The sequence below is a fragment of the Treponema lecithinolyticum ATCC 700332 genome (genome assembly GCA_000468055.1).
GTDB lineage: Bacteria > Spirochaetota > Spirochaetia > Treponematales > Treponemataceae > Treponema_C > Treponema_C lecithinolyticum.
On sequence record KI260569.1, the window covers coordinates 339,689 to 397,359 of the forward strand.

Below are 57,671 nucleotides of genomic sequence, written 5' to 3' on the forward strand. Positions count from 1 at the left end.
TACTGCATTACTGATAACATCAAAAGCATTGCTAAATTGCGCAACAACGGCATCTTGGTGAAAAGTTTTATTTGCACTAAGATCTTTAAAAGCCGGCAGCATACCGACTGGAACCGATAGTAAAAAATCAATATAACGATCTGTGTCATACAAAAAAACAATAAAAGCTTCACAAATTTCAGGATGTTTGGATTTTTTCCAAATAACTACAGGTATGTTTGATGTTTCATATCCGCGTTTTATATCATCTTTTTTTAACGACGGCATAGGCGCACAATCAATAAAATTAAGTAAGTCGGGAGTATTTGTTTTAACACCGCCTATATGAAAGCCGCTGTTAAAATCAAAAGCATTTTTCCCCTGATAATAAAGAGTTGCCTGATCCAGTACATTAAAATTTAATGAATCTTTGGGGGAACAAGCTTTCCACATTTTTACCCAATAATTGATTCCGTCTATAGCAGCCTTACTGGTAAGGTTTGCCTTTTTATCGGCAGTTAATAATGTTTCTCCGCAGCTTCTAACATAAAAATTTAAATATCTGGTTGCCATCATATCGTTCATTCCAAGCGGTACGGAACAGCCGTATACAGCTCCCTTCTCTCCTTCGGTAATCTTCAGTGCAGCATCATAAACTTCATCCCATGTTTGCGGAACAGTCAGATTATATTTTTTTAATAAATCTTTTCTGTACCACATAACCTGTGCGTGCGAATACAAGGGAATCGCCCAAATTCGATCATCAAGTGTCATTTCCGTAAGCGGAGCCGGATAAAATCTATCTTTTCCGATACGTTGTATCAGAGCATCCATCGGAATAAGCGCACCCGCATCAATCATTTCGGGAACATGATTTGGAAGCGCTGTACTCATGTCGGGAACATTACCTGAAGCAAGGCCTGTTGTCCATTTAGTATAAAAATCCGGCCAAGAGAATGTTTGAATAGTGATTTTAACCCCCGGATTTTCAGCCATAAAAAGTTCGGCAGCTTTTTGAATTTTTTCCATTCTCGGTCCTTGAGAAAAAGAATGCCAAAAAGTAATTTCTCCTTTTAATTCTTTTGTTAAAGCGGAACTTCTTTGTTTTGAACAGGCCGCAAACAGCAAAGCGCCGATAAAAACGGCTATCACAGTCGGCAATACAATTCGTTTTTTCATTACAATCTCCTTTCCGTATGATTCTTCAAATCGACAATAAAATAATGGTAAACCCATTCTTTTAAGACAGACAAGATAAAAAAAAATTAAAAATAGCACAAAACGCTTAAAAAATGGTTATTTATCATTCTTTTGCGATAAATTGATACAGGGAATACGAGCTGTCAAGCGATATTTTTGAGGCGATAGGCCAAAGCAGCTACGAAAAAGTCGAGAAAAATAATTAGGATCTTCATAGCCTAATTCATACGATATAAGAGAAATAGGTTCATCCGAAATAAGGATTTTTCGTGCAGCAGCAAGCATCTTTAGCTCTTTTGTAAATTTACTTGGAGATTTTCCGGTAAAATCTTTAAATAAGCGTCTCAAGGAAGAAGAACTAAGACCTGATAAGCCGCATAATTTTTTCGTGTCAAATGACTCGCATGGATGAGCTATTAAATAATTCAGTACAATCTGTATTCTTGGATCGTGTTTTATTTTTTGGAGACGCTCTTTTGATTGCATTTCTCGATGATAGATAGTTTCAATAGACATTGCGATATTTTCATTTTCCGCTTTTGATAAATCAACCTCTTGCATATCGCCGTTATGGGTTAGTGCTACAAGATCGGCAATAATAAGTTCAAGATAGCCCCTTATACGAAACATTTTATCAGGATTATGAGAATAAGCCGTTTTATAAACAATTGTAAAATAGTTTTCCAATTCACCGGAATTTGTATCGGTAACAAGCGGTACGGCAAAGAATTCCTGAAGAAAATCATTTCCTCTAAGTTGTAATGTGCTGACAAAGCGTATGCTGATAAAACTGAATTCTTCTGCCTTTGAATAACATTTAAGCATGCTGCCTTCAGGAATATACACTACTTGGCATTTATGTATATTATACGAAGTACCGTTGATTTCAAAAACTGCATTGCCCTTTATAATATAGCGGAGCATGCAATAAGGAGTTACGGATTCAGGAAACACCCACCCGCTTTTAAATTCATACTTGTCAACATATAAAAAGATAAAGCGTAAAGAAGAATACAAGGCACTTGGAATATGCATACTTATTCTGCCTGCCACAAAAATAAAAATGGTTCAATTCACTGCAAAGCGGCAACTTCGAAATGAATCTCCATGACATCGCTTAATATCGTATGTGTTGTTTTTTTCTGCAAAACATACTCACTATGCATTGCGTTGTTTAAAGTAAATCCGTCTGTTATAATATTAATTGTTACGCATTTATGCAACCGTGCGTAAGAGTCTCCCAGTTTAAAATCTGCCGCTCTTCCTAGGCTTTCTGCACTGTCTAAACCGCAAAGTTTTTTAGCGGATCTTCAATTCGCGGGAAAGGTTTTGTTCGTCTGTCCACTCGCTTCGAGCACGGAACACTTCAGTTCCGTCGGAGCGCACAATCGAATGCATACACACATTGTCTTCGGTTTGCGCACAGCGGCATATTAAGTTTTCCCCGTAGCGCGCAGAAGCTACAAAATTCGTATCGAGTGTTTTAAGCAGTTTTCCGCGGCAAAAATCCGCGCTCATAAACGACAGTATCCAGCGTATATAATTCAAATTGTTTACATGCGAATTCAAATCGATGTCTAAAAGCGAGGGGGCAAACTCCGACTGCGTATCCCAGCTGTCGTTTAAAGCCACTTTTATCGTTGAGCCGCATGAGCTGTCTTCGCTAAAGCCGAGCGTACCCATTATGCTATCGTCCGGCGGAACCAAGCGGCCGGTTTCGGTATTTAAAACAAGCCAGCACGAATTGGCGCTCATGCAAATGCCGTCTTTTGAATTCAAAATATCGTGCAGCGACTTTTCATCCTTGTGCCTGTTTTGTCCGTTTTGCCCATCCGTGTTGTGCGGTTCGAACGAGTTTTTACTTGCCTGTTCTGCCATAGCCGCTTCTATGGAAGCTTTTTTTCCACCGCAAGCATACCGGTATTGAAACTCGCGGAAGCACTGCAAACCTTTGGGTTTATGAGCCCATGTTTGTACAATCAATTCATCCAGCCACAAGGGGTACTCATATATTTCAAAGTGCTGACGGCTGATAATCCAAGTTAAATTCTTTTGCTGTAAATGCGGAATCGAAAGCCCTGCAGAACTGTAATGCAGCGCGGCAAGATCTTGCGCTAAAGTTACAAAACTCATGGGTGTGCAGCGGCACTTGCCGTCGACACTGCTGGACGCTACCGCATAAGGAATAGTATACTTATTACCGATAATCATACCGACGTTATAGCAAGTTTCGGAGGTTTTTTCAATGTGCAAAACAAAGCTTTACGGTTTAACGTTTTTTGTATTGTTTTTTGCGACGGTAAGTGCCGCTGCGGAAAATTTTATGTTTAAATACGAAACCGGAAACACATACCGCATATTATCCACCGTAGACGAACAAGTGTTTATAAACGGTGTAAAATCCTTTAATTCCGTTATCGTCAACCGCATATCAGTAATCGAAAAAAAAGCATACCCGGACGGTTCTGCCGACATTGAAGCAACTTTTATGACCAGCGAAAATTCAGCACCGGAAGGACAAAGTCCGCGTTATATGTGGGGCGAAGAATACTTTAGCGCGTTTAACCGCAACAAACTGGGCGTGTACACAATAGGAGAAGACGCCTTTATGCCGGTAGTACGCAATGTACCTGTTTTTACCGGAAAAGACGTACAAGTCGGAGAAACGTGGACAGCTGCAGGTGAAGAAGCCCATGATTTGCGCGTAAATTTCAGTTTGCAAAAACCTTTTAAAGTACCTTTTTCCGCCACGTATAAATATGAAGGCAAAGAAGAAACAGAGGGAAAAACTTTTCATATTATTTCGGTAAAATATACGCTCTTTTACGAGATTCCTGCAGGATATGCTAAAAAAACAAACGACCGCCCCGTGCCTGTTTCTTTTATGGGTTATTCGGAACAAAAACTGTATTGGGACAACGAACGCGGCTTTTTAGACCACTATAGCGAACATTTTCGTATTGTCATGGAAACCGACACGGGCAATAAATTGGAGTTTAAAGGTACGGCACAAGCTCAAGTAAACGATTTAAAACCCTTATCGCAAACGGGAACGCTTGAGCGCATAAAGCAGCAAATAAAAGAATTGGGTATAGAAAATGCGGATGCAGGTATTGCTGAAAAAGGCATTACAATCAGTTTGGAAAATATTCAATTTGAAGCCGAGTCCGCAGTTCTTAAAGCCGAAGAACTTGCCAAACTGCGAAAAATAGGCGAAATTTTAAAGGATTTTCCGCAAAACGATTTGCTTATAAGCGGACATACTGCCCTCGCCGGTACTGCAAAGGGGCGGCAAAAGCTGTCCGAACGCAGGGCAAGCGCCGTAGCCGACTATCTTGCGGAATTGGGCGTTAAACGCCACGAACAGCTTTTTACCAAAGGCTTCGGAGCCGAAAAACCGATTGCGCCGAACACAACCGAAAAAGGAAAATCACGCAACCGCCGCGTAGAAATTACGATTTTGGAAAAATAAAGGCGCTTCAAACACAAATACTTTATTTAGAGTCCGATGTTTCCGACAGTCCCTCACGTATATCTATTCTTTGCATATTTTTATTGTATTCAATAACAAAAAAGATCGGTATTTTATCTTTATCGGCAGGGTTTGCAGGATTCGCAGACCATTCGGGCGGAACGTCAGCAGCATTGCGCTTTAACGCAAAATATTTTTTTGACATATCAAAGCTGCCGTCATTTTTTTTCGTATAATACTTTTGCTCATTGTTCAAGTGAAAATCGTATGGGCTGTCATACAAAGATAAAAAACTGGGCACAGAATCGGTTTGCTTCGGAAGCTCTATATCGCCGCCAGTGGAACCGGGGATATAAACATTTTGCGTATTTTGAAGTTTATACGTCAGCTTTACGTCTGCAACAAGATGATTGTACACTGCAATTTTTATTTTTTCGCTGTCTTTTAATTCACGGATTGTCCAGTAAGGATTATCGCCGAGCTCATTTGCTTTATCGATTTTCAAATCGTATGCACTATCGAGATTTGTTATGCACAAAGGCACATCTTTTAGCGTAAGCGTTTTACCGGCTTCCAGCGTGCCGTTAAAATGCACGTCGCTGTTGTAGCGTGATTTTATGACAACGCCGTTTATGGGAACGGTAAGGCTGTTTGTAACGGTCAGCGTTCTTTTTTCATGCGGATTTTTATACCCGAGTTCACCGCACGCTACTGTCAACAATGCGCAAAGTCCTGCAAACATAAAAACGCCGCTTACCATCGTCTTTAAAACCGTTTTTTTCACACTTAACTCCTGCGCTATGAGTATAAACTGCCGCTTTGTTTGCGTCAACACGCACTCTGCCTATTCAAAATATTTTTCGCCGTTGCCGTATGCGGCTACCACAAAGTCGATGTCTTTATCGCCGCGCCCGGATAAATTAACCAAAATCGAACGGTGCGGGTTCGCTTTTGCATACTTAAACGCATAAGATACGGCGTGTGCACTTTCCAAAGCGGGAATAATTCCTTCGCAGCGCGAAAGTTTATAAAATGCTTCCAAGCATTCTTCATCCGTTGCAACCGTATATTCAACGCGTTTAGTATCTTTAAGCATACAATGTTCCGGACCGCTTCCTGGATAATCCAACCCCGAAGCGATTGAATACACGGGAGCAGGATTTCCGTTTTCGTCCTGCAAAAGGTAAGTACGGAATCCATGCAAAACGCCTTCTTTGCCGTAGGAAAGGCTTGCCGCATGGTCGCCGAGTTTTAGCGAACGCCCGCCGGGTTCCACACCGATAAGACGCACCCCTTCATCTTGAATAAAACCGCTGAAAATACCGATGGCATTGGAACCGCCGCCGACGCACGCTGTTACCGCATCCGGCAATTCTCCGGTCATTTCTAAAAACTGCTCGCGCGCTTCAATGCCGATAACGTGCTGAAAGTCGCGCACCATCATGGGAAACGGGTGCGGTCCCAATACGGAACCTATACAATACAAAGAATTAACCGGATCTTTAAGGTATGCTTCAAAAGCTGAATCCACCGCTTCTTTAAGCGTTTTAAGCCCTTTGCCGACCGGTACAACGTGTGCTCCCAGTACATTCATACGCACCACATTGGGGTGTTCTTTAGCTATATCGACTTCGCCCATATGGATTTCGCATTCAAGACCGAAATAAGCGGCTGCAGTTGCAAGCGCTACCCCGTGCTGCCCCGCACCCGTTTCCGCAATCAGCTTTTTTTTACCCATGTATTTTGCTAAAAGCGCTTCGCCCATGCAATGATTTAATTTATGAGCACCGGTATGATTTAAATCTTCTCGTTTAAGATAGATGCGCCCTCCGTACATTTCCGACAAACGTTTACAAAAATACACCGGTGTCGGGCGGCCTTGAAAATGCTTGCGTATGGAACGCAGCTCGCTTATAAACTCGTGGCTTTTGCTTATGGAATAGTACGCATCCGTAATATTGTCCATTTCCCTTTGCAGTTCGGGACTGACAAACGATCCGCCGTAGCCGGCAAAAAAACCTTTTTCATCGGGGAATTGCTTTAAATATTCCATAACGCTTACCTCTTAGAAGCAAGTATAACGGAAAAATATGTTACTGTCAATAGAAACAATCTAACTCGAAAACCCATGTCATGCAGCTTTAGTCTCAAAGCACAAACCTACACTACGTGGAGCACTTCTCTGGGTTTACTGCCGTTTGCAGGACCGACTATTCCGCGCGCTTCCATGTCTTCCACTAAGCGGGCTGCGCGGTTATAGCCGATTTTTAAGCGGCGCTGAATATACGAAGCCGAAGCTTTTCCTGCTTGCATAACGATTTCGAGTGCTTTTTCGTACAAAGGGTCTTCACCGTCGCCGAACACGCCCGGATCAAAATTTTCTTCTTCATCGTCGACAAAAATTTCATCGTCTATATAGTCCGGCTCGCCGTATTGTTTAACGTAATCCACTACGTTTTCAACTTCGGTATCCGACACAAAGGTCCCCTGTATGCGGATGGGGAAAGGGTCGACTGCGCTTGCGTATAGCATATCGCCTTTGCCTAACAATTTTTCCGCACCGACTTGGTCTATAATAATACGGCTGTCCATTTTTGACGCAACCATAAAAGCTATACGGGTGGGAATATTTGCTTTAATTAAACCGGTAATAACGTCGATTGACGGGCGCTGAGTTGCCAACACCAAATGAATACCGACGGCGCGGCTCATCGCGGCAAGGCGGGCTACGGTTGATTCAAGTTCTTTTCCGGTCGTAGCCATTAAATCCGCAAATTCGTCTACAATGAGTACGATGTACGGCAGTTTTTCAGCAGCGATTTTGCGTTCTACAATACGTTTGTTGTAACTGGCTATATCGCGCACTCCCATACCGTCGAGCAAAGCATAGCGGCGTTCCATTTCGCACAAACAGTACTGCAGCGCTTGAAAAGCTTTTTTTGGTTCGGTAATAACCGGCGTAAGCAAATGGGGAATATCGTTGTACAGTTTTAATTCTACAATTTTAGGATCGATTAAAATCATGCGTACATCTTGAGGGGGTCTTTTGTATAAAATAGACAAAATAAGACTGTTTACGCATACGGATTTTCCCGAACCGGTGGAGCCTGCAATCAAAAGGTGCGGCGTTTTGGACAAATCCAGTACTTGGGCATCTCCTGCAATGTCTTTTCCCAAAACAACGGGGATTGCCATTTTTTTAAAAGCGGGAATATCGGTGTCTATCAATTCTTTAAAACTGACGATTGCACGCTCTCTGTTCGGAACTTCTATACCGACTGCATGTTTTCCGGGTATGGGCGCTACAATACGCACACTGGATGCGGCAAGGCGCAGCGCAATGTTGTCGCCTAAAGCAACTATCTTGCTTAACTTTACGCCGGGCGCAGGTAGAATTTCAAACATAGTAACCACAGGACCTTTGCGTATGCCGGTAACTTCGGCTTCTATTCTGAATTCGTTCAGCGTTTCTTTAAGCGCTTGTGCCGAACGTTTTGTTTCTTCGTCGATTACCCAATATTCGCCGTCCGGGTAGGTAGTCAGCAAACCCTCGGCAGGTACATTATAGGGTTTGTTTTTTTGACGTTTGGGCACTGCGGGAATAAGAGGAGAACTGGTACCGTACCGTTCGGCAGCGTTTTCGTTTTCATTTTCTACGTCGTGCTCGTCATTACTTTCGCTTTCATCGATGTCATCTTCGTCGCTTTCATCGGCGGCGGAAAAAGCATCTATTTCGTCTATTTCGTCGGTTTCGCCGTTATCAATCCCGGATGCACCGTGTCCGGAAAATAATCCGCCGGCTTGATTATATGTGCTGCCGGATGGATTTTCTTCTTCAACAACTTCAAAATCAAAGGGATTGCCTAAAAAGGCGGCTTCGCGCTCGTCGTCGATTATGGCATTGTTTTTGCCGCCGAACTTGTCATCAGGCAAACCGTCTTCGTCTATCGGCGCTTCATCGGTGTCGTCAAACGGCATATCTTCGGCAATTGTTTTATCCTGAGGCAAATAATCGGTAAAACCTTTTTTTACGGCAAAAAACTTTTTATGAGCTTTTGCTGCAGTTTCAACAATATGTTCAATGCGCTCGGCAATTAAACCGATGACGACATATTCAATAAGGCATAAAAGTAAACTGAGCAAAATAAAAGTTACAGTACGGATAAGGCTTACGGTAAAAGATGTGCCTATAAATATTTTTTTTGCAAAAAACTCGATTGCGGCAACCGTTAAAAAAGGGATAACCGAACAAACCAAATACACACCCTTTTTTTTAGACCATTGCGCGGAAAACAGCACAACGCCCGCACCGAATAAATACAAAGGGATGAGTAAAGAAGAAAATCCATACACGGAAAAAAGCATACGACCGAATACGTATACATAAGAGCGACTTCCCTGAACCTGCACAGCGGAACCGAAATCCAAAAACTGCAGCATAAGAGATACGATACATACCGCAGAAGCGGCAAACAGTATAATTCCTAAGGCTATAATACCTCTTTGTGAATGCTTCATCGACAACTCCATGTATCTATACATATCGGAAAAAAACGAACTGAAGCTTAGCGAATCTATCGTATATAATGTTCAAGACTGACACGGTCTATTAAAGCGGGAATAACGCCTATTCTTGTAGTAGAAAATCCTGCAGCATATACGGCACAGCGCAGGGCGTCTTTTAAGTCTTTGCCTTCGGACAAAAAAACCGCTAAGGCTGCAATAAAAGCGTCCGCAGCTCCGGTTGTGTCCACCGGTTCAAAAGGTGCTGCCGGTATATGCATGCTGCAATCGCGCGAACATACATAGCAGCCTTCACTTCCGAGCGTAACGATAACTGTTTTTACACCTTTTTGCAAAAACAACGCCGCTTTATCTTCTATTGTATTGCCCGTAGGACATAATTGACATATTTCTTTGCGATTGGGAATAAAATAATCAAGAGCACATAAAAGATTTTCGTCTAGTTTTTCTATAGCCGAAGGTTTTAACATTATTTTAATGTTATTTTTTTGTGCAAGCGCAATCGTTTTTTTTACGGCACTCATGGGAATTTCAGTTTGCAAAAGACAAAATGAAGCATCTTCAAAAAGCCGTTCGGCTTTATCAATCGTAGCGGCGCAAACGGAAGCATTGGCTCCGGCGTACAACACAATGCCGCTTTCTCCATCTTTTTGAATGTGAATATAGGCTTTACCGGTAGGTAAAAGCGTATCGACGTACACGGCAGAGGTATCCACGTGATTTTCATTTAAAACATTCAATATAATGTCGGCATCGTGATCCCGTCCGACTGCACCGATTACGGAAACTTTTGCTCCGAGTTTTGCCGCACCGACCGATTGGTTTATACCTTTGCCGCCGGGCATCATCGAAACATTGTCTGCGCTGATACTTTTGCCGGTTTGCGGATAGTTTTTTACATGTAACAGCACGTCCATATTGATACTTCCGGCAACAATAATACGTTTTTTTTGCAGCGGAAAGGGAACGTCTATACTTGCAGCACCGGTACAGGCAAAGCATTCGCTATACAGGCGGCTATCCGTTTTCTTTTTTTCGGTTTTACCGATTATATGTGCGCAGACAAATTCGCCGAAAGAAAACAAGGACAAGGGAATTGCCGATACGTTCGGAAATTGTTTTATGTTATCTTTATCGTCAATACAGATAAGAGAAAGATCGTGCGGTATACGCAATTTGTGCAACGATGCATATTCATACACCTGTAGCGCTTTATTCCAACTGCAGCAAATGATTGCCGTGCATTTATGCACCGACAAAGCTTCCGGTAAAGTACTGCAATCTTCGTATAAAAGCTGATGATCAAATAAACACGAGTCTATACCGTGGCGAATATTTTGTTCCGGCACTGTAAGTTGATCGTGCATATAAAATATCTTTGTGTGCCGCGCTTTAATCAGCGTTTGCGCTGCCGTATAGCCTGCTTTGCGGTAATCGTAACATATACCGTGTTTTATATTTTCAGCGTTTAAAAGCGAAAAAGGAATACCGCTTTGATTTAACAAAAAAAACGCGTTTTCAGAATTTCCAGATTTTTGGGAAGCTGTTACCGAAGTACTTGATGCACCACCGCTTGTGCCGTCGGTATCAAACGGTTCCCACAAAACGGCATCCGGGCGGCTTTTACACAAAGCTGCAATATGTTTGATTTCGCTTTTCTCATCATCCGAAAAACACAATTGCACTTGGTACCCTTGTTTTTCGGCTTCGCATAAAAAACCGTTTTGAAACGAAGGATTTTTTTTCATACCGGACAGCACAAGGGCAAGCAAAAATTTTTTTGTACGTGTACTATTTTTTATAAAATCGTAAGGCGCATAACGGTATTCTTTAACGATTTTAAGTACACGCTCGCGTGTTTCCGATTTAATAGCGCTGTCTTTACCGTTAATTATTTTTGAAACCGTTGAAATTGAAACACCCGCACGCTCTGCGATATCGTTAATTGTCAAACGGGACCTCTGAGGCCGTAGGGATTGAAGTTTGAGCTCCTTTTCGCGTAACAACGATTGTAGCAACTTCGTTTGCATAGCGTACGGCTTGCAGCAAAGAGGAACCCTGCGCAAGACGAAGCGCCACTGCTGCAGTAAAAGAATCGCCTGCAGCAGTGGTATCGACTACGTTCACCGGACGCACGGGAAGCGTGTGTTTCCCTTCCGTTTCGGAATTGACAAAAGCGCCGCCTTTACCGAGTGTAACGATTACGTTTTTTACCCCTTTGGCACGCAGTTTATCCGAAGCGTATTCGTAATCGTTTTTACAGACGGCGGCATCTTCACCTAAAAGCTGAAAAACTTCCGTTTCGTTCGGTTTTATAATATCGGTGTAACCGTACAGTTCTTCCGGAAACTGCTGCGGTACCGGCGCCGGATCCAAAACAACGGTTTTCCCCAATTCTTTTGCACGGCGCGCAGCGCACACAACGGTTTGCAAGGGGATTTCCAATTGGCACAGTAAAATATCGCAATCGCGTATAAGAAAGTCATTGTCCGCAATATCGGCTTGCGACAAGGTTTTATTAGCCCCCGGAATAACGACGATGTTATTATCGCCTAAAGCATTAACGCTTATCCAAGCCAAACCGGTACTGTGTGCGCTGCGCGTCAGCAAATGCGACGTATCAACACCGGCAGACTGTAAACTTTTTTTTTCGATTTCGGCATAGCGGTCATCTCCGACGGCGCCGAACATCACCACATCGGCTCCCAAACGACCGGCAGCATAAGCTTGATTTGCCCCCTTGCCGCCGGGCACTAGTTCCATTTTTTCCGCTAAAATCGTTTCGCCGACGGCAGGTATATGATGGACATTAACCACCATATCCACATTTAAACTGCCGATTACCAATATTTTTTTCATAAGTTTTTCTATTATCTTTCTCCTAAAAATAAAATCATCGACAATACAAACATAACTGCGGTGCCGGCAACCATGGGAACGGACGTACGCTTTACGATTTCAAACGGCGTCTTTTTTACACTTCCGGCAACAATAACAACTACAGCCGAAACGGGAGAAACGGCACGCAGCAAATTACCTCCCAAACCGAGCGGAATGGTAAGAGCAAGCACATTAATACCGGCAGCTGCGGCAAGCGGAACCATAAGCGGTATCATTGCATAAAACAAAGCCGTACCGCTTCCGCTTAATAAAACGATGAGCGCGGTTAAAAAAAGCAATACAAGCGGTAAAATGAAGCCGGTACTGCCCGTCATTCCGGTCATAACACTTTGTAAATGTTCCATTATGCCGATCGATTTAAGCCCGATAACAAAAACACCGGCTGCAACAAGCAAAGCTACAACCGAAATAACATTGCCCATTCCTTTGAAAAAACTTTCGGTTCCTTCCAATGTTTTTTTAACGCTTTTATTTCTTATTATTTCGCATATAATTGCAATAATAAACGAACAAAGAGCTGCAACTTCCACGCTGAGTTTTATTTTAACTGAAAAACATACATCAAGCACGAATATGGCGATCAAAAAAACAATAGGTAAAAGCGGTAATAAACCGTAGACAGCTGTAAACAGCGCACTTCGTTTTACTTCGGTATTTTCTTTTTGAGCGACCAAGGTGTTATCCGTAGCGCTGTCTGTCGATTTTTTATCCATAATTTTTTGCCAAAAAAAATGAACAACAGCCATTACCAACAGCGTCGGTACCGACACCAATGCATGATATTTAAAAACATAATCGCTCACGGTTAAACCCGCAAATTCCGCCGTATTGGCAAGTTCGGCAGCAACGGCAACATTATCGCCGCCCAATGGTGTAGGCATAACCGTTGCCGTAGTGGCGATAACGGCAGCAGCGGTTAAAACACTCATGCCTGATTCCAATAAAACGGGCAACAAAGTTGCAAGTAAAATAATAGCCAAATTCGATGCACTGGGAATAACCAAAGACAAAAAGTTGCCGATTAAAAATACCAACGGAACCAAAACATACACCGATTTAACGTTTTTTACCGATTTAAGTAAAACAGATACGGTTACTTTATTCGCCTCTATATGCGACATATAAGCCGAATATCCGCCCAAAATAAGAATGATAAATCCCGCCGATGAAAGTGTTTGTTTAAACTGTTCCATAATAACTTTCAGCGGATCTAAAAAAACAATTCCCGTACCGGAAAAATTCTTAAAAGATAAAGGCTTGCCCATCAACAAAGCCGCATACATCAATACCAATCCCAACAAAAAAAGGGACATTTTGATATCCATTTTTTTTATGAGTAAATACACAAGTACGGCAAATGCAATTACCGCCAAAGCATACATCAAAAACACATCCATAATCTTACCTCTCCACTCCTTATATACATTTTGCTAAAGATTCTATAAACCATGTACGAAAAGCAACAGGATCTATTTCCGTACAAACAGTTGCATTTGCCGTTTGCTTTAAATAGCCTTTTAAATCTACAACGGAACATCCGCTTGTCAATTTCCCCGAAAGTTCTATATCAACAAAAACATCGGCGGTTTTAAATATTTCAGGCTTTAAAAGATAGGCAACAGCACAAGCATCGTACATACGCAATCCGGTAGCAAAGGTACCGCTTCTATATTTTTTAAACAGCGCGTGCACCATTTGTCCCGTTTTACCCATCGTAAGCAATTTTGCCGTATCTTCGGGCAAAATAGCGGACTGCCAGCCGACGTCCAAACCTGCCATAACAAGGGGAACTCCGGCATCAAATACCATTTTTGCCGCATGGGGATCGGTTGCAAAATTAAATTCAGCCATAACGCCTTTATTACCGCGCGTAAGAGACCCGCCCATCAATACAATGCGCGAAATATGCGTTTTAACTTCAGGATATAAAGCAAACAATAAAGCAACGTTCGTTAAAGGACCTATGGCAACAAGTGTTATTGTTTTTTCCGCCATAATGACTTCCCGCATTTTGTTTACCGCATGTTCTTTAACCAATAACGACATATCGGGTTCCGGAAAATCAAAGCCGTCCATACCGCTTTGCCCGTGTATACCGGCAGCGTCGACGAATTTTTGAATAAACGGTTTTTCCGCTCCTTTTGCCACTGGTACTTTTTTACCCCAAAACGTCAATAACCTTAAAGCATTTGCGGTAACTTTTTCCAAAGAAACGTTTCCGGCTACCGTCGTAATAAGTTTGACATCAACGGTTTCGTTAAATAAAGCGATTGCCAATGCAACGGCATCGTCTATTCCCGGATCGGTATCGATAATAATTTTTTCTTTTGCCATTCTATCCCCTTTTATCGCTGTATATATTGGACCATTCCGCTGCCGAAATCTTTGTTCGGTCGAACAATAAAACCGTATTTTTCGTAAAAAGCTTCTCTATCGGGTGTAGACATTAAACCGACATACGCACCTTGTGCACAAACCGATTTTATATAGTTCATAACATCATTCATAATCAAATCGCCTATTCCTTGCCCCTGATGAGCAGGATCTACAACTACATCTTTTATAAAAAAAGCAATTTTCGTATCACCTACAACCCGTGCCATACCGACTGCTTTTTTGTTTTCTTTTGCAACAACAGAATAATGCGTATTTTTTAAGGCTTGCGCCACATCTTCAGCTTGATAATAAACAAAACCTACTTTTTTGCGTAAAGATATAAAAATCGGCACCGTTAATCCGTTTTTTTCCAAAAATACCATAGTAAAGTTTAAAATCCCCCGTCTTGTTTACGAAAACGTTTTCGGAAAACACTTTCATAAACTTCGATAACAGAATACACCTTAAAATCCTATTTGTCAAATTTTTTAGTTTTTTTGTGTTTTACGTTCCTCGCTCATCAAAGCATATTTTTGCTCTGTAACTATTTACTTTAGGTTTTATTTTTTATATTATATACTATATAACATCACACGGAGGGATACTTTATGAGTATCGTGCAGGTTAAAAATTTGCGAAAAACCTATCCGCTCGGCAAAGTAACGGTCGAAGCGGTTAAAGGCATAAATTTTTCAATTGAACGAGGCGAATTCGTTTCCATTTCCGGACCGTCCGGTTCGGGTAAATCGACCACTTTAAATATGATAGGCCTTATTGACACGCCCACATCAGGCGAGCTTTTTATAAACGGCGAAAGCATTTACGGACAAAAGGATTTTTTTTCTTTGGCAAAAAACGCCGATAAAAAAGTTAAAATTCCGCGCAAACTGGATAAAAAAATGACCATGCTGCGCCACGAATATTTAGGATTTATTTTTCAATCGTTTAATCTTATTCCGGTATTAAACGTGTACGAAAACATAGAATTTCCGCTTTTATTCGGCAAAGCAAAAGAAACAAAAGAACAACGCAAAGAATGGATAAACTATTTAATCGAAAAAGTAGGGCTTCGCGAATGGACAAACCACAAATCAAATGAACTTTCAGGCGGTCAGCGCCAGAGGGTTGCCATTGCCCGCGCTTTGGTAACCAAACCGGCAATCGTTCTTGCAGACGAACCGACTGCAAACCTTGACTCCAAAACAGGAGATCAAATTTTGGAATTGATGAAAGAAGTAAACCGCGATCTTAAAACCACTTTTATTTTTTCTACCCACGATGCAAAAATCGTTAACTTAACCGATCACCGTATTAAAATTTTAGACGGCAGCGTTATAGAAGACATAAAAAATACATCCCGCTAAAGTATTCATTAAGGACACTACCATGATATTAAAAATGGCAATGAAACATCTTTTGGCAAACAAAGCCAAAACGATTATCATTATATCGCTGATCGGCATCGGCAGTTTTTTAGTTGTTGCCGGTTTAGGCGTTTTAAACTATGCTACACAGCAAACAAAAAACGTTTGCATAAATGATTTTTCAGGCGATGTGTTGATTACGGGCAAACCGGAAGATAAAAGCATACGGGTTACGCTCTTGGGTGCGGGTAAAACGGTTAACACGGGAGATCTCCCTGAAATGCCCTATGTTCCGCAATTCGAAAAAATAATACAAAAGGTACAAGAGCTGCCGCAAACGGCAGCCTTTACGCAAAGCGTAACTGCAGGATACGGTTTATTAAAACCGATAGACCTGCCCGATTCGTGGAAGGCAAAACCTGAAAACTCTTCCTTCAACGACGTTCCCTATTCTTCGATACTGGGTATACAGCCGTCTTCGTACAAAAAGATGTTCGATACCATACACGTACACGACGGAATTTTCCCCGATTCAGATGACGAAGAGTTTTTTCTTTTGGATGACGATACCAAAAGACGCTACGAAAAATACTATGAGCGCGAAATACACGTAGGAGATGAAATTATTGTAGCCGGTTTATACGGCAGAAAAATGCGCTTAAAAAAACTGAAAGTCTCCGGTTTTTTTACTTTCGCCCATCCGGATACTGCCATTCAAGGGATTTTGTACAGCGATGTAAACAGTGCCCGCATTATCGGCGGGGTAACGATGGGAGCGCAAACGGTTGCAGAAATTCCAAAATCGATCGATTTAAGCCTTTCGGACAAATCAGAAGATGAACTTTTTTCCGACGACAGTTTGAGTGTAATAGAAGAAATTGCTTCAACACCCGTCTCTCATACCGACATACACAACTTGTTGGGCAGTACCGAACTGCGTGACCGGCTCAACATGGCGGATACAAAAGCATGGCACCATATAGCGATAAAACTGCACGACAGCGCGCAAACGGCTCAAGTAATAAAAACCTTAAATTCGTGGTTTGAAAAAGAAAACATAAACGCTCAAGCGCTCCCTTGGGACGAAGCGATGGCGTCTTTTGCACTGCTTATAAAAATAACGCGTACGTTAATGATAAGCGTATTGGTTGTGCTGTCGGTAGTGGTTTTAATCGTCATTATGAATACGCTCGTTGTTTCCGTTATGGAACGCACGGCGGAAATCGGCACTATGCGGGCACTGGGTGCAAACCGCACTTTTGTAAAAAAAGTGTTTTATGCCGAATCTTTTTTGCTCTCGTGTACCGGAGCTTGTATAGGGATTGCACTTGCTTTACTTGCTGCATTTATATTCAATTCGCTCGGAATTCGTTTTAAAGGCGAAGTGCTTGCCGCTATGTTCGGCGGTTACAATGTAAAATCCATACCTTCGCTTAAAGCGGTTTTCGGTACACTGTGTGCGATGCTTGCTTCCGGGGTCGCAGCAAACTGGTATCCCATTAAGATTGCGCTTAAGATCAGCCCCTTACAGGCAATCAACAGTTAAAAGGCAAAGGCAGGTTGTATAATGAATATATTAAAAATCGCGTTTAGGAATTTAAATAGACAAAAACGGCGCAGTGTATTGTTGGTTATTGCCATCGTATTTGCTTTTTTTATCGTAACCTTTATAGACGGCATGTCGGCAGGCGCTATGAAAAGCATGGAATACCAGCTTGCCAAAGTTATCGGCGGTCACGTATACATACTCGGAGCCGAAAAACCGCAAGACAGAGACGAAGACGATTCGGCAAATATGCTTTTGCGTCCCGAGTCCATCGCTTTGGCTCAAAAAACCGTTAAAGAAGCCGGCATAGAAGTGCTGTATACGACAGCACGTACTACAATAGAAGGAAGTTTTATCTTTGAAGGCAAAACGCTACAAAGCCGCGTGTCCGGCTGCAAATTCGATGAAGAAAAAGAATTGCACGACAGTATTGCCTTTAAAGAAGGAAGCTGGGAAGGTATGAAAAAAGAAAACGCTTTGCTTATTCCCGAAAAAACGGCAAAAGCACTCGACCTTAAACTACACGACATCGTTATATTCGACGGAAAAACGCTGCAAGGGCAGCTTACGGCGGCAGAGTTTCAGGTTGAAGGTATTTCGGTAGATAGAGGGGCGTTCGACCAGCAAAACCTATACTCGAATTTCGACTTTGTAAACAAAATAGGCTTGGCTCCCGAAGGCAGCATTAACGCTTACGGGCTGTTTTTAAAAGACGGTTCAAAGCAAGAAGAAGCGGCAACGCTTTTGGAACAAACGCTCAAACAATATGCACCGGTTACCGACCGCACTCTTGCGGTACAAAACAACCCGACTTCTCCTTCGCAAGACATAATCGCCCAGCTTGAACGGGGTAAATGGGAAGGAACCCGCTACGCAGTTCTTTCATTTTACGATTTCGCCCCGCAAATGGTAACGATGGTGCGTACGGTAAAACTTATCAGTTTAGCGCTGCTTTTGGTATTGCTGTTAATTACCATGATAGGAATTTCAAACACGTTCCGCATGATTGTACACGAACGCAAAGGCGAAATCGGTACAATGCGCTCCTGCGGAGTAAAAAGATCGGGTATCCGGATGCTGTTTTTAGGCGAAGCCGGATTGTTATCCGTTATAGGAAGCATTGCCGGTTTGTTTTTTGCCGTTATTGTAATGCAGATTATCGCTTTTATTCCGGTATCAACCGAATCGGCTTTTAATCTTTTTACCACCAACGGTCATTTTTTGTGGATACTGTCGCCGCTGAACACAGCCGTAAAATTCTTGCTTACGGCGATATTGGCGGTATTGGCAGCAGTGCAGCCGGCTGCGAGCGCTGCAAATATGATACCGGCAGAAGCACTACGCACAACTAAATAGTGATAGGAGAACGGGTGAAGCGCGCAGCACAAACGGTGCCGCTTGCCTCACCGACGAGTTTGCTTTGCAAACTCGCAGAATACATGTGCGCTCAACGCGCACAACTAAAAAGTTTTATCGGAAGTTGATACTTCCTCAAAAACTTTTTATAGGAGACATTATGTTACAGAGCTTTAAGGCGCGAAGCGCCGCATTTTTTTTACTTTGTCTTTGTGCCGTTTCTTTTTTACCGGCACAAACGCCCGATACGGAGCAAATGTATTCAATCTTGGACAAATTTTTCGATTCGGTAAATTCAAAAAAAGATCTTACTTGTACCCTGTCTTTGATTACGGAAAAGCCGAATGAGCCGAAAGCGGCATATCAGTTTAAGCTGTTCCGGCGGGACAAAAAAGATCAAACTTGCTTGGTACAGCTTGCTCCCGAAGCCGAAAAGGGCACCGGATATTTACAGGAAAACGATAACTTATGGACATACGATCCGAGCTCGCATCAATTTACCCATTCGTCGTTAAAACGCAATTTGGGAAACAGCAATGCAAAAATTTCGGACGTAAATACAAAATCTGAGTTCAGACAATCGTACGAAATTATTTCCATTGAAGAAGCTTCTCTCGGCAAATTCGACGTATACGCGGTAACCGCAAAAACGCTGAAAGCAGATGCAGCTTATGCACAGGAAAAGTTTTTTATCAGAAAAGACATAAACTTAATTTTAAAAATCGAAAGTTACGGCTCAAGCGGAAGGCACATGCGCACAACACTATTTGCCAAATACACCAAAATCGACGACCGCAATTTGCCGGTACATCAAATTCACATCAATGAATTAAACAAGGGAGAAAAAACAACGCAAATATTTTCCGACTTTGATACAAGCGATGTTCCCGATGTCGTATTTACCAAAGCATATTTGGAGAAGATAAACTGATATGAAAAAACATATTGTACTTTTTACCTTGTTCTCTCTCGCCGTCTGCATTTTTGCCCAACAAACAACACAACAAACCGCACCGGAAACGGCAAACGGCGATTTGGAAAGCGAATTGTTCGGCGACGATTCGGATATTTTTTTAACGCAAGAACAAACCAAAAGCGAAAACATAAACAACAGTCTCAAATTGAAAGTCGATGAAGAATCGGCAGTAGCTTCTTTGGAAAACAAAACGCTGCGTATCGGCGGCTCAATCGCTTCGGAGCTTGTTTTAAAATCGATATGGAACGCCCCGTACGAAAAAAAAGACGACGGCAAAGAGTACTTTTTAACTCCGGACGCTTCGCTTAAACCCGTTTTGGATGCAAGTTTGTTTTTCGATGCACGCCCGTTCGATAATTTAAAACTGTACGGTAAAGTCAATTTCGGTTTTCCGTTTGAAAAACAGCTTTCCGGAACGGCAGTGGTTCCGCCACGGCTTGTGCCGTCTTTACCAAACGGCGCGGAACTTCCGCTGCAAGTAAACGGGTCTCCCAACTTTAAACTGTGGGAACTGTACACCGATTTTTCCGCACACGATATAGCTTTTTTCCGTTTCGGCAAACACACGGTTAAATGGGGCGCAGGCTATTTTTACAGTCCTGCAGATGTTATAAACATTAACCGCATAGACCCGCAAAAACCGACTGCCGAACGCGAAGGTCCGGTTTCGCTTAGGGCGCATTTTATTATTCCCAAAACCCAATACAATTTGTGGTTTTACCTTTTACCGGATACCAAAGATTTTAAACCGGAAAACACTGCAGCCGCACTTAAAGCGGAAGCCGTGTTCGGCAAATGGGAAGCCGGCTTGGGCACGTGGTATCAAAAGGAAAAAGCGCCGCGTCTTATTGCCACCTTATCGGGAAGCATTATCGGAAAAATCGGTGTTTTTGCAGAAGGCGTTTTTGCATGGGGAAGCGATTACACATACTACCGCAATGCAAATGCGCAAGACAGTTATACGCAAAAAAACCGCGCTTTTTTTCAAACCACGGCAGGCTGTTCGTATACAAACAGCGAAACGCACACATCGGTTGCCGCCCAATATTTTTATAACGGCTTCGGTTATGAGGATATATACAGCGCCCACACTATTACGGAACAAGCCATAGCAAACCGAATTGCAACGACGAAAGGAATGCCTATAAACCGCGACGTTCAAGATGCTGCCGGTAACATTGCACAAATGGGATATCCGGGACAGCACTACATAGCGCTAAACTTGAGCCAAAACAAAGTCGGAACGGAAAAATTTACGGCAAACCTTTTTCAGCAATTTGCAATAACTGAGCGCACAGGCCTTACCGCACTGAGCATAAATTGGAAAATATATAAATTTGCCTCCGTAAGCACCGGACCGAGCTTTACCTACCCCATCAGCTCCGACTCGCTTACCAAAGGAGCTATAGATTATTCGCTTTCTTTTAAACTGGGCGGCGGCAAGTTTTAATTTGTATGTTCGGTCAAGTTCGTCAAACGGCTTTTTTCCGTATTTTCTTTTCAGTTATCATTTTACTGATTACGGTAATAAGCTGTTTGACGTTCGGTTTTACCGCGGTTTTTGAAACCATACTCGAAGATTTTTTAGTAAAAACATATATTTCCAATTTGCACATCATAAAAGAAAATTATACGCGGCTGCAGTACACCTTTATTCCGGCAGCATTTAACGTATACGAAAACGAAGCGGTACAAGACTATTTATTTGCACGCAGGGGCGATCAAGAAGCAGCTTTGTATGCGCTCAAATTTATGGACAAAGCGGTTATTTTAAATCCGTACATTCATTCGTTTTATGCATATAATGCAGCATACGGCTATCTGTCCACCTTTGCAGGTTACGAGGGGGCAATTTGCACAAGCGATCCGCAGTTAAACGATTTTTTACTCAAAAAAGAAGTTCAGCCGGGGCAAATATATTTACGTACACTCAATAACGGCGGAAAACCAACCACCTTTTATACCCTTTTTTTGGGACGAAAAAATCCGGACACCGGCATACATTATGCTTTTATGGTAAATATTTGCGAATCTTGCATACGCGAAGAACTGAGTGCCGCATCAAAAATAGACTATGCGGATTTATGTATTATAAATGCGGAAAACGTTATCGTATCCGACAAGCTACCCCATAAAATAGGTTTAAATGCCGGTGAAGATCCTATGCTAAACGCCGTTATGCAGCAAACGGAAACAACGGGCGCCGTTACCGTTTCAGCTTCAAACGGTGAAAAATATTTTGCCGCTTGGGTCGATCAAAACGAAATAGGCTGGCGTTTTTTATATCTTATTCCACAACGCGTTATATTTAAAATTATTAACGGTGTACGTACCAAAGGCTTATTAATAGCTTTAGCCATATTAATCGGCGCATTATGTTTAGCGCTCATCGTCAGCATGCACATTGAAAAAAAAGTTACTGCAGAAAAAAAATTATTTGACTATTGTTTCGGCTGCGCCGAATACCCGTTTACCTCTTTTTTTAAAAATGAAGATATACATTTAGCAGTATGCCGTTTTGACCCGCAGGAAAAAGAAAAAGAATTTTTACAAAAAGCCGTTTTATGTATAAAACAAAATCAAAAATCATCGACTTTTTTTATCCAATTTGACGGCAACAAATGGATAGTTCTTGTGCAAGAAAATATCGGCTTTTTTAAAACAAAATTGTTCGATATACAGCATAAACTGCAAAGCGAATGCCGCGGTACGTTTACCGCCGTCTTTTTTGAAGCAAAAATACCCTTTAGCGATGTTCCTTCTCAAAGCGCAATTTTAATTTCAAAACTGCAAACTTTATATATGAAAACCGCAGGAACAATTGAAGCCGTAGATACACCCTTACCGGTACTCTTGCAAGAAAAAAAACAAAGCATTCGCGATGAATTCGATTTTTCAAATCTTGAAAGAGCGCTGCGCGAAAAAAAATCCGACGCTATGCAGTGTGAAATACAAAAACTTTCCGCTTTTTTAACACAAACAAATAATTTTCTTGTGTTCCGCACGTGTGTAATACAAATTGTGCTTATTGCAGCAAAAATATGGGATGAAACGCTCGATATACTGCTGCCGCAGGGTATAAACACTTGGAGAAATGAAGTTTTTGCCGTCGAACAGATTACCGGTTTAATTACAAAGCTGGAACAGTTAAGTCTTTGCATAACCCGAAGCCTTGAATTGGAACAAAACAGTCATAAAACAAAAATCGTACGACATATTAAAAATTATATTTTTGACAATATCCGCAACAAAAACCTTAACACAGCCCTTATTGCGGACTCTTTAGGATTTTCTTTAAATTACATACGGGAAATATTTAAAACGGTGGAAAAGCGTTCTATAAACGAATACATAGGCTTATACCGCATTGAGCTTGCAAAACAACTGCTCATCGAAACCGAAAAAAATATTTACCGTATTTGTGACGAAGTCGGTTTTTCCAATTACTCATACTTTTGTACTTATTTTAAGAAAATGGAATGTATCAGCCCGACGGATTTTCGTTTAAATATGCATATTTTAAAATAATCGGTGTTTTTCAAAATTGCTTTTTTACCAGTCCCGTGCTTAAATAAACTTACACAACCTAACAGGAGGACTGTATGAGTAAAAATCTAAAAACATATTTTATATGTATGTTTGCCGCGTGTGCCGTTTTAACATTTGCAAACGGTAAAGGAGAAAACGTTGCCGGCGACGGACCGGTGAAAATCAAATACTACACGTGGACCGATGCGGTACACAAACCTTTAGTTGACGCTTTTAACGCTTCGCAAAATGAAATTTTCGTTGAAGCCGAATATGTACCGAGTGCCGACTACGAAGTAAAAATAATGACGCTGCTTTCGGGCAAAGCGGAAATAGACGCCTATATGCAAAAACGCCAAGCCGATATGTTTCCCCATTGGGCAAACGGTTTTATAGAACCGCTCGACGCTTACTTTAAAAAAACGGGATTGTCAAAAGAAGCAGTCGAAACCTATCCGCAAGCGGTAACAGTAGACGGTAAAATAATTGCAGTTCCGTGGCGCGGTACGTCTGCTTTTACTTATTACAATAAAAAGGTTTTTGAAAGAGCTGGAGTTCCCACCCCCGATACCTACGTAAAAGAGGGAACATGGATGTGGGAAAAGTTTGCCGAAGTTTCCGAAAAACTGGCAAAATCGGGGGCAATAGGCTCCAGTATTTATTTTTGGGCTTCTTGCATATTTTACCGCAGCGCACAATACGAACAAGATATTATTACCCGTGACGGAAAAATTCAATTGGATAATTCCGTTTTGGATTATTTGAAAATGCGCAAAGATTTGGAAGCAAAAAAAGCGATGTGGCCGCTTATCGATATGAAAGTAACCAAAACGCATTATTCAAAGCAATTTTACGACGGCAATTTAGGCATGCTGTTAATCGGCGAATGGTTCCCCGGTCAAATGATTACCGGAAAAAACGATAAACTGCTTAAAAATTTTAATTGGGAAGATTACGGTATAACCCGCCTTCCCTGCAATGTAAGCACTTACCACACGTGGGGTATACCGACCTTTAACCATGTGGTTTCGTATTCAAAGAAAAAAGAAGCTGCCTTTAGATTTATTCAATGGATGAGCGGTCCTGAAGCAAGAAAAGTAGCGGCTTCTTACGGAGTTTTACCGGCTGTTGTTGATGACAATGTAAAATCGATTCTTGCAAAAAACATACCTGATGCTCAATCGCTGAAATACTTTTTAGAACCGCGCATTATATATCCTTCCAATTTCAGTAAATACGGAAGCCGCGCCGAAATGTTGCTTGACTCCATTCAAGAAGAATATCTTTTGGGAAAAATACCCGATAGCGAACTGAACGCAAAAATCAAAAAGGGTTTGGAAGAAATCATTAAAACAACGGACTAACAAAGGTAAAATCCGGCAGCGCAAATAATTAAAATACTTCCGGTGCTGCCGGATTGCCGCGAACAGTTTAAAAATTGCCAAAAGGATATAAAAGCATGAAGCATACACACATACAAAAAATAAAACTGATTGCACCGTTTTTACTTCCCGGCTTTATCGCTTTTTGTATCTTTACGGTCATTCCCATTGTATTGGCAATAGGTTTAGCGTTTACCAATTATTCGGGCGGTATTGCATGGAAGTTTGTCGGATTGCGTAATTTTATTACTGCTTTTAAAAGCGAAGCTTTTTTTAAAGGGCTTGCTGTTACGGCACGGTATATGATATACACCGTCGTTTTTCAAATTATTATAGGGCTTGGCTGCGCTCTTATGCTATACCGCCCGTTTAGAGGGTTTACCGTTTTTCGAAGCATATTGTATATTCCGAATATTTTGTCTTCCGTTGCCGTAGGTTTGGCGTTTATGCTTATCTTTGAACCGACAAGCGGTATTGCCAATTCACTGCTTGTGTCCGTCGGAATGATGCCGTCAAAGTTTCTTGCGGGTGAGTCAACGGCTTTACCGGTTATTATCGGCGTAACCGTATGGCAAAATTTCGGCTGGTATATGATATTGTTTATCGGCGGCTTGCAAGGGATAAACCCTTTTTTGTATGAAGCCGCACGTATAGACGGCGCCGGTTCGATCAAACAATTTTTTTCAATAACGCTGCCCGGTTTATCTCCGGTTTTGTTTTATGCCGTCACAATTGCGGTTATACGCGGCTTTCAAGTATTCGACTACATTTTTATTATGACCGGCGGACAATTCGGCGGCGGACCTGCAGGTTCAACATCGGTGTTGGCTTTTGACATCTACAAAAACGCATTTGTAAACTACCGCTTCGGCTATGCGTCTGCAGAAGCGGTAATTTTGATGATTATAATCGTTGCAATCACAGTCATTCAACAGCACGGTCAAAAAAAGTGGGTATCTTATGATATCATATAAAATTTCAAAACGTATATACGCCGTAGCAATATATTGTTTTTTACTTGTAGGGGTTTTTATGGTTTTAGCCCCCTTGGCGGTTGTTGTTTCTTCATCTTTAAAAAACGAAAGCGAAATTTTCGATTTTCCGTTCAAATTGTTTCCGGCAAACCCCATCTTAAACAATTTTTTACAACTGCGTTCATCTTTTCCTTTATACATATGGAATTCAATAAAACTGACAAGCATTATCGTTGTGCTCCAACTTATTACCGCTTCGACGGGAGCTTATGCATTTACCAAGCTTAAATGGAAAGGGCGGGACTTTGTTTTTATGACGTATTTGCTTTCGATGATGATTCCCTCGCAAGCTATAGTCATTCCTCAATTTTTAACGATACGCATATTTAATTTGTACGACACCCACCTTTCGCTGATATTGCTAAGTGCATTTACCGCGCTCGGTACTTTTTTAATGCGTCAGTTTTTTTTAACAATTCCCGATACGTACATCGAAGCTGCCCGAATAGACGGGGCAAAAGAAGCTCATATATTTTTTAAGGTAATGCTGCCTATGTCAAAGCCGGTTTTGGCGACGCAAACGATATTTTCATTTAGATTTTTTTGGAATGATTTTTTTACTCCGCTTATTTACATAACGTCCCCGAAACTAAAAACCTTACCCTTAGGTATGACCGACTTTGTGCGTGAACAATATGTGTACTGGGGACCGCAAATGGCAGCAGCATTTATTTCAATTATTCCCGTTTTAATTATTTTTTTGATGGGGCAAAAATATTTTATTCAGGGAATCACTTCTTCAGGATTAAAGGGATAAAGAAGTTTTACCGCACTCATCAACATTTTAGACGACAGCAGCGATATGCATTACAGTAAAAGTATGCTATGGTATATGCAAAACTATGGCAACAAAATATTCTAAACATTTTTTAATGACGGCGGACGAAGTAAAAAACTATTGCGTAAAAAAAATCCGCTACTTTAAAAATTCCGCTAACCTCAACTGTACGGAAATAGGCGACGGCAATATCAATTATGTTTTTAGAGTTGTCGACACAAAAACGGGGCGCTCTCTTGTTGTAAAACAAGCGGACAAACTTTTGCGCGCTTCCGGAAGACCTTTGAATACCCTGCGCAGCAAAATAGAAGCGGCAGCATTAGCCGCACAGGGAAAACTTGCACCGGGTATGGTTCCCGCAGTGTATTGTTACGACGAAACGATGTGTGCACTCAGCATGGAAGACATTTGTACGTATGAAAACCTGCGTACTTTTATGCTTGCAGGAAAAACGAGCGATCACTTTGCCGACAGCATTTCTTCTTTTTTAGCCGAGACGCTGCTTGCAACAACCGATTTAGTTTTAGATCGCGCACAAAAAAAGGAACGGGTAAAAACCTTTACCAATATAGAATTGTGCGATATCAGCGAAGATTTGGTATTTACCGAACCGTACTATAACTACAAAAAAAGAAATATTATTACAAAAGGCAACGAACAATTCGTAGAAAAACATTTGTACTGCAACGAAGCTTTAAAAGCGCAAGTCGGTATATTGCGTAATTCGTTTATGAACAATGCGCAAGCGTTAATTCACGGCGATTTGCATTCCGGTTCGATTTTTATTAACGAAACCGGAATTAAAGTAATAGATCCCGAATTTGCTTTTTACGGTCCCATGGGTTACGATGTCGGAAACGTTATCGGAAACCTAGTGTTTGCTTTGGCACATAAATTTTTTACCCGGCCGTACCATACCGAATTCATTGCATGGGCTGAAAAAGCAATCGAAAAAACGGGAGATTTAACCGCGTCAAAGCTATCGCAAAAATACGACGAACTTGTACAGTTTCCGCTGTACAACACGGAATTTAAAAAATACTACCTTGCAAACATACAAGCTGATACGTTCGGCTTTGCGGGAACGGAAATTATCCGGCGCACGGTAGGAGACACAAAGGTCGCCGAAATCAATTCGGTAACGGATAAAACGATGCGGCTTCACATGGAACGTGCACTGATTGCAACCGGAGAAAAATTGATTATGGAGCGCACGCGTATCCGTTCTGCCCGTCAAATCGTCGAGTTTTTTAACAGCAGTTTAAAAAATTGCAGAGCCGAATTGATACCGACAAAAACAAAAAGGACGTAAAAGAAAATGAGCGCATACACACCTACTCAAAGATACGATACGGATTTGGCTTTTTTGCTGCGCTACGAAAATATCGCGTGGTATGAAAACGGCGTAATGCGGATCTTGGACCGCAGGGTATACCCGATAAAAACCGAATTCGTAACCTGCACCGATTACCGCGAAACGGTACAAGCCATTAAAGATATGGTAACGCAAAGCGAAGGTCCTTACCTTGCTGCGGCAATGGGTATGGCTTTGGCATGCTTTCAAGCGCTGCAAAAAAAAAGCAGCGATATTATACCCTATATGGAAAAAGCGGCATACGAACTGTCGCATGCGCGCCCTACGACAGTTGAACAAATGAAAACAATCGTAAGCGGCTCTTTGCAAACAATAAAACAAAACATACAAAGCGGCGTTCTATCGCGCAATGTAATAGAAGCGGCTTTTGAATATGCATTCAACTACGTAAACAATAATTATAAAAAATACACGCTCATCGGCGAGCATACTGCCGCTTTGATTGCCCCAAACAGCACGGTAATGACCCAATGTTTCGGCGGTACGATTGTCGGCACTATGTTGCGTTCATGCAAACAAAGCGGTAAAAATATTAGCATTATTTGCGCGGAAACGCGGCCGTATTTTCAAGGCTCCCGTTTAACGGCAAGTGTTGCTTGCGACATGGGCTTTCCCGTTACGGTAATTTCTGACAATATGTGCGCATTCACTATGAAAACCAAAAAAGTCGACATGTTTACTTCGGCTTCCGATGTAATCACTCTTGACGGTCATATTATAAACAAAGTCGGCACGTTCCAAATGGCTTTAGCCGCGCACTACTATAAAATCCCCTATTACGTTACCGGAACTCCCGATTGCGCACACCCGGACACATCGCGCATAAAAATAGAAGAGCGCGACGGAGAAGCAGTATTAAAAGCGCTGGACACAAAGGTGACCATGGACGGCGTTGCAGGCTATTACCCCGCATTCGACATTACCCCGCCGGAATTGTGCACCGGCATTGTTACGGATTTGGGCGTGTATGCTCCCCGCGCATTACAAGATTATCTAAAAGCGGCTCACCAAATCGTATAAACGGTAGCCGCCGCTTAAATTGTACACGGTAAAACCGTGCTGTACCAATATGCGCGACGCGATATAGCCGCGAAGCCCTATTTGGCACATAAGGTATACGGGCTTTGTTTTATCCAATTCGCCGAGGCGCTTTCTTATATCATCGAGCGGAAAATTGAGCCACCCTTCAACATGAGAGCGTTCGTATTCTGCAGGAGAGCGCACATCAAGCAGGGTAAGCGTATCGTCTGCAATAAGCGCTTTTACATCGTGCCAGTGAAAAATATTCATTCTGCCCGACCGTATGTTTTCGATAACAAAGCCGGCTATGTTAACCGGATCTTTTGCGGAATTGTACGGCGGTGCATAGCTTAATTCCAGCTGTGCCAAATCGGCAGCTTTCATCCGCGCACGGATTGCCGTAGCAAACACATCGAGCCGTTTGTCAACGCCTTCGCGTCCGACTATTTGGGCGCCTAAAATGCTGCCGGTTTGAGGATCATACAGGGTTTTAATTGACATGCTCTGCGCACCCGGATAATAGCTTGCATGGTTTGAAGAATAAGTAAATGATTTTTCGTATGCAATACCTAAGCGTTTTGCCGTTTTTTCGTTTATGCCGGTTGCACCGACGGTTAAATCGAAGGCTTTTATAATAGAAGACCCTTGCGTTCCGCAATACGATGAAGGCACGCCGCATATAACATCGGCAACGATACGGGCTTGTTTGTTTGCAGGACCTGCAAGAGGCACATAGCCGTCTTGCTCACTTACAAAATCTTTTATTTGTACGGCGTCTCCAAGCGCATAAATCGAAGGGTCGGAAGTACGCATGTGTTCATCCACAACGATAGCGCCTTTCGGACTTAGTTTTAAACCGGCTGCATGCGCAAGAGCGCTTTCCGGGTTCACGCCGATAGCTAAAATCATCATATCGGCTTTTACGTTGCCGCTTGTAAGCTGTATATCCAAAGCGCTTCCCGTATCCGAAACGGAAGAAAGCGCGCTGTTTAATTGTAAACGCACGCCTTTTTCCTGCAGATGAGCGTGCACTTCGCAAGCGATATCGTAGTCGACCGGGGCGATAACTTGATCCGCCATTTCGATAAGGGTTACCTCAACTCCGGCTCGTTTTAAATTTTCAGCCATTTCTATTCCGATAAAACCGCCGCCGACTATTGCCGCACTGCGCGCGTGTTTTTTTTCGATAAATTCTTTTATAGCAAAGGTATCGGGAATGCTGCGCAGGGTAAACACGCGCTCCGACTGTATACCTTCAATAGGCGGGCGCACAGGTTCGGCACCGGGAGAAAGCACAAGGCTGTCGTAGCTTTCTTCGTATACGCGATTGTTTTGCGTGTCGTGCACGCTTACCGTTTTTGTATCCGGATGTATAGCGGTTACGTTCGAATGTATACGCACATCCACGTTAAAGCGCGCGGTAAAACTTTGCACCGTTTGCACTGTCAGTGCGTTTTTATCCGTAATTTCGCCGCCGATATAATAAGGTAAAGCGCAGTTTGCAAAGGAAATATAGCTGCCGCGCTCAAACAGTATAATACGCGCGTTTTCATCCAAGCGGCGCAAACGCGCTGCAGTTCCCGCACCCCCTGCAACTCCGCCGACAATCAGTATTTTTTTTCCTGTAGTCATAAAAGCATCCTCCGTCATACACTCCGTAATCAGCTCGTTTGTAATGCTAACACAAAATATTCAAAAAGATAAGTAACCTAGTTACAAACAATTTGCATTTTTTTTACTCATCGCGTATAATGGAACATCACATTTTACAGAAGGTAAGGATATGGTTATTTTAACGCTCAATTGCGGCAGTTCGTCCGCAAAATATCAAGTATACGATTGGGATGCCAAAGACGTATTAGCGTCCGGCGTTGTGGAACGGGTAACGCAAAGCGGCTCGGGCATTACACACAATGCAAAAGGCAAAGACGAATACGTAAAATTACAGGATTGTCCCACGCACAAAGAAGCCGTTAAATTGATTATCGATACCATAACGGATAAAAACGTCGGCGTTATTTCCGACATGAGCGTGATAAAAGCGGTCGGTCACCGTATGCTGCATGGCGGAGAAAAATTTACCAAATCGGTAATCGTTACACCGGAAGTGTTGGACACGTTCCGATCGGTGCAGGATTTAGGTCCCTTGCATAACCCCGCAAATATTATGGGTATTGAAGCTGCACAAAAGGTACTGCCCGATGTTCCGCACTGCGCTGTTATCGATACAGCGTGGCACCAAACCATGCCGCCGTCTTCTTTTATGTATGCCATCCCCTACGAATGGTACGAAAAATATGATGCGCGTCGCTACGGTTTTCACGGAACGTCATTTTTGTACACGGCAAAACGCGCGAGTGTGCTTTTGGGTAAAAAACCGGAAGACACCAATGTTATCATTGCACACATTGGAAACGGCGCTTCCATGTGTGCGGTAAAAAACGGCAAATGCTTTGACACATCCATGGGTATAACGCCGCTTGAAGGTTTGGTTATGGGAACGCGCTGCGGCGATATGGATTGCGCCCTGCCCTTGTATATTATGCGCAAAACCGGCATGAGCGCAGCCGAAATGGATACCGCTTTAAACAAAAAAAGCGGACTGTTGGGCATTACCGGAAAATACGTTGACCGCAGAGACGTTACCAAGGCTATGCGTGAAGGCGACAAACGTTCAGCCCTCGCGCTGGACATGGAATGCTACCGCTTAAAAAAATATTTCGGTGCATACACGGCGGCAATAGGTCCGATAGACGCAATTGTATTTACCGCAGGGGTCGGCGAATTTGCTCCTCATATCAGAGCGCGCGCGGTTGAGGGTCTTGAATTCTTAGGCATAAAGATGGACGCTTCAAAAAACGAATTGGCGTGCACGCGCAACACCGAAAGCATTATCAGCTGTGACGATTCGCCGGTTAAAATATTCGTTATTCCGACCGATGAAGAATTGGTTATGACCGAAGATGCATACGCACTGATGAAAGGTACGTACGACGTTCACACAAACTTTACGTATACGTTCCAAAACAAAGACTATGTAAACAAAGCGCGCGAAGAAGGCTTAAAAAAAGATTTGGAAAAAAAGCCGGAGCTTAAGCGTATTATCGCACTGCCGCGCTGACGTTTTACCGGCACAGGCACACAAAGCTTGCCGCGTTAAAACAGCATAGCTTTTTGTACCGAAACGGCTTCTTTTTCGCCGCACAAAAGCCGTATAAGCTCAAAGCCTAAAGCCGAAGCGCCGGCAGGACCGCATGCGGTTAAAAGATTTCCGTCTAAAACCGCACGTTCTGCCCGGTATGCTTCGGGCTTTGCATGGGGCGCATAGGGCAAAAGTTTTTCCATCCCCGGATAACAAGTAAAACTTTTGCCGTCGAGCAATCCCAGCGGCGCCAAAACAAGTGCCGGTGCGGCGCAAATTGCGGCAATAATTTTGCCGTTTGTGTTCATCTGTTCCAAAACAAAGCGCACTTGTTCGCTTTTTGCCAAATTCGTACTGCCGCCCATTCCTCCGGGACAAAACACCGCATCGTTTAAAGTTCCGTTTTTTATTTCATCGCATATTTGAAACACATCGGTATCAGCGGCAACCGCAATCGAATGAGCGCCGTTTACCATTTGCGCTCCCTTTTGTACTGCAGCCAAACGCACGCCGATATTTGCACGGCGGAGCATATCCACGGGCAAAACAGCTTCCGTTTCTTCAAATCCTTCGGCAAGTAACACAATACAGTTTTTCATTTTTTTCTCCTGCACTGACAAATGTATACCCATTTTCAGGTTTTGCCGCACAATCGTACACTTCTTTCCCCAGTTTATACGGTAAACATAAGTGCAATGAGCACTGGAAAAGTCAATAAAAGTGCAGCCCCCAAACACAGTACAAAAGCTGTTCCTAAAAAGGCAAAAACCTTGGTCTTTGAATTACTTGTTTCCATAGTAATCCCCTTAAAAATATTTTTTTATTTAGGGAAGGGAAGACACTTTTACGACTAAAAGTTTCTTCCCTTCCCTAAAACCTAACCCATCTTCCAAATAACGCTTAAGGGCTCTGCCCTTAAGAATCCCGCTAAAAAGCATACATCCGTGTATGCTTTTTAGTTACGCATTTTTACCTTGCGACAAAAATGACACAGGACGTACCCTTTTGCGGGCATCCTACCCGCCCTTTCCCTTACTCCGGCATGACGTCGAAAAAAACGAGAGCTTCGGCAACGGCACAGAGCGTCGAATACGAGTTGTTTATGCTCAAGGTAAATAAAGCCGTGTAACGGCAAGGAGCTGCGCGCGAGGCGTTTTACGCGTTCCGCTCGGGTTATTGTACCGTAAAAGCGTAACCACGCCGTATGCGGGCAGAGACCTTGCCGTACCCCTGTTTATTTACCAATAAAAGTATTCACCCTGCCGTATGCCGATTACCTATATTATAATTGTAGCACGTTATCTTTCAAAAAACAGGTTATACGGAAAAAAAAGAACCAAAGTTACTAAAAAAGAACTTTGGTTACCTGTTCAAAAGGGTACGTCCTGTGTCATTTTGAGCTTTAAGTTTTGTCTTGCGTAAAACAACCGGGCAAATCGGAAAACTCTATCCTCAAACCGCTGTCTTCAGCAAGCAACACAATACAATTTTTCATTTTTTTCTCCTGTACTTGTAATAATACTCCTTTTGGGATAAAATAAATAGTATGAAGCAAGTGTTGCTTATAGATGCGCCGGCACTATTCCGAGACTTTTTAACAGAAAAACTGGTTTCGGAAAAAATCAACGTAGAAATTACCGATGGCTGGCGCAACGCTTTTGCAAAAACGGTTTCGAGTTTACCCGACCTTATAGTGATCGACGCTCCCGACTGTTTTGACGATTTAATCGATTTTTTAAACAAAAAGCGGGCGGATCCGAATGCTACGGGAATTCCCGTTATATTAACCGGTCCGGTGCTTTCGCAAGATGTTATTGCAAAACTGCCCTCGTATAACGTTATCAAATATTTTAACAAACCGGTAAAATTCGACATTTTTTTTGAATCCATAGGGCGAGTTTTACGCACGCCGCTTTCAATCGATGTTACGCCGTGTATTTTGGAAACACACTTAAATAACAATATTATCTTCATAGAAATAGCCCAAGGGTTAAACAGAGAAAAGCTGGCGCTTTTAAAATACAAAATCAACGAATTGATCGATGCAAACAAATTAACTTCGCCGCGTATCGTTCTTATGCTCAGCGATTTAACGCTTACTTTTATAGACAGCGTTAACTTGGAATTGCTTTTAAACAATATCATTTCGGATACCAGAATTCAGCACAAACACATAAAAATATTGTCGATGGACCCCTTTGTACAAGCTTTTGTAGACGGTCATGCCGAATTTGCGGAAATTGAAGTTGTAGAAAACCTTTCCAGCGTATTAAATACTTTGGTTACGGAAAACAACACGCAAAACCTTACCGAAGTTATAAGCGATAAAATCTTAAACGCAACATCCGATGCAGGCGAAACTGATGTGGAAATGCGCTTTTATTCGGAAAAGGGGATGCTGGGTGATGAAACCCCGCAAGCAAGCAATGAACAAAAACAAATACAAGTTGCCGTAGTGGACGACGATTTGGTTACCCTAAAGCTGTTGGAACAAGCATTTGCGTCCATTCAAGCACAAACGGAAACTTTCGATTCGGCTTCGCTTTTTCTTGAAGAAACAAACAAAAAAGTATACGACTTGGTTATTTTAGATATATTTATGCCCGGTATATCAGGCTTTGATACGTTAACCAATTTGCAAAAGCGAGGGTATCCGAGTCCGGTTATTGTGTATTCTTCGGCAGCGGAAAAAAAAGTCGTTGTTCAAGCGCTTGCGCTGGGAGCAAAAGGGTATTTGGTAAAACCGCTTAAGTCGGAAGCCATCATTCAAAAAGCCATAGAAGTGCTTCATTCAAAAGTGTAGCTTATGCAAAACGACTTGCTTATTACCGGACAATTTCTTGCCAACACCATCCACGAAATCCGTACTCCGATACAAACGATTATCGGTATGCTTGAATTATTGGAACAAACGAATTTGGACAAAGAACAAAGTGAATATTTGCGGCAAATGCAATTCAGCGCAGATGTTTTGCTTTCTCTTGCCAACGATATTTTGGATTTTTCTAAAATTCAATCGGGTAAATTTAAAATTGAAAAAATCCCGATGAACGTTATCAACGTAGCCGAACAAACGGTCGATTTGATTTGTATAGAAGCCCACCTTCGCGGTTTGGAAATCGTTACCGACATCGATTACGGTATAGAACCGATAATAAAAAGCGATCCCACGCGCATTCAGCAAATACTGTTGAATTTGTTAAAAAATGCGGTAAAATTTACACATAGCGGTTATGTGCGCATACGGCTTTCAAAATGCAAAGACGGAGAGCGCTTGTTGTTTGCGGTACAAGATTCGGGAATAGGCGTTCCTGCAGAAAAACAAAAAAAACTGTTTAGAGACTTTTACCAAGTAAATGCTTCCACTACACGCCAATACGGCGGCACGGGCTTGGGACTTTCCATTTGCAAAGGCTTGGTCGACGCTATGGGCGGCAAAATCGGTATGAAAACCAACCCCAAAGGCGGCTCGGTTTTTTGGTTTACGATTCCGTTTGAAAACGTTAAAAATGAAGAAAACAAAAAAGCGGCGCCTCTTATCCCCGAAGACACATCCATTTTGCTTGTAGACGACAGTCCGCTTTCTTTGCGCAGTTTATACGACAAATTGCATATTTTAACCGATTGCCGTATAGACGCGGTAAGCTCGGGCGCCCAAGCGCTGCAACAAATGAAAAAAGCCGCCCAAAAAGGAAATCCGTATACCATCGCTTTTATCGACATGCTTATGCCGAAGATGGACGGATGGCGTTTGGCAGCTCAAATAAACAACGATAAAGACATCAACGGCACAAAGCTGTACTTAATGGTACCCGAAGGGCAAATGGGCGGCGAAGCTAAAATGAAAATGCTCGATTGGTTTAACGGGTATTTATATAAACCGATTAAATTCAGAATTCTTAAAGAAATACTGGTGCAGCATTTCGACACGCCGCTGGACTTGGAAGTAATAGAAACGGACGAACCGGAAGCACAGGAGCAAGTGTTTTGTGCAGCCGGCTTAACGATTTTAGCCGTAGAAGACCATCCGGTAAATCAAAAGCTTATACAAACTTTTTTAACACAATTCGGTGCGCAGGTATTAACCGCCGATAACGGAGAACAGGCAGTACAGTGCATTCAAGAACATCCTGCAACCGATTTGATCTTTATGGACATACAAATGCCCGTTAAAAACGGTATGGAAGCGACGGCACAACTGCGTTCTTTGGGTTATACCGGAGTTATTATAGCGTGTACGGCAAATACCGATGCATCGGATTTTAATTTGTATTTAAATAACGGTATGGACGATATTTTAACCAAACCGTTTAAACGCAAAAATATTCAAGATATGCTGAAAAAGTGGGAAAAACGCTTGCGAAGCGAACGGACGGCGCAAGACAATCGGGACGCGGTTACGCAAACCGTGCAAGATAAAATGCATGACGCAGCGACAGCGGACTTTTGGAACCGCGATGATTTTAACGATACGGTCGGAAACGACCGCGACCTTGCACATCAGCTGATACGGCAGTACTGCGAGCAAACCCTTTCGCTTATACAAAAAGCTCACACAAGCATACAAAACAAGGATTTTCCGGAACTCGTGCACGCATCTCACACGCTTAAAGGAAGTTCGGCGGCACTGTCGCTTAACGAAGCTGCACAAACGGCAAAACGTATGGAAGAAGCGGCAAAACAAAACGACGGCAAAAAAGCGGCGGAAGAACTGCACTTGTTTGAAGCTTTATTTGAACGATTTAAAACAGAGTGCGAGCGTTAAATACGGCTTCCGAAAAAGGAGAGATACCGTGTACCGCATAACAAACTACCATACCCACTGTACATTTTGCGACGGAAAAAATACGGTTGAAGAAAATATCAACAAAGCAAAAGCCCTGGGACTTTCGGCTTTGGGTTTTTCTTCGCACATGGCATTACCCTTTGCTTTGGATTGCCACGTTGCAATGCAAAACGCCGCATCTTACTTTGATACGATACGGGTGCTTAAAGAAAAAGAGAGCGCAACAATTGAAATCCTTGCCGGTGTGGAAGCCGAATACATAAGCGGCATAACTTCTCCGGATAAAGCTTTATACAAACAATTTAAACCGGATTATATTATCGGCGCGGTACACTACATTGTTTGCGACGTACAAAAAAAGCACCCTCTTCCCTATCTTTTTTCCGTAGACGCAAAAACCGAAGCCGTACAGCAAGGTCTGGACCGTCTTTTTCACGGTGACGGGAAAAAAGCGGTACAAACTTATTTTGCTTTGCAGCGCGATATGATACAAAACTGCGATTTTAACATCATTGCCCACCCCGACGTGATACGCAAACGAAACGGCGTATTACATTTTTTTTGACGAAACGGACGGATGGTACCGGAGAGAACTAAAAGCAACCGCACGGGTAATTGCACAAAGCGGAAAAGTTACCGAAATAAATACCGGCGGCATGACACGGGCAGGTATGACAAATCCCTATCCGTCCGCCGATTTTTTGCAACTTTTGCGTGCCTACGATGCGCCTGTTATGCTCAACTTCGACAGTCACCAAGCACAGCATTTGTGCGCTCACTTTGAAGACGGTTTGAGCGCGGCTCTGGCAGCAGGCTACCGTGAATTGTGGTATTTAAGCGGCGGTACGTGGCACAGCCAAAAAATTCCGGCATAGCCATAGGTAAGCCGCAGATAACCGCACGTAGCCCGAACCGGAGCGCGTATACGTGAGCCTCTCAGCGGTTGCGCTTTTCGTCCGCGCTTTTACAGTCCACGCACAAAAGCGCATAAGGAATAGCTTTTAAGCGTTCTTTGGGAATGCGTTTACCGCACTTCATGCACAAACCGTATTTTCCCTGCTCTATGCGCGTTAAAGCCGAATCTATCAGTTTTAAACGGTTTACATCGCGCGCGCCGGCGGCATCGAGCATTTTGCGGTCGATATCGTCTGAAGCTATATCTACAACATCTTTTGCTTCCATGCTTTCCACAATTTGACGGAAGTCATTGTTATTTGTCATCAGTTGACCGATAATTTCCGATTTTAAATTTAAAAGACTTTGTTTCATTTTTTCAGCAAATTCTTTTTCCATTTCCAAAACTCCCATAGTTGACAACATATAGATTTACTCATAAAATTATACGTATGAATCGGCAAAAAAGCAAATATTTTTTTGCTTTTTTTGCCGATTTCAGCTAAAAAAAACCGTTATACGGTATTTTGGGGGAATTGTGGCAAAAGAAGAAGCTATTGAAGTTGAAGGCATTGTAAAAGAAGCTCTGCCGAACACTATGTTTCGGGTTGAATTACAAAACAATCACGTTATCCTTGCGCATTTATCGGGAAAAATGCGCAAACACTACATCCGTATCGTTCCCGGCGATAACGTAAAAGTCGCACTGTCGCCCTATGATTTAAATCGAGGAAGAATTATTTTTAGAGAAAGATAATCCGTTTATTTTATTTTCGGTGAAAGCAAAATACGTATTGAACGAAGCGCGCCGGTAAAACCGTTTACTACGGCAGCTAAGCATAAAATAGGGCCGAACGGCAGCAGTATCCACGAATAGCGTAAAAATATAAGACCTGCCGCAAAGGTAAGAGCCGAACGTATAAAGCGCACTAAAGCGTCGCGTTTTGTTTCGCTTTGTTCGCTTTGCTGTTCGTAGGTGTAGCTTGTGCGGTAAAAGCTGTTTGAGCCGTGCGCCCTTTCGGCGTTCATCGCCTGTTCATACCATGTCCAAAAGTCGGCACCGAAAGGATCTTGCGCATAGGCTTGATCGGTTTGTCCGTATTGCCTTGTGTACGAAGCGGCGCGGGCATATTCGTCGGTTGAACCGTAATGGTCGTATTCTGCGCGTTTTGTTTCATCGCCAAGCACGGAATATGCAGCGCTGATTTTTTTGAATTTATCTTCGGCAACGCTATCGCCCGCATTGCGGTCGGGATGGTATTTAAACGCCGCTTCACGGTAAGCTTTTTTTATTTCATCGGCAGAAGCGCTGCTCGGCACTCCCAGTATTTTATACAAATCGTCCATACGTATCTATACAATAATTCAAACGGGTGAATGTTACAAGAGTGTTATTTTTCTTTTCCGACATATACGCATTCTTCTTTTAAAATCCAGCCTATGCGCCGCTGGGAATCCGAAACGAGGTACCATGCGCCGCCGCTTCGCATAACGCGCAAACGCACCCCCGCCGTTAAATTCATCACCGCACTCGCCGTGTTTTCGGGAATGGTACGCAGCATGCCGCCCGAACTTACAACAACACGTTCGTTTATTTTTACCAAAGAACTTACAGCATACACAAAAGCCGACATAAACAAAACGGCGGCAAAAGCGGCACGTACCGTTTTTTTATAAAATAAAATCAAAAAAACAAGCGTACATGCACAAAGCGCAAAGGGTAAAATTATGCACAGCCACAAAGAAATTTCATCCGGATTTTTTAAACCGGCGCTTTGTTCAAGCCCTTTGCGCTCGTTTTTATACCGCCAAAACAAAGGCGAGCGGCGCTCGGCATACCTTAGCTGGGCTAAATGTGCGGCAAAATCCGTATTTGCAATCACGGTCGGCTCTTTTTGCATATCGGTATCTCTGCCGTCTTTTTTACCGTCGTTTTTTTCTGATTTGGTGTGTGCGTTTTTGTTTTCCGAACGCGCCGGATTTTGCAATACTTGAAGCGTTCGCAGATGAGGTTTAACCGTGTACAGTTTTCCGTCGTAACCGTAAGCTTGAATTTCAACTTCAGGCAAATCAAGCTTACCCTTTTTAAGCGGCGTAACCGATAAAAAAGCAACCGTTTCGGTTTTGGAAGATATACGCTCTGTTTTTAACGGAAGTTGCGGCGAATCTTCTCCTTTTTCGACCAGCGCGTCTTCACTTAAAGTCCAATGTACGCTTTGCACTTGGTCAAAATAGCGCCCCGCAATACCGACCGAAATCCGCTGTGCTTCGTACGCTTGCTTTTGGGGTACTATAAAAAAGAAATCCGGTTTTAATAAACGTATATTTTCCCTTACGCCGACTTCGGGAAAGGGAATATCGTAATATATTCCGCGTATAAGGATTTTTACCGGTTCAAGCGCATAAAAGCCCGAACGCTCAAAACGCAACGTATAAATAATTTGAGTACCGTTAAAATCAAGTGCATCCGTTTTTTCTGCAGACGATAATACAACCCCGTAAGGAAAAACAGTATAGGGCAATTCCGTTTCAACGGGCTGCACATCGGGTATACGTAAAATAAAACTGCAATCGTTTTGTGCAAAAAAACCGTTTTGCTCGTCGAGCGCTTCAAAACGTAAATCGGCAAATTGCGTTAACTCATTGGCCGATAGGGCAAAAAAACCGCAGCATAAAAAAAAGCATGTGCAAATTAAAAAATTTAATAATCGGCTGAAGAGCCGTCTTGGGTATTCGGAATATAAGTATTTTTCCATCTTTGTTTGTCGTTCTCCCTGATAAGCGAAAATACGGCTTCTTGCGCCGCCGACGGTGCATTTTGCGCCTCGGCAGGTATCAACTCTTGTTTGCCTTGGCGCACTTGTAAGCCGCGCTGCTGTAAACACAATTCCAAATTAATTTTTGCGTCCAAGCTGCCGCTGTTGATAAGCAATGCGTTTTTAAAACATTCGGCTGCCGTATCAAAATCGCCGCTTCGAAAAGCTATAATGCCCCTGTTATAATACGCGGCAAAAGCTAAAGAAGGCGGTAATGAAGGCGGCATGTCGTCCAGTTTTGCAAGTGCAGCATCGTTTTCATCTTGCATAAGGTAAGAGGAGGAAAGACCGAACAGCGCATATTGCAAAAGCTCGTTATTTTTTATTTCCCGCGAACGTTCGGCGGCGTCCAAAAAAGATGCGGCGGCGTTTTGATAGTCATGCCGCTTCCACCGGTACAAACCCGTTAATACGGCACCGTTTTCTTTTTGCCATGCCGAACAGCTTGTTACGCCGAACGGCAAAAACAGTACGGACAATAAAAAACACAAAAGAACGCTCCCCTTTGACTTTACAAAGCTGCCGTCAGGATTTTCGGTGCTACCCTCGCCGCCGCTTTTGTCAGCAGCATTTTTGCTTTTTACAACTGTTGTCCGTTTTATACCGTACCAGTGGGTACACATAAACCCTGCGATAAAGCACAAAAGGCTTACAAACAAAAAAGGTGTATGGCGTTTAACTGTTTGTATTTCGTAATTGCCGCCGACAACGGCAGTTTGTTCGCTTCCGGCAAAACGCGACCCCTTTTCGATTATATCCGCCGCTAAATCCACGGCAGTCCCTGCGCCGCTAAATATTCCGCCAACAACAACGCCGGTTCCAACGCCGGAACTGCCGTTGGAACCACTGTTAAATCCGCTGCCTGCTCCGCGGTTAGTTCCGCCGCTGCCGTTTTGCTCCGCCGAAAAATCGATATAATACGCCATATCGCCGCTTTGTGCGGCTTTTTCCAATTTAGCGCGGCGTAAAGCAGTTTTTACCGGCGTTTTGCCGTCCCCAGAAATAATTTGCGTTCCTTTTTCAGAACCGAATCCGACTAAAATTATGTGAATGCCGTATGAGGCGGCTTGGGAAACGGCACGGTTCAAATTACCCGCCGTTTCATCCCCGTCCGTACACACGACAATAAACGAATTGCGCGCGCTTTGCGGCGGAAAGGATTCAACCGCTTTGTCTATTCCCGATGCCACATTGGAACCGCTTGCCGAAAGCATTGCCGGAGACAGCGTATCGATAAGCGATTCGAGCGCGCTATAGTCTTCGGTTAATGGCAGCACCAAAACTCCTGCACCCTTTGCCAAAACGGCAGAGACGGCACTTCCGTTAAGACGTTCCAAAAGACTGCGGGCAAAGTCTTTGCTTTGTTCAAGACGCTGCCGCTGAACGCCGCTTCCGCCGTCGTTCGCCGTCATACTGTAGGAAATATCAAACACAAAACATACGGCGCTGCCGCTTCGCTGTACGGGAATGTGCTGTGTTCCCCACGAGGGTCCTGCCAAAGCGATAAGCGCGCTCAGCCATGCAAACGACCACAGTAAAGCGCGCAGCTTTATACGCAGCGTCAGTTTTTGAATAACGGGACGCAGCGTGCGCAAACGCACAAACATAAAAATAAGTACAAAAGGGACTGGTAAAAGCAAAGCAAAAGACTGCGGGCGGTCAAAAAGCATTACACACTCTCCTGCAAATAAAGGCGGCACACAAGCCACGATACGGCAAACAAAGCTAAAGCGAGCGCCAAACAATACGAATACAAAGGAGTTTTTATCCGCTTTACGGTATAAGTTTGATTTACGCTGTTTTCGATACCGCTACTTTGAAGCGCCGACGAAAGAGCCGGTAAAGTTTCAACCGGATAATAAGCGCCCTGCGCTTCTGCAGCTAAAGAACGCAAAGACGAATCGTTAAACTCCGAATCAAAATAACCCGAATACACTTTACCCGTTTGCGAGTCGGTGTATTCAATCGGCACCGAACCTTTTGTCCCTATACCGGCTATGTATAAACGTATGCCGTTGTCTTTTGCCAAAGCTGCTGCCGTGTTCGGATGAACGGAACCGGCATTATTTTCGCCGTCTGTAAGCAGTACGGCGGCTTTTACCGGTGCAAGAGATGAAGCCAAATGATACACAGCCGTGCTCAGCCCTACGCCCAAAGCCGACCCATCGCCCAGTTCTCCTACTTCCATTGCATGCAAACGGGCAAAAAAAGTGCTTTGGTCCAAAGTAGGCGGAACAAGCAGCGCAGCTTCGGAAGCGCAAGACACCAGTCCGTAAGAAATACCTTTGTTTTCGCGCACTAAAAGCGCTATAGCTTGTTTTGCCGCTTGCAGCCGGCTGCCGGCAGCAATATCCAAAGCCGCCATAGAAGGACTGGTATCCACAATAAATATAATTTCCGCCCCGCGCGAAATAAATCGTTTTTCCTGTTTCCAAAACACAGGTTCTGCGCAAGCGCCGACTAAGGCAATAAAACCGAGAGCAAACAGCAATCGGGATATAACGCGTATAACCGAAACGCTATCCTTTTGCTTTTCAAAGCGCATACCCTTCCAATCGCCCAGCGTTAAAAAAAAGAAAGGAACATTTACAATACCGAAAGAACGCAGTATAAAGTACAACGGTATAAGTAAAAGCAAACTAAGGGCTGCAGGGTGTTCAAATCCGTTCATACGCTTTACCCGCTTTACTGCCGCAAACGCCGGCGTTCGCAGTCAAGATCTTGTAAAAACTGCTCATCTATAACCGGTGAGCGCTCGGCAAAATATAAAAGTTGATCCAACTCTTCTTCCCGTTGAATACCCCATACGGGTACCGCATTTTCGTAGCAGTGCATAAAGCCGACTGCAAGCGGAATATTTTTTATAAGACCGCCTGCAAGCGGCTGCGAAGCGATAAAACCCGTATCGTATTTTTGACACAATTTGGCAAGCAAAAGACACTCGTCGGCAATTAAAAAATTAAAAGGAAACTGTACCGTTTCGTACAAACCGCACGATGCCGCTTCGCACGCACGATCGTAATTATCCGTAGAAAAACCTATGTGCCGAACCGTTCCATTTTCACGCATAGTATGCAGCGCATCATACAAACCGTCTTTGCCGTCCGGATACGGCACAAAGCCGCCGTCTTGAATTTGATACAAATCCGCATAATCGGTTTGCATCATTGCAAGGTTATACCGTACATCCTGTTCCAAAGCGGACGTTATATCAACGCTTATGCCGAACGTACCGTTTGTGCCGCTTGCACCGTTTACAATACTTGCCCCTCTTTCCCGCAGCGTTTTTTTTACACAAAATGAAAAAGCAAAAATAACGGCGCTTCGTATTTCGGAAAATACGTTCGGCGTAAAAGAATTTTCCGCTAAAAGCGGCGCTATATCAAAAAAATTAATGCCGCCTTCGTACGCTTTTTTCAAAAGAAAAGCCGCGTTTTTTTCGCTTACCAAAGCACCGCGAACGGCAGTTTGTAAACCTTCGGTGCCGAAAGAGGTTTTACTGACAACTAAATCCGTTTTTCCAAGCCGTATATATTCCATGCGGAACTTTATGCTTTTCGCCGGTAATTTTTTATCTCGCTGCGAATCCGTTCCGCCAAAGCGGCACGGGGCACGCGCACTTGTTCCATCGAATCGCGGAAACGCAGCGTTACGCTCTTGTCTTCTTTGGTGTCGTAATCGACCGTAACGCAAAAGGGCGTTCCGGCTTCATCCTGACGGCGGTAGCGCTTTCCGATGGCGCCGGCTTGATCGTAGTCGGTAACAAAGTCTTCTTTTAATTCATCGCGAATTTCCTGAGCGATTTCGGCCAAGCCGTCCTTTTTCATAAGCGGCAAAACGGCAACGGTAATCGGAGCGATTTTCGGGTGAAAGTGCAGGACGGTTCTCCAATCGTCATCGTTACCCTTATCGGCAACCTTTTCTTCTTCGTACGAATCGCACAAAAACATCAACACGTTGCGCGTAAGGCCGGCGGACGTTTCGATGATATACGGAATGTAGCGTTCGTTGCCGTTATCCTGATCGATGTACTGCATATCCTTGCCCGAAAATTCGGTATGACGCTTCAAATCGAAATCGGTTCGGTTATGAACGCCTTCCAATTCCTGAAAGCCCATCGGAAACTCGTATTCGATGTCGTACGCGTCTTTTGCGTAGTGAGCGAGTTTTTCGTGATGGTACCAGCGCAGTTTTTCCGTGCGCACGCCGTATTTTTTATAAAATTCCCACCGCTGATTCCGCCAATATTCAAAAAATTTATCGTCGTCGCCGGGCTTTACGAAAAACTGCATTTCCATCTGCTCGAATTCGCAAGTGCGGAAGATAAAGTTTTTTGTTACGATTTCGTTGCGGAATGCTTTGCCGACTTGGGCGATGCCGAACGGAATTTTCATGCGGTTTGACTGAATGATGTTTTTATAGTTGACGTAAATACCTTGAGCGGTTTCGGGACGAAGGTATACGACGCTTGCAGTATCTTCGGCAGGCCCGATGTGCGTTTTAAACATCAGGTTGAATTCGCGCGGCTCGGTTAATTCGCCACCGCAGGCGGGACATTTTTTTTCGGCGAGCGCTTTTTGATCCATCGTATCGGCGCGGTAGCGCATTTTGCATTTTTTGCAATCGACCAGCGGATCGGAAAAGTTCGCCACGTGGCCGGAAGCTTCCCACACGCGCGGATGCATAAGGATCGCCGCGTCCAGCCCGACGATATTGTCGTGCAGCTGGGTCATTTCTTTCCACCACGCATTTTGTATATTCTTTTTCAGCTCGATGCCTAAGGGACCGTAATCCCATGCGCCGGCTTGCCCGCCGTAAATTTCGGACGACTGAAACACAAAGCCGCGCCTTTTGCACAAACTGACTATCTTTTCCATCGAAATCGCATGATCTTCCATAAAAACTCCTGTAAAGGTTTGACATTGAGTATACCACAGACAACGCGTCCATGTACAGTATGCGCTTTGTTGACATTCACCGTTCAATCCGATATATTGTTGAAAAAAAGTTATATAAGACTAAGATTTTTTTAGGAGCATGAACGTGCGGAAAATCGCAGTGTACGGAAAAGGCGGCATCGGAAAGTCAACTACGGTTTCAAATCTGTCGGCTGCGTTGAGCAAAAAAGGGTATAAGATTATGCAAATCGGCTGCGACCCCAAAGCCGATTCGACGCGCAACCTTGTCGGCGGAAAAAAGATTCCCACCGTGCTGGATCTGTTAAAAGAGCGTAAAAACATTACGCTTGACGATATCGTGTTCGAAGGTTTTAACGGCGTATTGTGTGTGGAATCCGGCGGGCCAACGCCGGGCATCGGCTGTGCGGGTCGCGGCATTATTACGGCCTTCGATACGCTCGAAGATTTGGGCGCGTACGAAACGTATAAGCCCGATATCGTTTTGTACGATGTTTTGGGCGATGTCGTATGCGGCGGCTTTGCGATGCCCATACGGGAAGGTTATGCGCGCGACGTGCTTATCGTAACCTCGGGCGAAATGATGTCGCTATATGCGGCGGACAATATTTTGCGCGCAATACAGAATTTTTCAAGCAGGGGATACGCACGGTGCGCGGGTCTTATTTTAAACAAGCGCAATATAGAAAATGAAGACGATATCGTACAGCGCGCGGCAAAGGAAATGAACACGGTTATTTTAAAAACAATGCCACGAAGTCCTACGGTTCAAGATGCCGAAAAGCTGGGGAAAACCGTTGCCGAAGCCTTCCCCGATTCGGTTATGGGAAAAGAATACGACGATTTAAGCGCCGTCGTTTTAAAGGTTACCGAAGATGTGCTGTAATCATTTTGAAAACACACTGCACTACACTTCGCCCGCAACGGGCGGCTGGGGTTTGGTCAGAATCTGTATGCAGCTTCCCGAATCGTACCAGCTTTTTGTGTGCCCCGCCGCTTGCGGACGCCACGGCGCTTTGGGGGCCTACCAGCAGCATTTAAAAGAGCGATTGTCGTATTTGTACGTAGACCAAAGCGACATCGTCAACGGCTATGACGATTTGATTGTGCAGGCGTGCGGTGAATTGCTCGACGCTTTGGACACAAAGCCCAAAGTTCTTATGATTGTCGTAAGCTGCATAGACGACCTGCTCGGTACAAACCATCAGGCGATTGTCGATGAATTGGAAATCGCGCACCCCGACGTCCGTTTCGTATTTGCGCACATGAACCCTATTTCGCTTGACAGCAAACGTCCGCCGATAATAACCGCGCTCGATGCAATGTACAGTCTGCTCGAATACAATCCGCACAAACTCAATACCGTCAATTTAGTCGGCTGTTTTGCGGACCTCGAAAAAACCTGCGAACTGTACGCGTTTTTTAAAAGCATCGGAATCGGGCGCGTCATTCATATAAGCGAAACAAAAGATTTTACCGATTACAAGAAAATGGAACAAAGCAAACTGAACCTTTTGATTTCGCCTGCGGGAAAGCTCGCGTGCGAAAATATGAAAAAAAAGGCTCAAATTCCGTATCTACAGGAATTCGTTACGTATGATATGGACGAAATCGAAAATCAATATAAAAGAATTGCGGCTTTTTTCGGCCTTACCGAAATTCCGTTTGACTTTGCCCCGTACAAAGAAAAAGCCCTGCAAGCAGTAAAACGGGCAAAAGAAAAGATCGGTTCGATGCCCGTTATCGTTGACGATTCGTGTACGAAAACGCCGTTTGCATTAAGCAAGGTTTTACTGAACTTCGGATTCAACGTTGTACGGATTTTTGCCGAACAGTGCATCGCTTTGGATAAGCAAGCTTACGCCGACGTAACGTCGGCCTGCCCGGAGATCGAAATCCTGCAGCCCCAGCATCCGGACATTTTAAAGTTCGATAAACGTATGCCGGACAGTTTGGCGCTCGGATTCCAATCGGGCTATATTTCCGCTTCGGAATATGTTGTGAATTGGGTAAACGACGACGGGCTTTTCGGCTACGACGGGATTCGCCGGCTTATGGATATGATGGTAAGCGCCCTCGACGAAAAAGCCGATTTGGAACGCATGATAAAGGAGTACGGGCTGGTCATATGAAAAACTTGAGTATTTGGCTTCCGCCCTTTTCGCCCGATTATTCGGGAGCGGCTTCGGTTATGTTCGATTTTAACGCGCTTACCGCCATGCACGATGCGGCCGGCTGCACGGGCAATTACACCGGCTACGACGAGCCCCGCTGGTATAATTCGGAGCGCAATATTTTTTGCTCCGGCTTGCGCGAAATAGACGCCGTTTTGGGCAACGACAAGGTTTTAACCGACAAGATGATTGCCGCCGCAAAAAGTCTTAAACCGGAACTGCTCGCGCTCATCGGAACGCCCGTGCCCATGCTTATCGGCACCGACTTAAAAGGTCTTGCCAAAGAACTGGAAGCCGAATCAGGCCTTCCGGCAATCGGGATCGAAACGACGGGAACCGCGTATTACGACAAGGGTATTTTTTGGGCATGGAAGGAATTAATCGATAAATTTGCCGACCTTGACAGCGAAAAAAACGGCGGCTCATCCGCATCGAAAAAATGCGTAAACATAATCGGCGCAAACCCGATAGACTTTGTGCGCAGCGAAAATATCGAAAGTTTAAAAAGGCTTTTGACACAAGCCGGCTTTACCGTAAATTTTTGTGCGATGGAAAAGCTGACGGTGCAAAACGTACAAATGCTGGGCCGCGCGCAGGCAAACATCGCCGTATCGCAAGCGGGGTTTTTAATTGCCGACTACCTGTATAAAAAAGGCGGCATGCCCTACATTGCAGGGTATCCTGTCGGTGAACGTGAATGCGGGCCTTTTGTGCAAAAACTCGAAGGCGTTTCCAGCCGAAAGGAAAATTGCGTGTGGGGTGCGGAAAGCGGACGGACGGAAAGCGAACAAGCGAGCGTACTGTGCCTCGGCGAACAGATTTTTTGCAATTCGCTGCGCTGCGCCCTCAAGCGGCAGTACGGTATTGGAGGTATATGCGTCGGCACAATATTCGGCTTGCACAAAGAAGCGGCGCAAACAGACGATACGGCTTTGCGCGACGAATCGGAAATAAAAGCGCACATAAACAAAGCGGAATTTAAAGCAGTTATCGGAGACCCGTTTTTTAAAAATCTTTTAAAAAAGAGCGAACAGACGGCTTTTATCGAAGTGCCGCATTTCGGCGTTTCGAGCAAATTCCATAGAAAAGACGCACCGTATTTTATAGGCGAAGGAGGTAATGCGTTTTTACAAATAATAGGCGAACAAGTGAACCGGGCGCTGCAGTAGAATCCGCACGATCCGAATATACACAGTTACAATTTTTCAAGCAATAAGAGGAGTAATTATGAAAAAATCGATTATAATCACGGCTTCGGCCGTTGCGGCAATAGCCGCAATTTTGTGCTTAAGCACTTCATGCAAGGCAAAACAAAATGCAAAAGCCGAACCGGCTTTTAGAACGGTCATCGACCATAACGGTGAAACGGCTGAAATTCCGAATAAAATAAACAAAATCGTTATCCATCAGCTTTTACCGTTGCCTTCGGTATTGTGCGTATTTGACGGTTCAGCGGACCGCCTGATCGGCATTCCGCCCGCGTCCATGACTGCGGCGCGCGGCTCTTTGCTCGAAAAAACCTTTCCGCGCATAACGACCCTTTCGACCGAATTTACAAACGGCAGCGATTTGAACATCGAAGCGTTGCTGAGTTTGGAACCGGATGTTGTATTCCACGGCGCAGGTCCCGAAGTAAGCAAACGATTGCGCGATGCGGGTATCCGTACGGTCGGATTCAGCGCGCGAAAATTCAACTACGATTGTATTGTAACGTTCGAAAAATGGATTGAGCTTTTGGGGCAAACGCTCGACAAAGAAGATAAAGCGGCCGGCATCGGCGAATACGGCCGCAAAGTGTACAACGACATTCAATCCCGTTTGGCAAAGGTTGAAGAAAAAGATAAGCCCCGCGCAATGATTTTATTCAACTACAACGACAGCGCGCTTACCGTTTCGGGCAGCAATTTTTTCGGCCAATACTGGCTTACTTCAACGGGTGCCGTGAACGTCGCCCAGGATTTAAGCGGAGTCGCCCCCGTAAATATGGAACAGATTATCCAGTGGGATCCGGACATCATTTATATTACGAACTTCAGTCCGCGCATGCCCGAAGACTTAATCGAAAACAAAGTTGCCGGCCACGATTGGAGCCAAATAAAAGCGGTAAAAAATAAAAAAGTGTACAAATTTCCGCTGGGCATGTACCGCTGGTTCCCGCCCGCATCGGAAGTTCCCCTTGTGCTCCAATGGCTTGCAAAACACAACCAGCCGGAAATCTTTAAAGATTTGGATATGAATGCGGAAACGAAAAAATTCTACCAAAAATTTTATCAGCTGAACATCGACGATGAAGACATCCGCACAATTTACAATCCTTCAAGGGAAGCCGGTAAATACAGATGACAAACGAGCGCCGAAAATTTTATTTCGGATTATTGATACTGACTGTTCTCTTTATACTGACGGCTCTGCTGTGCTTGAACATCGGCCGGTACCATGTGCCTTTGCGCAAAATGATTTCGGTGCTCGTCAACTTCCGCGACAGCATGATAAACGAACCGAAACTGTATTCGGTTGTGTTTAAAATAAGGCTGCCGCGTATCTTGCTTGCGGCCTTTGTCGGAGCGGGTCTTTCGATTGCGGGTGCTTCTTTTCAAGCGCTTTTTTCGAACCCGCTGGCCACTCCCGATACCTTGGGAGTGGCTTCCGGCGCCTCGTTCGGCGCGGTTGTCGCCCTGCTTTTTTCGCTGAACGCCTTATTCGTTCAGCTGTTCGCATTGGTTATGGGAATCGCTGCGCTTTTTTTAACCTACATCATCGGCAATTCAAACGGCAAAAACGGCGTAAAAAGCGGCATCATTATGATTATTTTGGCCGGTATGGCCGTTTCGTCGCTGTTTCAGGCAGCCGTTTCCTTGGCAAAATATCTTGCCGATACCGAAGAAATATTGCCGGCAATCACCTTTTGGCTGATGGGAAGCATGGCGAGTGCAAAATACGGCACGCTCGTAATCGGCCTGCCCTTTATCGCAGTCGGCATGATTTTGCTCTGGAGCGTGCGCTGGCGCCTGAACATTTTAAGCTTCAGCGAAGACGAAGCGCGTTCTTTGGGTGTAAACGTAAAAGCCGTGCGGCTCATTACCATGTTCGCCTCGACGCTTATAACCGCTTCGGCGGTTTCGATGTGCGGACAAGTCGGCTGGGTCGGCTTATTAGTGCCGCATATCGCCAGAATGCTGTTCGGCAATAACAACAGCTATGTCGTTCCCGCAAGCATCGGCTTGGGCGCCGTATTGATGATTTTAATCGACACCGCCGCAAGGAGCCTTATCAGCTCGGAAATTCCGGTTTCGATTTTAACGGCCGCCTTGGGCGCGCCGCTGTTTATCTTTCTTTTAAAAAAGACGGGAGGAATACGCACATGATTCTTCAAGTTGAACACGGATATTTTTCATACAATCCCAAACGGTATATCATAGACGATATCTGCTTTACATTGAATCAGGGTGAAGTGCTGTCCGTGCTCGGACCGAACGGGGTCGGAAAAACGACGCTTCTAAAATGCGTCATGGGCTTGCTCAAATGGAACAAGGGCAGAACGCTGCTCGACGGAAAAGACATACGGGAATATTCCGTTAAGGACTTTTGGAGCAATATCGCATACGTTCCGCAGGCAAAACAATCGACTTTTTCGTACAATGCGCTCGAAATGGTTATGTTCGGCCGTTCGGCGCATTTGGGATTTTTCCGCCAGCCGACGGAAGAAGACCGCGAAAAAGCCCTTGCCTGTATGGAAGAAATCGGCGTCGCTTTTTTGCAAAACAAATTGTGTAACGAAATGAGCGGCGGAGAACTGCAAATGGTGCTCATAGCGCGCGCGCTTGCGGCCGAACCGAAGATACTGATTTTGGACGAGCCCGAATCGAATTTGGACTTTAAAAATCAACTGACCGTTTTGGATACGATAAAAAATTTATCGCGCACAAAAAACATAAGCGTTATCGTCAATACCCACTACCCCGACCATGCGCTGCAAATTTCCGACAGCGCGGTTATTCTAAAACAAAACGGCGAATGCTTATACGGAACAAGCCGCTCGATTATCAGCGAAGAAAACCTTATCGACGCTTTTAACGTCAAAGTGCGCCTGCGCGATGTGGACATAGAGCAATCGGTATACACCTGCGTTATTCCGGTTGCCGTACTGCAAAAAGCGGCCGTTTGAAAAACGCAAACTGGTAGTTTTTTTTATCCATGCTCTTTCTTGCTTTTATTCCGCTTATGATTTAGTATATACGTAATTCAAAGCGGAGGGTTGTATGAATAAAAACGAGCATTTTGTGTTGGGAGCCGACTTCGGTTCTGATTCCGTGAGGGTTGTTGTTTTGGATGCCGCCGACGGAAGCGTGCAAGGTTCCGATGTGCGCTTTTTTGAGCGCTGGAAAAAGGGTTTGTACTGCGACCCGAAAGAAAACCGTTTCCGCCAGCACCCGCTCGATTATATAGAAAGTTTTACTGCAGCGGTAAAAGCAGCCGTAAAAGAAGCCGAATCGAAAAACAAACGAGCCGCCGAACTTATTTGCGCCGTCTGCATGGACACCACCGGCTCCACTCCTGCGCTCACGGACAAAAACGGCATGCCGCTTGCTTTGCTGCCGGAATTTGCCGAAGATCCGGATGCAATGTTTATTTTATGGAAAGACCATACTGCCGTTGCCGAAGCGGACGAAATAAATGCGCTGTGCAAAAATTGGGGCGGCAAAGACTATACACGCTATTCGGGCGGAACGTATTCTTCCGAATGGTTTTGGTCAAAACTGCTGCATACGATACGCAAAAACAAAAAGGTAAAAAAAGCCGCTTTTTGTGCGGTTGAACACTGCGATTGGATGACCGCTTTACTGTGCGGAAAAGCCGCGCCGGACAAAATAAAGCGCAGCCGCTGCGCCGCGGGGCATAAATGCATGTGGCATAAAAGCTGGGGCGGCTATCCTTCAAAAGAATTTTTATCGCAGCTTGAACCCAAGCTGGCACAAATTGCCTCGCTGTTGGGCAGCAAAACATGGACAACCGAAGAACAACAGGGAAAATTGACAAAAGAATGGGCTGACAAACTGGGTTTACAAGCGGATATTCCCGTGTGTATCGGCGCCTACGATGCGCATATCGGTGCCGTAGGAGGAGGAGTTGCCGAAGGCGTTATGGTAAAAAGTATCGGTACTTCCACTTGCGATATAATTATCGGACATAGCGAAAGAACAAAAGAAAAATGCATTCCCGGCATTTGCGGACAAGTGGACGGTTCGGTTATCAGCGGCAAAATCGGATACGAAGCAGGACAATCATCTTACGGCGATTATTACCGCTGGTTCCGTGATTTACTGCTGTGGCCGCTTAAAAACGGCGCAGGTAAAGCTCTGCTCGGTTGCGAACCGAGCGAAGCGGAATGCGAAGCTTACGAAAAAAAGATTCTTCCCGAACTGGAAAAAGCCTGCGCCGGTATTTCTCCTTACGCAACTTCTCCCGTCGCCTTGGATTGGATTAACGGGCGGCGCACTCCGCATGCAAACCAAAATCTTAGCGCGTGGATGAGCGGCATAAGGCTCGGAACCGACGCACCGGCTTTTATGCGTATGCTGTTGGAAGCGACGGCTTTCGGCTCGCGCGCGATTATCGAATGCTTCGAAAAAAACGGCATTAAAATAGAAAAAATTATTGCCGTCGGCGGCGTCGCGCGCAAAAGTAGTGTCGGCATGCAGATTTTGGCCGATGTTACGAAACGCACAATTCAAGTAACCGAAAGCGACTTGTCGCCTTCCATCGGAGCGGCAGTGTTTGCCGCTACAGCTGCAGGTTTATATCCGAATGTGGAAGAAGCGCAAAAAAAATTAGCCCCGGGCATAGACCGGATTTACAAACCGAATCCGAAAACCGCCGCGGTATACGAATCGCTTTACAAAAAATATCTGCAGCTGGGCGCCTTTGCCGAAAAGCAGCTGAAAAGCTAAAAGTCCCGGCAATACCGAAAAAAAATTGTGCGGCTGCACGGGAATAGAGAAACAAAAGGAAAACAATAATGTACACCGACTTAAAAGAACAGGCGTGGCGGGCTAATATGGAAATCCCTGCACGGAATTTGGCTATTTATACCTGGGGAAACGTTTCTGCGCTGGATCCGGATAAAGCGGTTTTTGCAATTAAACCGTCGGGAGTTCCCTACGACCTTTTAAAAGCCGAAGACATCGTTGTCGTCGATTTGGACGGAAAAACCGTAGACGGAAAGCTGAACCCGTCTTCCGACACGCCGACTCACGCGCAGTTATACCGCTATTTTTTGCAAACGCACAGCGCAATTTGCGGCATAACGCACACGCATTCGCCCTATGCAACTTCATGGGCGCAAGCGTGCCGCTCGGTTCCGCTTTTAGGCACCACCCATGCCGACCACGGCTTCCGGCCGGTTCCCTGCACGCCCTATCTTTCCGAAAAAGCCGTACAAACAGCCTATGAAAAAGAAACCGGCCTATTGATAATCGAAACGCTTAAAAATCCGTCAATCGCCTGCCCCGTCGCTTTGCCGCACAAACTGCACGGCTGCAAAGAAAAAGGCGCTTGCTTTGACGAAGCGCTGAATCCCGCCGAATGCCAAATGGTTCTGGTCGGCGGGCACGGCCCGTTTACGTGGGGAACGGACGCCGAAAAGTCGGTGTACAACGCCGCAGTCCTTGAAGAAATTGCAAAAATGGCGTGGATTTGCATGACAGTCAATCCCGGCTTTGCTCCCCTTCCCGACTACGTCATTCAAAAGCATTACGACAGAAAGCACGGAAAAAACGCCTATTACGGACAAGCGTCAAAAAACCGCTGAAATTATAACGGCGGCAAATCGTGTCCAGTCAAGACTGTCCGCGCGGCGACGATATCTTTTTGAACTTGCTTTTGCACTTCGGCAAGTCCGTTCAGTTTCATAATACCGCGGATAAACGCGCACACGTACAGTTCTATTTTTTTGCCGTAAATATCACGCGAAAAATCGAGCAATAAAGTTTCGGTGCTGATATTTGTATCGTTATCGACGGAAGGACGCCGCCCTACATGCGTAAGGCCTTTAAACACCTCACCGTCGATGCGCGTAAGCGTTGCGTATACGCCTTCGGGCGGCTTTTTTTTATTCGGTGCAAGTCCCAAATTCGCCGTGGGCATGCCGACCGTTCTGCCGAGCCCTTTGCCGTGCAGTACTTTTCCGGCCATCATATACGGTAGGCCGCACAAACGCGAAAAAGCATCGAAGTCGCCCCGTTCAAAGGCCGCATCCAGCATCAGCATGGAAATAGCACCGGCGTTTTTACTCTTACCGCAAGCAGCGGTGCTTTCGAAAACTTCTTCGCACATCACAATCGGAATGCCGAGCTCTTGCGCCGCTTTTCGGATGGCCAGCTGCGCGCACTGTGCGAGGGCGCCATCCGCGCAATCGTCTTTGTTTCCCCGACAATCGCCGCACACAATGCGGGACGCTCCCGTTTTTTTTATAAGAGCGGCCGGATCGGACTTTTCTTTTTCACTGCAGGAAATCAACACATCGAGGCCGCTGTTTTTCAGCAGAAAGGCCTTTTCTTCTTCGGTCGTATATACAAAAGTCCCTTCGGGCGGCACAAAACTTACGAGGACGGAAGGCCGGCCTCTTTTTTGTGCCTCCCGCACAAGCGTTTGCACAAGGTTTCGATGCCCCTTATGCATTCCGTCAAAGTGCCCGAACGCGGCACATGCGTTATCCGTTTTTTCAATTTGATATAGGTGTTTCATTTCGGTTTATTGTTCATCATAACGGAAACGGAGCAATTATATCAATGCTTTCACCGCACCGTCCTTCACTTATTGTACAATCAACTCTTTTTCAGTTATACTTGACCGTAACCGATTCGCATAAATGAATAAGGAGAACTCCATGCCGAACACCAAACCGTTTTTTACCGCCGCAGCTTTAACCGCGGTTTTGCTCGCCGCTGCCGTTTTTATTTCATGCGGCGGAAAAAGCGCCTTGTACGAAGATACCTATGAAGCCGGCTCTGCCCGCGCCCCGGCGGAAATGAAAATGAGCGCCGACAACTACGAAGAACAAGTTCCCGCGGACACGGCTCAAAGCGGGCGCAAATTAATAAAGACCGGCAGCCTGTATTTTAAAGTGAACGATATTGCACAAACCGAAATCGCCGTTGCAAAATGGTGCGCCCTTTACGGAGGCTATGTCGAATCGTCCTTTAACGACGAAAATAGCGGAAGTGCGGCGGTCCGCATTCCGAGTGCGCGTTTTGAACAGGCGATGGAGTCCGCCGGAAGCATCGGCACACTGGAATCGAAAAGCGTATCCGCCGAAGACGTTTCGGAGCGGTACTACGATTTGCAAACCAGACTCGAAACGCGCAAACTTATGCGCAGCCGCCTGCAAACCTATCTTTCGCAGGCAAAAAATATGGAAGACATGCTGAAAATCGAGCATGAATTGAATTCCGTTATCGCCGACATCGAATCGATGGAAGGAAAAATGAAGCGGCTTTCTTCGCAAATCGACTATTCCCGAATCGAAATAAGCTATCATCTGCCGTTCAGAGCGACTTCTTCGGGCGGTTTTGAATGGCCCGATATGGGCGAAGCATTCAGGCGCTTCGCGTCGAATATCGTCGATTTTTTCGCCGGCCTTCTTACCGTCCTGCTTTATATTGTAATTTGCGGAGCGCCCCTTGTCGGAATCGCCGCTCTTTTATACTGGCTGCTGTTCGGCAAAATCGGACTGCTAAAAAAACTGTTCCGCCTATTAAACGGCAAGGGGAAATAGGGAATTCCCGCTAAAACTTTTTCAGGGCGTTTTGCACGCGCGCGCAGGCTTTGTCGGCGCCTAAAATCAAAATGGAGCCGATAAGCGGCGGCGATACCTTTGAGCCGGTTACCGCCATGCGGATGGGCATCATAAAATCGCCGAGTTTTACGCCGAGCTTTTCGGCATAGGAGCGCGCAAGATTTTCCTGCGCTTCGTGGTCGAAAGCGGCTTCATTCGGTTCATTTTTTGCAGTACGCGTGCGCTCATCCAGTTCGCGGATAAAGTTCAGCGCTTCGGTAAGCACCGCCTTTGTTTGCGCGGCATCCAAGCGTTTGGGGATTATATCGTCGATATTCGGCGCTTCAACCTTTTTAAACAAAAAGCCGACCGTTTCCGCAGCTTCGGTTAAAAAATGCAGCCGCTCTTTTATAAGGGGCATCACTTCCATAAGCTTTGCCCGAATATCCGTATCGCTTAAAACTTCGGCACCCGCATCGATTTCTTTTTGCGCAACACGGAGCGTGCCGTCATCGGCTAACACAAGTCCGGAATATTCGGGACCGACTTTTGGAGCCGGAAATTCTTCGGAAGCTTGAATGGGAATTGCCGCATCGCCGGTTCCGGTAATAAACGGAAGTACGCGCTTAAAAAGTTCTTCGTCGCTCATCATGCGCATGTATTGACCGTTAAACCATTCCAGTTTTTTATAATCGAACACCGCGCCGGCCTTATTCAAGTGCTCCATTTTAAACAGCTTTTCCAAATCTTTAAGCGGAAAAATGTCGCGGCCCTCTTCGTACGAGCAGCCGAGCATGGCAACGTAGTTTACCAGCGCTTCGGGAATATAGCCGCGTGCGCGGAATTCGTTTACGCTAGTCGCGCCGTGGCGCTTGGAAAGCTTTTGTCCGTCGGCACCGTTTACCATCGGCAAATGGCAAAACTGCGGCGGCTCCCAGCCGAAGGCGCGGTACATTTGCACGTGAAGCGGCGTTGACGGAATCCATTCCTGAGCGCGCATAACGTGCGTTATGTTCATAAAATGATCGTCGACAATATTCGCCAAATGATAGGTGGGGAACCCGTCGGTTTTGAGCAATACCGGATCGGGGCTGATGTCTTCGTTTTTCCATTCGATGTCGCCCAAAAGCGCATCGTGAAAACGGGTAACGCCCTCAAGCGGAACTTTTAAGCGGATAACATAAGGTTTGCCGGATGCCAAATTGGCTTGCACTTCTTCGTCGGTTAAGTGGCGGCAATTGCGGTCGTAGCCGGGAGGCATTTTGTTTTTTGTTTGAATCGCGCGAATGCGATTCAGTCTGTCTTCGTCGCAAAAGCAATAGTAGGCTTCGCCTTTTTTTACCAATTCTTCGGCATATT

General features: G+C 44.5%; 51 protein-coding genes (2 of these 51 running past the window's edge). 27 read left to right on the top strand and 24 right to left on the bottom strand.

What is annotated here, in order from left to right; genetic code table 11:
* The 4 genes in view from HMPREF9193_RS09680 to HMPREF9193_RS09690 are tightly spaced (at most 55 nt apart) and all read right to left on the bottom strand, a layout consistent with a single transcriptional unit that may run on beyond the window.
* Positions 1-1,257 carry the 5' portion of an ABC transporter substrate-binding protein gene (locus HMPREF9193_RS09680; RefSeq protein ID WP_211227780.1) on the bottom strand. The gene continues 177 nt to the left of window position 1, outside the view, so the window shows 1,257 of its 1,434 coding nt (coding positions 1-1,257); it begins with the start codon at positions 1,255-1,257; its stop codon lies beyond the left edge, outside the window.
* Positions 1,258-1,275: 18 nt separating this feature from the next.
* A complete protein-coding gene (locus HMPREF9193_RS09685) occupies positions 1,276-2,214 on the bottom strand; it encodes an AraC family transcriptional regulator (protein WP_051306061.1) in 939 nt (312 codons plus the stop codon).
* Positions 2,215-2,252: 38 nt separating this feature from the next.
* Positions 2,253-2,423 carry a PD-(D/E)XK nuclease family transposase gene (locus HMPREF9193_RS11530; protein WP_084604393.1) on the bottom strand — a complete coding sequence of 57 codons (171 nt, stop codon included), beginning with the start codon at positions 2,421-2,423 and terminating at the stop codon, positions 2,253-2,255.
* A 55-nt stretch (positions 2,424-2,478) separates the two neighbouring features.
* Complete coding sequence (locus tag HMPREF9193_RS09690) at positions 2,479-3,390, bottom strand: acyl-[acyl-carrier-protein] thioesterase (protein WP_021687954.1); 912 nt, start codon at positions 3,388-3,390, stop codon at positions 2,479-2,481.
* A gap of 34 nt (positions 3,391-3,424) precedes the next feature.
* Here HMPREF9193_RS09690 and HMPREF9193_RS09695 point away from each other — a divergent pair, with 34 nt between their 5' ends.
* On the top strand, positions 3,425-4,651 hold the full coding sequence (locus tag HMPREF9193_RS09695; RefSeq protein ID WP_021687955.1) for an OmpA family protein: 1,227 nt from the start codon (positions 3,425-3,427) through the stop codon (positions 4,649-4,651).
* A gap of 22 nt (positions 4,652-4,673) precedes the next feature.
* Here HMPREF9193_RS09695 and HMPREF9193_RS09700 read toward each other — a convergent pair whose 3' ends face one another.
* The 8 genes from HMPREF9193_RS09700 to HMPREF9193_RS09735 form a co-directional block, all read right to left on the bottom strand.
* Complete coding sequence (locus tag HMPREF9193_RS09700) at positions 4,674-5,435, bottom strand: hypothetical protein (RefSeq protein WP_040848102.1); 762 nt, start codon at positions 5,433-5,435, stop codon at positions 4,674-4,676.
* A 60-nt stretch (positions 5,436-5,495) separates the two neighbouring features.
* Positions 5,496-6,704 (bottom strand): tryptophan synthase subunit beta, encoded by a 1,209-nt coding sequence (gene trpB, locus HMPREF9193_RS09705; RefSeq protein ID WP_021687957.1) that lies wholly within the window; start codon positions 6,702-6,704, stop codon positions 5,496-5,498.
* Between the two features lie 107 nt (positions 6,705-6,811).
* Positions 6,812-9,169 carry a DNA translocase FtsK gene (locus HMPREF9193_RS09710; protein ID WP_040848104.1) on the bottom strand — a complete coding sequence of 786 codons (2,358 nt, stop codon included), beginning with the start codon at positions 9,167-9,169 and terminating at the stop codon, positions 6,812-6,814.
* Positions 9,170-9,225: 56 nt separating this feature from the next.
* The gene (locus tag HMPREF9193_RS09715; RefSeq protein ID WP_021687959.1) at positions 9,226-11,127 is read right to left on the bottom strand and encodes a PfkB family carbohydrate kinase; all 1,902 of its coding nucleotides are present in this window, start codon (positions 11,125-11,127) and stop codon (positions 9,226-9,228) included.
* On the bottom strand, positions 11,117-12,034 hold the full coding sequence (rbsK, locus tag HMPREF9193_RS09720; RefSeq protein WP_021687960.1) for a ribokinase: 918 nt from the start codon (positions 12,032-12,034) through the stop codon (positions 11,117-11,119). Before rbsK ends, HMPREF9193_RS09715 begins: the two co-directional genes overlap by 11 nt.
* Positions 12,035-12,045: 11 nt before the next feature.
* Positions 12,046-13,473 carry a C4-dicarboxylate transporter DcuC gene (gene dcuC, locus HMPREF9193_RS09725; protein ID WP_021687961.1) on the bottom strand — a complete coding sequence of 476 codons (1,428 nt, stop codon included), beginning with the start codon at positions 13,471-13,473 and terminating at the stop codon, positions 12,046-12,048.
* Between the two features lie 19 nt (positions 13,474-13,492).
* On the bottom strand, positions 13,493-14,410 hold the full coding sequence (gene rihC, locus HMPREF9193_RS09730; RefSeq protein WP_021687962.1) for a ribonucleoside hydrolase RihC: 918 nt from the start codon (positions 14,408-14,410) through the stop codon (positions 13,493-13,495).
* Between the two features lie 11 nt (positions 14,411-14,421).
* Entirely contained in the window at positions 14,422-14,835 is a 414-nt protein-coding gene (locus HMPREF9193_RS09735) for a GNAT family N-acetyltransferase (RefSeq protein ID WP_021687963.1), read from the bottom strand.
* Positions 14,836-15,060: 225 nt separating this feature from the next.
* On the opposite strand from HMPREF9193_RS09735, the gene HMPREF9193_RS09740 reads away from it, so the two are divergent.
* From HMPREF9193_RS09740 to HMPREF9193_RS09790, 11 genes are all read left to right on the top strand, one after another.
* Positions 15,061-15,816, top strand: coding sequence for an ABC transporter ATP-binding protein (locus tag HMPREF9193_RS09740; protein WP_021687964.1), 756 nt, complete (start codon positions 15,061-15,063; stop codon positions 15,814-15,816).
* A gap of 22 nt (positions 15,817-15,838) precedes the next feature.
* Positions 15,839-17,362, top strand: a complete 1,524-nt coding sequence (locus HMPREF9193_RS09745; RefSeq protein WP_021687965.1) for an ABC transporter permease — start codon at positions 15,839-15,841, stop codon at positions 17,360-17,362.
* A 21-nt stretch (positions 17,363-17,383) separates the two neighbouring features.
* The gene (locus HMPREF9193_RS09750; RefSeq protein ID WP_021687966.1) at positions 17,384-18,718 is read left to right on the top strand and encodes an ABC transporter permease; all 1,335 of its coding nucleotides are present in this window, start codon (positions 17,384-17,386) and stop codon (positions 18,716-18,718) included.
* Between the two features lie 256 nt (positions 18,719-18,974).
* Positions 18,975-19,649 (top strand): outer membrane lipoprotein-sorting protein, encoded by a 675-nt coding sequence (locus HMPREF9193_RS09755; protein ID WP_245565509.1) that lies wholly within the window; start codon positions 18,975-18,977, stop codon positions 19,647-19,649.
* 1 nt (position 19,650) lies between these two features.
* Positions 19,651-21,144 carry a hypothetical protein gene (locus HMPREF9193_RS09760; RefSeq protein ID WP_021687968.1) on the top strand — a complete coding sequence of 498 codons (1,494 nt, stop codon included), beginning with the start codon at positions 19,651-19,653 and terminating at the stop codon, positions 21,142-21,144.
* Positions 21,145-21,149: 5 nt separating this feature from the next.
* The gene (locus HMPREF9193_RS09765) at positions 21,150-23,222 is read left to right on the top strand and encodes a helix-turn-helix transcriptional regulator (RefSeq protein WP_021687969.1); all 2,073 of its coding nucleotides are present in this window, start codon (positions 21,150-21,152) and stop codon (positions 23,220-23,222) included.
* 74 nt (positions 23,223-23,296) lie between these two features.
* A complete protein-coding gene (locus HMPREF9193_RS09770) occupies positions 23,297-24,586 on the top strand; it encodes an ABC transporter substrate-binding protein (RefSeq protein ID WP_021687970.1) in 1,290 nt (429 codons plus the stop codon).
* Between the two features lie 95 nt (positions 24,587-24,681).
* Positions 24,682-25,578: a carbohydrate ABC transporter permease gene (locus tag HMPREF9193_RS09775; protein WP_021687971.1), complete on the top strand. Its 897-nt coding sequence runs from the start codon at positions 24,682-24,684 to the stop codon at positions 25,576-25,578.
* Between the two features lie 58 nt (positions 25,579-25,636).
* Entirely contained in the window at positions 25,637-26,395 is a 759-nt protein-coding gene (locus HMPREF9193_RS09780; protein WP_169720468.1) for a carbohydrate ABC transporter permease, read from the top strand.
* Positions 26,396-26,480: 85 nt separating this feature from the next.
* Complete coding sequence (gene mtnK / locus HMPREF9193_RS09785) at positions 26,481-27,728, top strand: S-methyl-5-thioribose kinase (RefSeq protein ID WP_021687973.1); 1,248 nt, start codon at positions 26,481-26,483, stop codon at positions 27,726-27,728.
* Positions 27,729-27,734: 6 nt separating this feature from the next.
* Positions 27,735-28,811 (top strand): s-methyl-5-thioribose-1-phosphate isomerase, encoded by a 1,077-nt coding sequence (locus tag HMPREF9193_RS09790; protein WP_021687974.1) that lies wholly within the window; start codon positions 27,735-27,737, stop codon positions 28,809-28,811.
* Here HMPREF9193_RS09790 and HMPREF9193_RS09795 read toward each other — a convergent pair.
* Complete coding sequence (locus HMPREF9193_RS09795; protein ID WP_040848105.1) at positions 28,785-30,443, bottom strand: FAD-dependent oxidoreductase; 1,659 nt, start codon at positions 30,441-30,443, stop codon at positions 28,785-28,787. The two genes, HMPREF9193_RS09790 and HMPREF9193_RS09795, sit on opposite strands and share 27 nt — an antisense overlap.
* Before the next feature lie 151 nt (positions 30,444-30,594).
* Here HMPREF9193_RS09795 and HMPREF9193_RS09800 point away from each other — a divergent pair, with 151 nt between their 5' ends.
* Positions 30,595-31,932 (top strand): acetate kinase, encoded by a 1,338-nt coding sequence (locus HMPREF9193_RS09800; RefSeq protein ID WP_021687976.1) that lies wholly within the window; start codon positions 30,595-30,597, stop codon positions 31,930-31,932.
* A gap of 35 nt (positions 31,933-31,967) precedes the next feature.
* Here the strand turns inward: HMPREF9193_RS09800 and HMPREF9193_RS09805 are convergent, their stop codons facing one another.
* The gene (locus tag HMPREF9193_RS09805) at positions 31,968-32,552 is read right to left on the bottom strand and encodes a DJ-1 family glyoxalase III (protein ID WP_040848107.1); all 585 of its coding nucleotides are present in this window, start codon (positions 32,550-32,552) and stop codon (positions 31,968-31,970) included.
* A 74-nt stretch (positions 32,553-32,626) separates the two neighbouring features.
* Entirely contained in the window at positions 32,627-32,749 is a 123-nt protein-coding gene (locus HMPREF9193_RS11490; RefSeq protein WP_306699142.1) for a hypothetical protein, read from the bottom strand.
* Between the two features lie 750 nt (positions 32,750-33,499).
* Here HMPREF9193_RS11490 and HMPREF9193_RS09810 point away from each other — a divergent pair.
* The 4 genes from HMPREF9193_RS09810 to HMPREF9193_RS10935 all read left to right on the top strand — a co-directional run bounded on the left by HMPREF9193_RS09810 (position 33,500) and on the right by HMPREF9193_RS10935 (position 37,614).
* Positions 33,500-34,756 carry a response regulator gene (locus HMPREF9193_RS09810; RefSeq protein ID WP_021687981.1) on the top strand — a complete coding sequence of 419 codons (1,257 nt, stop codon included), beginning with the start codon at positions 33,500-33,502 and terminating at the stop codon, positions 34,754-34,756.
* A 3-nt stretch (positions 34,757-34,759) separates the two neighbouring features.
* On the top strand, positions 34,760-36,718 hold the full coding sequence (locus HMPREF9193_RS09815) for a hybrid sensor histidine kinase/response regulator (RefSeq protein ID WP_021687982.1): 1,959 nt from the start codon (positions 34,760-34,762) through the stop codon (positions 36,716-36,718).
* 28 nt (positions 36,719-36,746) lie between these two features.
* Entirely contained in the window at positions 36,747-37,304 is a 558-nt protein-coding gene (locus tag HMPREF9193_RS10930) for a PHP domain-containing protein (protein ID WP_169720469.1), read from the top strand.
* Positions 37,305-37,395: 91 nt separating this feature from the next.
* On the top strand, positions 37,396-37,614 hold the full coding sequence (locus tag HMPREF9193_RS10935) for a PHP domain-containing protein (protein WP_021687984.1): 219 nt from the start codon (positions 37,396-37,398) through the stop codon (positions 37,612-37,614).
* Positions 37,615-37,675: 61 nt separating this feature from the next.
* On the opposite strand, the gene HMPREF9193_RS09825 is transcribed toward HMPREF9193_RS10935, so the two are convergent.
* Positions 37,676-38,032 carry a TraR/DksA family transcriptional regulator gene (locus HMPREF9193_RS09825; RefSeq protein WP_040848232.1) on the bottom strand — a complete coding sequence of 119 codons (357 nt, stop codon included), beginning with the start codon at positions 38,030-38,032 and terminating at the stop codon, positions 37,676-37,678.
* 139 nt (positions 38,033-38,171) lie between these two features.
* Here HMPREF9193_RS09825 and infA point away from each other — a divergent pair, with 139 nt between their 5' ends.
* Entirely contained in the window at positions 38,172-38,390 is a 219-nt protein-coding gene (gene infA / locus HMPREF9193_RS09830) for a translation initiation factor IF-1 (RefSeq protein ID WP_021687986.1), read from the top strand.
* A gap of 5 nt (positions 38,391-38,395) precedes the next feature.
* Here infA and HMPREF9193_RS10940 read toward each other — a convergent pair whose 3' ends face one another.
* The 6 genes from HMPREF9193_RS10940 to HMPREF9193_RS09860 are packed head-to-tail and all read right to left on the bottom strand — an operon-like array spanning position 38,396 to position 45,347.
* The gene (locus HMPREF9193_RS10940) at positions 38,396-38,980 is read right to left on the bottom strand and encodes a DnaJ domain-containing protein (protein WP_021687987.1); all 585 of its coding nucleotides are present in this window, start codon (positions 38,978-38,980) and stop codon (positions 38,396-38,398) included.
* 44 nt (positions 38,981-39,024) lie between these two features.
* Positions 39,025-40,389 (bottom strand): SH3 domain-containing protein, encoded by a 1,365-nt coding sequence (locus HMPREF9193_RS09840; RefSeq protein WP_021687988.1) that lies wholly within the window; start codon positions 40,387-40,389, stop codon positions 39,025-39,027.
* Positions 40,335-42,119 carry a vWA domain-containing protein gene (locus HMPREF9193_RS09845; protein ID WP_021687989.1) on the bottom strand — a complete coding sequence of 595 codons (1,785 nt, stop codon included), beginning with the start codon at positions 42,117-42,119 and terminating at the stop codon, positions 40,335-40,337. Before HMPREF9193_RS09845 ends, HMPREF9193_RS09840 begins: the two co-directional genes overlap by 55 nt.
* Entirely contained in the window at positions 42,119-43,120 is a 1,002-nt protein-coding gene (locus HMPREF9193_RS09850) for a VWA domain-containing protein (RefSeq protein ID WP_021687990.1), read from the bottom strand. The genes HMPREF9193_RS09845 and HMPREF9193_RS09850 overlap by 1 nt, the downstream gene beginning before the upstream one ends.
* Before the next feature lie 14 nt (positions 43,121-43,134).
* Positions 43,135-43,989 carry an aldo/keto reductase gene (locus HMPREF9193_RS09855; protein WP_021687991.1) on the bottom strand — a complete coding sequence of 285 codons (855 nt, stop codon included), beginning with the start codon at positions 43,987-43,989 and terminating at the stop codon, positions 43,135-43,137.
* Positions 43,990-43,997: 8 nt separating this feature from the next.
* Entirely contained in the window at positions 43,998-45,347 is a 1,350-nt protein-coding gene (locus HMPREF9193_RS09860) for a glycine--tRNA ligase (RefSeq protein ID WP_021687992.1), read from the bottom strand.
* A gap of 139 nt (positions 45,348-45,486) precedes the next feature.
* Here HMPREF9193_RS09860 and HMPREF9193_RS09865 point away from each other — a divergent pair, with 139 nt between their 5' ends.
* The 8 genes from HMPREF9193_RS09865 (at position 45,487) to HMPREF9193_RS09900 (ending at position 54,347) form a co-directional block, all read left to right on the top strand.
* Positions 45,487-46,251: a nucleotide-binding protein gene (locus tag HMPREF9193_RS09865; protein ID WP_021687993.1), complete on the top strand. Its 765-nt coding sequence runs from the start codon at positions 45,487-45,489 to the stop codon at positions 46,249-46,251.
* A complete protein-coding gene (locus HMPREF9193_RS09870) occupies positions 46,241-47,497 on the top strand; it encodes a nitrogenase component 1 (protein WP_040848109.1) in 1,257 nt (418 codons plus the stop codon). Before HMPREF9193_RS09865 ends, HMPREF9193_RS09870 begins: the two co-directional genes overlap by 11 nt.
* Positions 47,494-48,708, top strand: coding sequence for a nitrogenase component 1 (locus tag HMPREF9193_RS09875; RefSeq protein WP_021687995.1), 1,215 nt, complete (start codon positions 47,494-47,496; stop codon positions 48,706-48,708). The genes HMPREF9193_RS09870 and HMPREF9193_RS09875 overlap by 4 nt, the downstream gene beginning before the upstream one ends.
* A 58-nt stretch (positions 48,709-48,766) precedes the next feature.
* Entirely contained in the window at positions 48,767-49,882 is a 1,116-nt protein-coding gene (locus HMPREF9193_RS09880) for an ABC transporter substrate-binding protein (protein ID WP_021687996.1), read from the top strand.
* A complete protein-coding gene (locus HMPREF9193_RS09885; RefSeq protein WP_021687997.1) occupies positions 49,879-50,904 on the top strand; it encodes a FecCD family ABC transporter permease in 1,026 nt (341 codons plus the stop codon). Before HMPREF9193_RS09880 ends, HMPREF9193_RS09885 begins: the two co-directional genes overlap by 4 nt.
* The gene (locus tag HMPREF9193_RS09890) at positions 50,901-51,704 is read left to right on the top strand and encodes an ABC transporter ATP-binding protein (protein ID WP_021687998.1); all 804 of its coding nucleotides are present in this window, start codon (positions 50,901-50,903) and stop codon (positions 51,702-51,704) included. Before HMPREF9193_RS09885 ends, HMPREF9193_RS09890 begins: the two co-directional genes overlap by 4 nt.
* A gap of 94 nt (positions 51,705-51,798) precedes the next feature.
* Positions 51,799-53,487: a ribulokinase gene (locus tag HMPREF9193_RS09895; protein ID WP_021687999.1), complete on the top strand. Its 1,689-nt coding sequence runs from the start codon at positions 51,799-51,801 to the stop codon at positions 53,485-53,487.
* 68 nt (positions 53,488-53,555) lie between these two features.
* Positions 53,556-54,347 (top strand): class II aldolase/adducin family protein, encoded by a 792-nt coding sequence (locus HMPREF9193_RS09900; protein WP_021688000.1) that lies wholly within the window; start codon positions 53,556-53,558, stop codon positions 54,345-54,347.
* A 2-nt stretch (positions 54,348-54,349) separates the two neighbouring features.
* Here the strand turns inward: HMPREF9193_RS09900 and HMPREF9193_RS09905 are convergent, their stop codons facing one another.
* Positions 54,350-55,282, bottom strand: a complete 933-nt coding sequence (locus tag HMPREF9193_RS09905; RefSeq protein WP_021688001.1) for a riboflavin kinase — start codon at positions 55,280-55,282, stop codon at positions 54,350-54,352.
* A 142-nt stretch (positions 55,283-55,424) separates the two neighbouring features.
* Between HMPREF9193_RS09905 and HMPREF9193_RS09910 the strand changes: the two genes are divergently transcribed.
* Entirely contained in the window at positions 55,425-56,312 is an 888-nt protein-coding gene (locus HMPREF9193_RS09910) for a DUF4349 domain-containing protein (RefSeq protein WP_040848111.1), read from the top strand.
* 10 nt (positions 56,313-56,322) lie between these two features.
* Here the strand turns inward: HMPREF9193_RS09910 and gltX are convergent, their stop codons facing one another.
* A protein-coding gene (gene gltX / locus HMPREF9193_RS09915; RefSeq protein WP_021688003.1) for a glutamate--tRNA ligase crosses the window boundary here: on the bottom strand, positions 56,323-57,671 show its 3' portion. The gene runs 274 nt beyond the window's last position; 1,349 of the gene's 1,623 nt are visible here — the last part of the coding sequence; the start codon falls outside the window, past its right edge; the stop codon is at positions 56,323-56,325.

Coding starts and splice junctions, on each gene's coding strand:
- HMPREF9193_RS09865 (WP_021687993.1), top strand. CDS start 45,487: ATGAACGTGCGGAAAATCGCAGTGTACGGAAAAGGCGGCATCGGAAAG.
- HMPREF9193_RS09685 (WP_051306061.1), bottom strand. CDS start 2,214: ATGCATATTCCAAGTGCCTTGTATTCTTCTTTACGCTTTATCTTTTTA.
- HMPREF9193_RS09795 (WP_040848105.1), bottom strand. CDS start 30,443: ATGACTACAGGAAAAAAAATACTGATTGTCGGCGGAGTTGCAGGGGGT.
- HMPREF9193_RS10940 (WP_021687987.1), bottom strand. CDS start 38,980: ATGGACGATTTGTATAAAATACTGGGAGTGCCGAGCAGCGCTTCTGCC.
- rbsK (WP_021687960.1), bottom strand. CDS start 12,034: ATGAAAAAAATATTGGTAATCGGCAGTTTAAATGTGGATATGGTGGTT.
- HMPREF9193_RS09780 (WP_169720468.1), top strand. CDS start 25,637: ATGGTTTTAGCCCCCTTGGCGGTTGTTGTTTCTTCATCTTTAAAAAAC.
- HMPREF9193_RS09800 (WP_021687976.1), top strand. CDS start 30,595: ATGGTTATTTTAACGCTCAATTGCGGCAGTTCGTCCGCAAAATATCAA.
- trpB (WP_021687957.1), bottom strand. CDS start 6,704: ATGGAATATTTAAAGCAATTCCCCGATGAAAAAGGTTTTTTTGCCGGC.
- HMPREF9193_RS09910 (WP_040848111.1), top strand. CDS start 55,425: ATGCCGAACACCAAACCGTTTTTTACCGCCGCAGCTTTAACCGCGGTT.
- HMPREF9193_RS11490 (WP_306699142.1), bottom strand. CDS start 32,749: ATGGAAACAAGTAATTCAAAGACCAAGGTTTTTGCCTTTTTAGGAACA.
- HMPREF9193_RS09905 (WP_021688001.1), bottom strand. CDS start 55,282: ATGAAACACCTATATCAAATTGAAAAAACGGATAACGCATGTGCCGCG.
- HMPREF9193_RS09710 (WP_040848104.1), bottom strand. CDS start 9,169: ATGAAGCATTCACAAAGAGGTATTATAGCCTTAGGAATTATACTGTTT.
- HMPREF9193_RS09735 (WP_021687963.1), bottom strand. CDS start 14,835: ATGGTATTTTTGGAAAAAAACGGATTAACGGTGCCGATTTTTATATCT.
- HMPREF9193_RS09890 (WP_021687998.1), top strand. CDS start 50,901: ATGATTCTTCAAGTTGAACACGGATATTTTTCATACAATCCCAAACGG.
- HMPREF9193_RS09810 (WP_021687981.1), top strand. CDS start 33,500: ATGAAGCAAGTGTTGCTTATAGATGCGCCGGCACTATTCCGAGACTTT.
- HMPREF9193_RS09825 (WP_040848232.1), bottom strand. CDS start 38,032: ATGGAAAAAGAATTTGCTGAAAAAATGAAACAAAGTCTTTTAAATTTA.
- HMPREF9193_RS09855 (WP_021687991.1), bottom strand. CDS start 43,989: ATGGAATATATACGGCTTGGAAAAACGGATTTAGTTGTCAGTAAAACC.
- HMPREF9193_RS09895 (WP_021687999.1), top strand. CDS start 51,799: ATGAATAAAAACGAGCATTTTGTGTTGGGAGCCGACTTCGGTTCTGAT.
- HMPREF9193_RS09755 (WP_245565509.1), top strand. CDS start 18,975: ATGTATTCAATCTTGGACAAATTTTTCGATTCGGTAAATTCAAAAAAA.
- HMPREF9193_RS09760 (WP_021687968.1), top strand. CDS start 19,651: ATGAAAAAACATATTGTACTTTTTACCTTGTTCTCTCTCGCCGTCTGC.
- HMPREF9193_RS09770 (WP_021687970.1), top strand. CDS start 23,297: ATGAGTAAAAATCTAAAAACATATTTTATATGTATGTTTGCCGCGTGT.
- HMPREF9193_RS09750 (WP_021687966.1), top strand. CDS start 17,384: ATGAATATATTAAAAATCGCGTTTAGGAATTTAAATAGACAAAAACGG.
- HMPREF9193_RS09885 (WP_021687997.1), top strand. CDS start 49,879: ATGACAAACGAGCGCCGAAAATTTTATTTCGGATTATTGATACTGACT.
- HMPREF9193_RS09740 (WP_021687964.1), top strand. CDS start 15,061: ATGAGTATCGTGCAGGTTAAAAATTTGCGAAAAACCTATCCGCTCGGC.
- HMPREF9193_RS09690 (WP_021687954.1), bottom strand. CDS start 3,390: ATGATTATCGGTAATAAGTATACTATTCCTTATGCGGTAGCGTCCAGC.
- mtnK (WP_021687973.1), top strand. CDS start 26,481: ATGGCAACAAAATATTCTAAACATTTTTTAATGACGGCGGACGAAGTA.
- HMPREF9193_RS09775 (WP_021687971.1), top strand. CDS start 24,682: ATGAAGCATACACACATACAAAAAATAAAACTGATTGCACCGTTTTTA.
- HMPREF9193_RS09875 (WP_021687995.1), top strand. CDS start 47,494: ATGAAAAACTTGAGTATTTGGCTTCCGCCCTTTTCGCCCGATTATTCG.
- HMPREF9193_RS09845 (WP_021687989.1), bottom strand. CDS start 42,119: ATGCTTTTTGACCGCCCGCAGTCTTTTGCTTTGCTTTTACCAGTCCCT.
- HMPREF9193_RS09745 (WP_021687965.1), top strand. CDS start 15,839: ATGATATTAAAAATGGCAATGAAACATCTTTTGGCAAACAAAGCCAAA.
- HMPREF9193_RS09790 (WP_021687974.1), top strand. CDS start 27,735: ATGAGCGCATACACACCTACTCAAAGATACGATACGGATTTGGCTTTT.
- HMPREF9193_RS09870 (WP_040848109.1), top strand. CDS start 46,241: ATGTGCTGTAATCATTTTGAAAACACACTGCACTACACTTCGCCCGCA.
- HMPREF9193_RS09815 (WP_021687982.1), top strand. CDS start 34,760: ATGCAAAACGACTTGCTTATTACCGGACAATTTCTTGCCAACACCATC.
- dcuC (WP_021687961.1), bottom strand. CDS start 13,473: ATGGATGTGTTTTTGATGTATGCTTTGGCGGTAATTGCATTTGCCGTA.
- HMPREF9193_RS09900 (WP_021688000.1), top strand. CDS start 53,556: ATGTACACCGACTTAAAAGAACAGGCGTGGCGGGCTAATATGGAAATC.
- HMPREF9193_RS09840 (WP_021687988.1), bottom strand. CDS start 40,389: ATGGAAAAATACTTATATTCCGAATACCCAAGACGGCTCTTCAGCCGA.
- HMPREF9193_RS10935 (WP_021687984.1), top strand. CDS start 37,396: ATGACACGGGCAGGTATGACAAATCCCTATCCGTCCGCCGATTTTTTG.
- HMPREF9193_RS09860 (WP_021687992.1), bottom strand. CDS start 45,347: ATGGAAGATCATGCGATTTCGATGGAAAAGATAGTCAGTTTGTGCAAA.
- HMPREF9193_RS09765 (WP_021687969.1), top strand. CDS start 21,150: ATGTTCGGTCAAGTTCGTCAAACGGCTTTTTTCCGTATTTTCTTTTCA.
- HMPREF9193_RS09850 (WP_021687990.1), bottom strand. CDS start 43,120: ATGAACGGATTTGAACACCCTGCAGCCCTTAGTTTGCTTTTACTTATA.
- HMPREF9193_RS09880 (WP_021687996.1), top strand. CDS start 48,767: ATGAAAAAATCGATTATAATCACGGCTTCGGCCGTTGCGGCAATAGCC.
- rihC (WP_021687962.1), bottom strand. CDS start 14,410: ATGGCAAAAGAAAAAATTATTATCGATACCGATCCGGGAATAGACGAT.
- HMPREF9193_RS09805 (WP_040848107.1), bottom strand. CDS start 32,552: ATGAAAAACTGTATTGTGTTACTTGCCGAAGGATTTGAAGAAACGGAA.
- HMPREF9193_RS09695 (WP_021687955.1), top strand. CDS start 3,425: ATGTGCAAAACAAAGCTTTACGGTTTAACGTTTTTTGTATTGTTTTTT.